Here is a 57314-nt window from a genome sequence, read left to right as displayed (position 1 = left end):
GATTGCTGGTATCAATATCCAGCACCGCCAGGCCCTGTTCGGTGGTGATCAGCGCTTCACTGCGCGGCCAGACAAAGGTATCCGGCCCAAACAGGCCGCTCAGCCCGGACAAATTGGCGTTGGCGTAGCCAAGATAAACGTTGTTTTCGCCGGCCCGCACCCGCGGCAGCAGCCAGTGATAGCGCGTCGCACCGGTGGCGATCGGGTAATCATGGGGCACCGCGGTGCCTGGGTGCGCCATCGGGCCAGGCAGATCCAACGCCGCCGGGCAGGCGATGATGTCGCAGCCGCGCATGGCCAAAATGCGCCCCGCCTCCGGGAAATGGATATCATGGCCGATCAGCAAACCTACGCGGCCACAGGGAATATCAAAGGTTTTCCACTCATCACCCGGCGTGGCCCAGATTTTATCCCCGGCGGTCAGGTGGATTTTGCGGTATACCCCCGCCAGACCGTCCGGGCCAATCAGCAGGGCGGCGTTGTAACAGCGATCATCCTCGCCCTGCTCCGCCGTGCCGGCCACCAGATACAGGCGCAGGCGCGCGGCCAGCGCCATCAAGCTGGCGATCGCCGGGTGCTGCAGGCCGATCGGCGCGTCGGCGCCGGCCAGGCACAGCTCCGGCAGCGTGAGCAATTCCGCGCCCTGCGCGCTGGCCTGTTCGGCCAGCCGTTCAATCCGGCTGAGGTTGGCCGCCAGATCGGCGCCCGGCTGGAACTGGCCGACGGCGATACGCGAACGCTTGCCGGCCGGCAACGATTTGGTCGCGTACAGGCCGAAGAAATCCAGCGGGTTCCACATAAACGTATGCGTCATCAGCTCTTTGTACAATTCCGGCCGGCGCTGCGGCAAAAAGCTCTGACGCTGGCCGGCCGGGCGCAGTTCGCCATACACGATCCCATCGCCGGTATCGCGCCAGGCCTGCACCTGGCCGTCAGGTTCGATGATGCAACTGCCGCCGCTGAACTGCACGCCGCGTTCCAGCCCCCAGCGGTTGCTCTCAATCAGATAACAGCCGTTTTCATAGGCACGGTTGATCCAATAAGGCGCCGGGGTACGCTCCGCCAGCCAGTTGCTAACGTGGCATATCACGTCTGCCTGCTGTAGCCCGGCCAGACGCGCGGTTTCAATAAAATGAATATCCATGCAGATCAACAGCGCGATATTGCCGATCGGGGTGGGGAAAACCTGGTGCCCCAGATCGCCGTTGGCCGCCCATTTGGGTTCGGAGATGTACGGGTGGGTTTTGCGGTGTTTGCCGATCACGCCGTCCGGGCCGATCAACACCGCGCAATTGTAATACAGCCCGCTATATTCATCGACTTCGGGCAACCCGAGCACCAGGTAACACTGGTGGCGCGCCGCAATCTTGCCGAAGCGTTCGGTGGTAGGGCCGGGCACCGGCTCCACATAGGGCGCCACTTCATCGCGGTCCAGCCAACAATATCCGGTGGTGCCCATTTCCGGCATCACGATCAGGCGCGCGCCCTGCGCCGCCGCCTCTTCGGTAAGTGCCAGCAACTGGAGAATATTTTCTTCTTTACGGAACTGGGTCGGTTCAAATTGTATTGCCGCAACGGAAACTGGCTGCTTAATCATGCTCACGCGCTCCTTGGGTAAAAAAAAAGCCCCATCAACTGCGAGAGTTGACGGGGCATCTTTGCCGGATCATCTGTGGCGCCACCTTGCTCTGGCCGCCGGGGCAACAGAGATTTCAGGTGATATACGAACTACTGGACGGATTAAAGCAATTTATGTACCAGCTTGTTTTTATATTGTTAACTCATTGGATATAAAATGATTAATAATTGCTCGCAGGTTGTTGCCCGGCTCGCCCGCGCGCTTTGACGTGGCCGGCACGCACCATAACGGACGAGCCTGCACCGTTGTTGTGCGCACATGGCGCTGCAACCAAACAAAACCCCGCCGGCGTTAGCCGCTGGCGGGGTTCGATGCGCAGCGTCAGGCGCGGTTATTGCAGCATCACGTCCAGCGCACGCAGGTGCTTCGGCTGCCAGGAAAGCAGCACCTCGCTGCCGGCGCGCCAGTTGTTGTCCATTTTCGCCGGCGCCAGCTTCACCATAAAATTGCCCTGGCCGGCCACTTCCGTCAGCATGCGGACGTGATCGCCCAGGTAGATAAACTGCTGAATCTTGGCGCGAACCTGCTCATCGCCCGCCTCCGGCGCGTTAACATTGATGCGCTCCGGGCGGATGCTAAGCTGGATTTTCTTGCCCGGTGAACTTGGCCGCACTTTCAGCGCGCTCAATTGCGTGCCGTCGTCCAGCTTCACCTGATAAAAATCGCCCTCTTTGCCCACTTGGGTGGCCAACAGGCTGTTGTTTTCGCCGATAAACTGCGCCACAAAGGCATTTTCCGGCTCTTCGTAAAGTTTATTCGGGCTGTCCATCTGCTGGATCATGCCGTCGTTGAACACCGCCACCCGGTTCGACATGGTCATGGCTTCGCTCTGATCGTGGGTGACATAGACCACCGTCAGGTTGAGCATCTCATGCAACTGTTTGATTTCCATCTGCATATGTTCACGCAGCTGTTTATCCAGCGCGCCCAGCGGCTCATCCATCAGCACCAGCTTGGGTTCAAACACCAGCGCCCGCGCCAGTGCCACGCGCTGCTGCTGGCCACCGGACATCTGCGCCGGGTAGCGATCCGCCAGATCGGTCAGTTTCACCATGTTCAGCACGCGCTTAACACGATCGGTAATATCCGATTTATTCATACGGCGAATGGTCAATGGGAACGCCAGATTTTGCGCCACCGTCATGTGCGGGAACAGCGCATAATTCTGGAATACCATGCCGATATCCCGTTGATGCGGCGGCAAATTATGCAGCGGCCGATCGCGCAGCAAAATCTCCCCTTCGGTGGGGTTTTCAAAACCAGCCAGCATCATCAAGCTGGTGGTTTTGCCCGAACCGGAAGGCCCCAACAGGGTTAAAAATTCCCCTTCTTCCACATCCAGATTGAGATTACGAACCACCAACTTATCGCCGTCGTAACTCTTTTTAACATTGCGAAAACTGACAAACGTCCTCATGGGTATTCTCTCATCAAATCGTTCGCTGCGGTTCAGGCACGAATCGTGCATAAATCTCATAGAGCGAGCTTCCGGTGGAGGGCTCTTTTTAAAGCATTACCACCGCGGATTTCCGAAAGCAAGCAGCTTTTGACAAGACAAAATAAAAAACACCTGTTGGGCACCCAATCAGGTGATTGTTTTATTTGTGTTTTTATTTTTTGTTATTTTTCCAACGAAAACCAATCAGCAGGATTAGGCAACCACAGACCGCGCACGCCACTGGTGCAGCTCAGCGATCAACGCGGCAGGCGCCGCTTCAGGCAGCGCACCACGTGGGCGAATGCCGTCTCAATGTGCGCTTCATCCACGCAGGCATAGCCCAGCAGCAATCCCCGCCGCTGGGCGCCGGCCAGGTAGTAGGCCGACAGCGGGCGCGTCAGCACCCCGGCCTGTTCCAGCTCAGCGCTCACCGCCACATCATCGATGCCGTCCGGCAGCGCCAGAATCAGGTGCAGCCCAGCGTTGTTGTACGGCGCCAGAAATTCCGGCCCCAGCTCACGGGTGATCACCTCAATCAACGCCGCACGGCGCTTGTTGTAAAGCTGGCGCATACGCCGAACGTGCGCACCGTAGTGCCCCTCGCGGATAAACTCCGCCAGCGTCAGCTGCATCAGGCCGTTGCCGCCGCGGTAAAGCTCGGAATGCGCCATTTTCATGCGCGCCGCCAGCGGCTTCGGCAGCACCATGTAGCTGATGCGGATGCCTGGATAGAGCGTTTTACTGAACGTGCCGAGGTAAATCACCGGTGCTCTGGGCACCATCCCCTGCAACGCCTGGATCGGGCTTTCACTGAAGCGGAACTCGCTGTCGTAATCATCCTCCACCACCCAACTGCCCCAAGTCTGCGCCAGTTCAAGCAATTGGTGGCGGCGTTCCAGGCTCATCACCATGCCCATCGGGTACTGGTGGGAAGGCGTGACGCAAATCAGCCGCGGCGGGATATCATCGCCGCGCAGCGCCGGCGGGTTCAGGCCATTGGCGTCGACCGGGATCGGCACGATGTCCACACCGTTGACCGACAGCACATTGCGGATACCCCAGTAGCCGGGTTCTTCCATCCAGGCTACATCGCCATGATCGCACAGCATTTTCGCCAGAAAATCCAGCGACTGGTGAGTGCCGGCGGTGATGACGATCTGATCCGCGGTGCACACCACCGAGCGCACCACCCGCAGGTATTCGGCCAGCGCCTGCTGCAACGGCACGCAGCCGCTGGGGTGCGAGTAACTCAGCGATTCCACCGGCAAGCGCCGGCTCAGGCGGTTTTGAATTTTGCGCCAGGTGTCATGGGGAAAGTGGCTAACGTCCGGCACGCCGGGCATAAACGCGCCCCACTGGTACGGGCTGGCGCCGCGGCGGCTCAACAGGCGCGTGCCGCGCTTGGAAAGCGACAACAGGCCAAATGGCGCGCCCTGATCTTCAGCGGCATAGGCTTCGGCGTTCGGATGCGGCTCCGGCAAGTGCTCGCTGACGAAGGTGCCGCTGCCGGTGCGGGTTTGCAGGTATCCCTCTGACTGCAACTGCTCGTAGGCGGTCAGCACGGTGTTACGGGAAATGGACAATTCCCGGGCCAGATCGCGCGAGGCAGGCAACCGGGTTGCCGGCGCAATGGCCCCCTCTTCAATCGCCTGCTGCAATGCATCGTATAAGCGCTTGCCAAGCGCACCGCTTTCCCGCTGGCTTAACCGATGCGCAAGGAAGTCACCCAGTAACGATCGCAAATTGGTACCTCAAAATAGTTAAAACTGGCACTGGATAATAAAACCGTCAAAAAGCTAAAAAGCAAGGGGGCAACGGAACAACGCAGGCATCCCGGCACAACAAGCATTGCCGGGATGACGCGCCGGAAACGTGAAACGATGCCAGTTTAGCCGCGCCAGGCCATGCCGCACCAGAACAACGCGAATAAACCGTGTTATCACAGCAAAACGGCCCCAGCCTGTTTGGCTGGCATGGCACGTAAACTGCATGGTTTCCACCATGATATTTCAAAATATGTACAACTGATTTCGGGTCTTCCCTTCCAACTACGCGTTATCAAGGAGTCACCGTATGCATAAGAAAATTGCTGCTCTTGCCGTTTTAACCATGATGGCATTCACCGCCCAGGCTGAAACCTTAACCGTGGTGTCATTTGGCGGCGTGAACAAGGACGCTCAGGATAAGGCTTTCTACAAACCGTTTGCCGCCGCGGGCAAAGGTACCATCGAACCCGGCGAATACAACGGCGAAATGGCGCGCATCCGCGCGATGGTCGAAACCGGCCAGGTGGGTTGGGACGTGGTCGAAGTGGAGGGCCCCGAGCTGATGCGCGGCTGTGATGAAGGGCTGTTCGAACCGCTCGACTGGAGCAAGCTCGGCAACGAGAGCGATTTTGTGCCAGGCGCGGTGAGCGAATGCGGCGCCGGGATTTTCCTGTGGTCAACGGTGCTGACCTACGACGCGAAGAAGCTGAAACAGGCCCCGACCGGCTGGAACGACTTCTGGGACACGAAAAAATTCCCTGGCAAACGCGCGCTGCGTAAAAGCGCCAAGTTCACGCTGGAAATCGCCCTGCTGGCAGACGGCGTAAAACGTGAGGATATCTACAAAGTGCTGGCGACGCCGGCCGGCGTCGATCGCGCCTTTAAAAAGCTGGATCAGATCAAACCGAATATTCAGTGGTGGGAATCCGGCGCGCAGCCGCTGCAATGGCTGGTTTCGGGCGACGTGGTGATGACCAGCGCCTACAACGGCCGTATCAGTGCCGCACAGAAAGAAGGCCACGACTTCAACATCATCTGGAACAACAGCATTTACGATCTGGACAGCTGGGCCATCATCAAAGGCTCCAAGCACAAGGCATTAGCGGAGCAGTTCATCGCCTTCGCCAACCAGCCGGAAAACCAGAAGGTGTTTGCTGAAAATATCCCTTACGGCCCGACCAACAAAAACACCAGCAAGCTGATTGAGCCCGGCCTGTTGGCCCAGTTGCCGACCGCCCCGGATAACCTGGCCAATTCGCTGCAGGTCGATACCAACTTCTGGATTGAACATGGCGAAGATCTGGAACAACGCTTCAACGCCTGGGCGTCGAAATAACACCTGATGCGGCCAGCAATGGCCGCAGTTGCCGATTCACCTACGTCAGGGAGCCTGCCGCCAATGAGCCAAAACACCCTCATGGACAATACCGTGGACAATAACCCAAAAACTCAGGCCCCTCCGCAAACCCAGCGGTTTAGCAAAGGCAACGGCGCCAAAACGCGCCGTTCGCTGTGGCTGATTGCCCCTTTGCTGATTTTTGTCGTGGTCTGCTTCCTGTTCCCAATTGGCGCGATCCTGATCAAAAGCGTGCAAAACCCCGAGCTGCAGGAAACCATGCCCAATACGTTGGTGGCGCTGGAAAAATGGGACGGCCAAATTCTGCCTGACGAAACATTGTTCGCCAGCGTCGGCCAGGATCTGATCGCCGCGCGTGAAAGCGGCAAAATCGCCACCATCGCCAAACGCATGAGCTACGAAGACAGCAGTTTCCGCCGGCTGATCACCGCCACCCCGCGCGCCATGCCCAAAGACGGCAACGACGTGAAAGGTGCGCTGATAAAAGCCCTGCCGCAGTGGGGCGAGCTAAGCACCTGGCATGCGCTACAGCGTGCGGCGGCGCCGGTCACGCCATATTACCTGCTGGCGGTTTTCGACCGTAAGGTAAACATCGACAACGGCAGTATCGAGAAGCTGCCGGCCGACCAGGCGCTGTATGTCAATGTGCTGCTGCGCACCCTGTGGATGGCGACGGTGGTAACGTTGCTGTGCGTCGGCTTTGGCTACCCGCTGGCCTATTGGCTGTCGAAGCAGCCCACCGGCCGCGCCAACGTACTGATGATCCTGGTACTGCTGCCGTTCTGGACGTCGCTTATTGTCCGTACCGCCAGTTGGATTGTGCTGCTACAGTCGGGCGGCCTGATTAACCGTGCCCTGCTGGAGCTGAATATCATCGATCATCCGCTAACGCTGGTGTTCAACCGCATCGGGGTTTACATCTCGATGACCCATATCCTGATGCCGTTTATCGTGCTGCCGCTGTACGCGGTAATGAAAGGCATTTCCCCCAACTATGTCCGTGCCGCCATCTCGCTCGGCGCCCATCCTTTCAGCGCGTTCTGGCGGGTTTACGTGCCGCAAACCTATGCTGGGGTCACCGCCGGCGCGCTGCTGGTGTTCATGATGGCGATCGGCTACTACGTTACCCCGGCGTTGCTAGGCGGGCCGGAAGATCAAATGGTGAGCTATTTCGTGGCCTTCTTTACCAATACCACCATGAACTGGGGTATGGCCGCGGCGCTCGGTACACAACTGCTGGTGATCGTGATGCTGTTGTATGTGGTGTATATCCGCGTCACGCGCACATCTGCCGAAGCGGCAGCCCATTAAGGCGAGGAGAACAGTGATGAAACAGGAAGGGGCTTTCTTACTCAACTTTTGGCGAGTGATCTTTAATTTCTACAGCGCGGCGGTGTTGCTGTTCCTGATTGTGCCGGTGCTGATCATCGTGCCGCTTTCCTTTAACAGCGGCTCGTTTCTCAGCTACCCGTTAGCCGGGTTTTCCCTGCGCTGGTACAGTTCATTCTTCAACTCGCCCGAGTGGATTGGCGCGCTGGGCAACAGCCTGATGGTGGCGCCGCTCGCCACCCTGCTAGCGACGGTGCTCGGTGTGCTGGCTTCGATGGGGCTGGCGCACACCGAATTCCGCGGCAAGAACCTGGCGATGGCGATCATCATTTCGCCGATGGTGGCGCCGGTGGTGATCGTGGCCGTCGGCATGTTCTTTTTCTTCGCCCGTCTTTCGCTGCTCAACAGCTACCTGGGGCTGGTGTTGGCGCACGCGCTGCTCGGGGTGCCGTTTGTGGTGATCACCGTCACCGCGGTGCTGAAAAGCTACGACACCACGCTGTCACGCGCCGCCGCCAGCCTGGGCGCCAACCCGTTCCTGGTGTTCCGTAAAATCACCCTGCCGCTGATCGCGCCGGGGGTGTTTTCCGGTGCGCTGTTCGCCTTTGCCGCCTCGTTTGATGAAGTAGTGGTCACGCTGTTTCTCGCCAGCCCACGCCAGCGCACGTTGCCGATACAAATGTTCGCCGGCATCCGTGAAAACCTTGACCCAACCATCGCTGCGGCCGCAACCTTAATGATTGGCGCATCGCTGCTGCTGTTGATCGTTATGGAGATGCTGCGCCGCCGTGGAGAACGCATGCGCCTGGCGCACCCGGCGCATTAAACGCGAACAACGCTGCGTTTTCATCCAGCCCCGCGCGCCGTTAACGTGGGGCTGTGCCGTTAATGCAGCAAACATCATAGGGAGGTTTCGCGATGCAACAGCCAAAAAAAACGCTCCTGCTCACGGGCGCCAGCCGGGGTATCGGCCACGCCACGGTTAAACACTTTCACGCCGCAGGCTGGCAAATTTATACCGCTTCGCGCCAAAGCTGGGCGGAAGAGTGCCCCTGGGCCGAGGGGCTACTGAACCATATCCACCTCGATCTGGCCGACATCGATCAACTGCAGCAAAGCCTGCCGATGATCAAAAGCCTGCTCGGGGGCCGCCTTGATGCGCTGGTGAACAACGCCGGCATTTCGCCCAAAAACGAACACGGCGGGCGGCTTGGCGTGCTTGAAACCGATTACGCCACCTGGCTCAAGGTGTTTAACGTCAATTTATTTTCCACTGCCATTCTGGCCCGCGGGCTGTTTGATGAGCTCAAAGCCGCGCACGGTAGCATCACCAATGTCACCTCAATTGCCGGCAGCAAAGTGCACCCGTTCGCCGGGGTGGCGTATGCCACATCCAAAGCGGCGCTTTCGGCGCTGACGCGTGAAATGGCCCATGACTTCGGCCAACAGGGCGTGCGGGTGAACGCAATCGCCCCCGGTGAAATTGAAACCTCGATTTTATCCCCCGGCACTATGGAAATAGTCGAACAGTCGGTGCCGCTGCAGCGGCTGGGCAAGCCGGAAGAGGTCGCCTCGCTGATTTACTTCCTCAGCACCCAGGGGGCAGCCTATATCAATGGAGCAGAAATCCACGTAGACGGGGGCCAACATGTCTGATCTTGCCACCACGCCGGCGCTGTTCACCACCGACGTGCCACCGATTGATACCCGGCTTGCCGGGCAGCTATTGCGCGAAGGCTACGGCCTTGAAGGCCAGGTAACCCCGCTGCCGGGTGAGCGCGACCGCAATTTTTGCCTGGCCTGCGCCGATGGGCGGCAAATGATGGCGCGCTTCATCAACCCTGCCGAGGCCGCGCAGGAAATCGATTTTCAAACCGCGATGCTGGCGCACGTTGCCGCGCACAACAGCAGCCTGCCGGTGCCGCGCCTGATTAGCGCGTTGGACGGCAGCCTGCAGCCGCAGATCGAGGTGAACGGGGTTACCCTGTCAGTGCGGGTGGTGAGCTATCTGCCCGGCACGCCGCAGCACCGCCAGGCGCCGAACGCCGCCTTTATGGCGCAGCTTGGCCGCACGCTGGCGCAGTTGGATCTTGCTCTGCAGAGCTTCAGCCACCCCGGCGCGCAGCGCGATCTGCTGTGGGATATCACCCACCCGGAACGGCTGGCGCCCAAGCTGGCGGTGATTAACGATGCGGAACAGCAGCGCCTGATCCGCCGGGTATTGGAAAACCACCACGAGCGGGTCGCGCCGCTGAAGTTTTCGGTGCGCCGCCAGGTGATCCACAACGATCTTAACCCCCATAACGTGCTGGCCGACGATAGCGGCACGCAGGTAAGCGGCATTATCGACTTTGGCGATGCGCTTTACGCGCCGATGATTAACGATCTGGCCACGGCGCTGGCCTATCAGTTGACCGACGAAGCGGACCCGCTGCGGCTGGCCAGGCCATTTATCCATGCCTACCACCAGGCTCTGCCGCTCACCGATACCGAACTGCAGGTGTTGCCGGATCTGATCGCCACCCGCCTGTGCCTGACCATCACCATTGCCGGCTGGCGGGCCACCCTGTACCCCGGCAACCGCGACTATATTTTGCGTAACGTTCCCCCGGCCTGGCGCAACCTGAGCCGCCTGATGCGCCTGTCGCATTACCAGATTTGCGAGCAGTTGCGCGCGGCCGCCCATGAGGAGAAAGCACCATGAGCAGCGACAGTGAATTGTTGGCCCAGCGCGAACGCCTGCTGGGCGGCGGCTACCGCCTGTTTTATCAAAGCCCGCTGCACCCGGTGCGCGGTGAAGGCGTGTGGTTGTTCGACGCCGAAGGGCGGCGCTATCTGGATATGTATAACAATGTCGCCTCGGTCGGCCATTGCCACCCGGCGGTGGTGGAAGCGATCGCCCAACAGGCCGCCCAGCTCAATACACATACCCGCTATCTGCACGAGGCGATTATCGAATACGCGCAAACGCTGCTGCAGGAATTCCCGCCCGAGCTGGGCAACCTGACCATGACCTGCAGCGGCAGCGAGGCCAACGATCTGGCGCTACGCATCGCCCGCGAAATCACCGGCGGTACCGTCGCGATCGTCACCCGCTGGGCCTATCACGGCGTGACCAGCGCCATCTCTGCCCTTTCGCCTTCGCTCGGCATCACGCTGGGCGACCAGGTGCGGACGATCGACGCCCCCGACAGCTACCGCCAGCCAGGGCAATGGCTGAACAGCCTGCGCCAGGTGCTGGATGCGTTGCAGCAGGCCGGGCAGCGGCCGGCGGCACTGCTGATGGATACCATCTATTCCAGCGATGGCGTGTTCAGCCCGCTGCCGGGGGAAATGCAGCAGGCCGCAGCGCTGATCCGCGCCGCTGGCGGCCTGTTCATCGCCGATGAAGTGCAGGCGGGCTTTGCCCGCACCGGCAGCCATTTCTGGGGCTTCGCCCGCCATGACGTGGTGCCGGATATGGTGACCATGGGCAAACCGATGGGCAACGGCCACCCGGTGGCCGGGGTGGTCGGTCGCCCGGCGCTGTTCAGCGAGTTCGGCCAGCGCCAACGCTACTTTAATACCTTCGGCGGCAACCCGGTCTCCTGCCGCGCCGCGCAGGCGGTGTTGCAGGTGATCCGCAACGAAAAGCTGCAGCAAAACGCCGAAAGCAGCGGGGAAAAGCTGCGTCATGGCCTGCGCCGGCTTGCCGAACGCTACCCGCTGATTGGCGACGTGCGGGGCGCCGGGCTGTTTATCGGCGTAGAGCTGGTGACCGATCGCGCGCAGAAAACGCCGGCAACGCTGCTGGCCGCCCAGGCGGTTAACCTGCTGCGCGAACGCGGCGTGTTAATCAGCACCACCGGCCCGCAGGCCAACATCCTGAAAATCCGCCCGCCGCTGGTGTTTAACGAACAACACAGCAGCCTGTTCCTGGATACGCTGGAAGGCGTGCTGGCCACGTTGCATTAACCCGCTAACCACGCCCCATCCCCATCGCTAAACCCGAGGCCGCCCCAGCGGCGGCCTTATCCTGCCCACTGCACCATTTTTATGCGCCCGCTGCGTAATCGGGGTGCAAAACACGCTTTGCCGGCGCTGCCTCTTCCTGCGATAGCGCGCCGTTCCCCTGCCCCGCTGCACAATTTTTCACCCGCCCGATAGCCTGCCGCAGCGCGGTTGTTTCCCACCAGGCAGAAAAAGTTGCCGGAAAATTCCACGCAGTCTCGTCAAAAGGGCCTGCTTCTTGCAACGAACAATCAAGATACATTTGGCATGCCATTTGAATACACAAGAAGTGCCAAACAACATGACCGTTTCAGCACCTTCACCATTCACCAGGGGAAATGCACACATGAAATCGTTGATCAAAGCGAGCAGCCTCGCACTTGGGTTGTTCACCGTATGCCACAGTTTTTCCGCCGCCGCCGCTGAAGAGCTGAACTTCGCCAGTTGGGGCGGCGCCTATCAAAAAGCCATCAGCCAGGCGTGGCTGGCGCCCTTTAGCCAGGAAACCGGCATTAGCGTGGTGGAAGATACCGATCCACAAGTCAGCAAGCTTAAGGCCATGCAGGACACCCATACCGTGCAGTGGGACGTGGTAACCGAAAATGGCTCGCGGCTGGTACGCGGCATCAAACTCGGGGTGTTTGAAAAAATCACCCCGCAGATGGTCAATCAGGATCACGTGATCCCCGGCGCACGCAACGACTACGGCGTGCCCTCCGAGATTTTCTCCACGCTGATCGGCTTTTCCACCGCTGCATTCCCCGACGGCAAGCCGCAGCCCAAAACCTTTGCCGACTTCTGGAACGTAGAAAAATTCCCCGGCAAACGCACGCTGCAGGATGAACCGGCCACGGTGATAGAAGCGGCACTGATCGCCGACGGCGTGAAGCCGGAAGAGGTCTACAACGTGCTGAATACGCCGCAAGGGGTGGATCGCGCGATGGCGCAGATAGAAAAAATCAAACCCTATGTCGCCATGTGGTGGAAGAACGGCGCTCAGCCGGTACAGGCGCTGGCCAGCGGTGAAGTGCAGATGGCGCTGGGCTGGAATGGCCGTTTCCAGGCGGGCATCGATTCCGGCCTGCCGATCAAAATGTCGTGGGATAACGCCGTTGCCCAGGTGGGCTATTTTGCGCTGGTGAAAGGCGCACCGCACCGCGACGCGGCGATCAAACTGATGAACTACATGATCACCCCGCAGCAGCAGGCCGAGTTCAGCAAATATATCGCCTATGGCCCCACCACCACTGAAGCGATGCAATACATCGACGATGCGCGCAAGGCCCGCCTGCCCTCCACGCCGGAGCGCCTGGCGAACACCCTGTTTATGGACGCAGACTGGTGGGACAAGCACGGGCCGGCGATCGTCGAGCGCTATAACCAGATCCGCGCGCAATAACGCCGTTTCATTCACAGCGATTGAAACCCACCCTGCGCAACCGGGGCGGTATCCGCCCCTCTAAACGGAGCCCGTTATGGTAGTGAATACCTTCGCGCAATCCCCTGCGGCCCCACCCCGCGCCCGATGGCGGGGGGCGGCCTTGCTGGCAACGCTGCCGCTGCTGCTGTTCCTGCTACTGTTTTTCGTCTGGCCGATTCTGGGGCTGCTGAAAGAAGGCTTTCTGGTCGACGGCCAGTGGAGCCTGGCGCATTATCTGCACCTGTGGAACACGCCGGTATACCGGCTGGTACTGGAAAACACCTTTTTTATCGCGCTGGCCGTAACGCTGGGCTGCATCGTCACCAGTTACCCGCTGGCCTGGCTGATGGCCGCCGTGCGCCCGGCGATGACCAAATTCCTGTTTTTCGCCATTCTGCTGCCGTTCTGGTCCAGCGCGCTGGTGCGCACCACCGGCTGGATAGCGCTGCTGCAGCAAAACGGCCCTCTCAATACTCTGCTGATGACGGTACACATTACCCAACAGCCGATCGCCTTCTTATATAACTTCACCGCCGTGATGATCGGCATGGTGCACGTCCTGATGCCGTTTATCGTGCTGCCGCTGTATGCCTCCTTCCGTTCGCTGGACAGCACGCTGCTGCTGGCGGCCAAAAGTCTGGGCGCCGATGCGCCGGGCATTTTCTTCCGCGTGATCCTGCCGCTGACGCGCCCCGGCATGGTGGCCGGCGCCATTATCGTGTTTATGAATGCGGTGGGCTATTACATCACCCCGTCACTGATGGGCGGCCCGGCCCAGCGCATGATGGCCAGCCTGATTTCATACAACATTACGGAAGAGTTGAACTGGGGCATCGCCGCCGCGCTGGCCTGCGTGCTGCTGCTGGCAACGCTGTTGGCGCTATGGGTGTTCAACACCCTGTTTGGCCTGAATTCGCTGATGGCGGGCAGCAGCGCCAAAGGCAGCCAGTCGGCCATCAACGCCGTGCCGAGCGGCGCCGGCGGCAAGGCCTGCGCCCTGGCCGGCACCCTGGTGGCGGTGTTTCTGATCCTGCCGCTGGTGATTGTTATCCCGATGAGCTTCGGCACCAACGAATTCCCCACCTTCCCGCCGCCACAGTATGGATTGCGCTGGTACGTGCACTTCTTTACCGACGCCAAGTGGATGGCCGCGCTGGGGCAAAGCGTACACATCGGCCTGCTGGTTACGCTACTGTCGATGCTGCTGGGCGCCAGTGCGGCGCTGGGGCTGCACAAACTCAGCGGTCCGCACCGCAGCTGGCTGGAAACGCTGTTTATCATCCCGATGTCGGTGCCCGCGATTATCATCGCCGTGGCGCTCTATTACCTCTGCGGCCCGTTGGGGCTGATTAACAACTCCGTGGCGTTGATCATCGGCCATACCGTCCTGGCGACCCCCTACACCTTTATTACGCTCAGCGCCGCGCTGAAGAGTTTTGATAAAAACCTGGAGCTGGCCGCCTACAGCCTGGGCGCGCCGCCGTGGCAGATGTTCCGCCGGGTGATGCTGCCGGCGCTGCTGCCGGGGCTTATCAGCGGCGCCATCTTCGCCTTCGTCACCTCGTTTGACGACGTGATCATGGCGCTGTTCCTGACCACCATCCGCAACCGCACGCTGCCCAAACTGATGTATGAAGGGCTGGCGTTTGATTTTGATCCGACGGTGATTGCCGCCTCCTGCGTGCTGATCGCCGCCACCGCGGGCATCCTGCTGTTGCAGAGCCTGCTGACCGCTCACGGAGGCAAACATGCAGATTCAGCAAGGTAAAGACGTTGCGTTGGCAAACATCCGCAAAACCTTCGGCCAAACGGTGGCGATCCCGCAGCTCAATCTGGCCGTCGCGCGCGGGGAATTCTGCACGCTGCTGGGGGCTTCAGGCTCCGGCAAAACCACCTTGCTAAAAATTATCGCCGGCTTTGAACAGCCGGATGGCGGCAACGTGATCATCGCCGGCAAAAACGTCACCCGCGATCGCATTGCCGATCGCAACATCGGCATGGTGTTCCAGAACTACGCGCTGTTCCCGCACATGTCGGTTTTCGAGAACGTGGCCTTCCCGCTGCGCATGCGCCGGCTGGCTAAAGAAGACATCAACCGCCGGGTGGGTGATGCGCTGGCGCTGGTCAGCCTGGGCGATTACGCACTGCGGCTGCCCGGCGAACTTTCCGGCGGCCAACAGCAGCGTGCCGCGCTGGCGCGGGCGCTGGTGTTTAACCCGGATATTCTGCTGATGGATGAACCCCTCGGCGCGCTGGATAAAAACCTGCGCCAATCCATCCAACTGCAAATCAAGCAGTTGCACCAGGAGTTGGGGCTGACGGTGGTGTTCGTCACCCACGATCAGGAAGAGGCGATGAACCTGTCGGATCGTATCGTGATCATGGATAAAGGCCAAATCGTCGGCGCCGGCACTCCGCAGGCGCTGTATCGCCAGCCCGATAGCCGTTTTATCGCCGGCTTTCTCGGCGAGTGCAACTTCATCGATACGCCGGACGGGCAAACGCTGGGAGTGCGCCCGGAGCATCTGTTGGTCGGCGAGGCCAGCCACGGCGCCGACCACCGCCTCAGCGCGGCGCTTAAAATGGCGACCTTCTGCGGCCTGCACTGGAAACTGCTGTTCGATTTCCAGGGCAAAACCCTGGTGGCCTATGCGCCCGCCAACGCGCCGGCCGCCCTGCGCACGCCGGGACAAACGCTGGCGCTGGGTTTTCTGGCGGAACACGCCATGGCCTTTGCGCAAAGCGCATGAAGCCATCGGCACAACCGGCCGCTGCACCGCGGCCAAACCTTCACGCCTTCGGCAAGGGGAACGCTATGCAGCCAACAGAAACGCCGTTGAACGAGTTGCTTCTGGCTAAGCGGGGGCAGGATCTCACCGAAGCGACCTATCGGCGCCTGCTTAATATGATCCAACTGGGCCGCATCCCCACCAACGTGCCGCTGCAGGAGCGTGCGTTGGCCAGCGCTCTCGGCGTCTCGCGCACCCCGCTGCGGGAGGCGTTCAGCCGGCTGGTCGGCGGCGGCTTTGCCAGCCGCATCGGGCGCGGGCAACTGATGGTGAAAGAGCCCACGCTGCACGAATACCTGGAAATCCTGCACCTGCGCGCGCTGCTGGAGGGCGAAGCGGCCTTTATGGCGACGGGCAACATCCCGCAGGCGCAGGTGGAAAACGTGATACAGGCGCTGCAAACCCACCTGCAGGCGCGCGACTTTTCCGCCGAAGAAAACCACCGTATCGATAACCTGGTGCACCTGACCATTGCCGCCCACTGCGGCAGCGCGCAAATGGAAAGCCTGATTTTCGATCTGCGCATCAAAGCGCGCACGTTCGATCAAAACGGCAGCATCGCCCGCTTCGAGCCGGGCTGCCGCGAACATCTCCAACTGATGGAGTGCATCCGCGCCAGCGATGCCAACGGCGCCCGCCAGGCGATGGCGCACCACCTGACTCAAGTCCGCGCCAGCATCGTGGCGCGGTTTACCTCACTGTTACCGGGGAGCATCACCGCATGCAAAAACTGACTGAACAGGCCAAGGGGATGTACATCATCTCCGCCACGCCCTTTACCGACAGCGGCGAACTGGATTTGGCCAGCGCCGATACCCTGACCGATTTCTATCTGGAAAAGGGGGTGGACGGCATCACCATCCTCGGCATTCTCGGCGAAGCCCACAAGCTGACCGAAGAGGAAACCGAGCAATTCATGCAACGCGTGCTGACGCGGGTTAACGGCCGGGTGCCGGTGATCGTCGGCGTGAGCCACCCTTCGCATCGCCACGTGGAACGCCTGGCTAAAAAGGCCATGGCCTGCGGCGCCGCGGGCGTGATGCTGGCGCCGGCGCCCAACCTGAAAACCGATCCGCAGGTGGAAAACTATTTCCTCACCATCGGCGAACTGCTCGGCCCGGACATTCCTCTCTGCCTGCAGGACTACCCGCAATCAACCGGCGTCTATACCTCGGTGCCGGTCATGCTGCGGCTGATTGAAGCGCTGCCGCAGTTGGTGATGCTCAAGCACGAAGAGCTTTCCGGCATGGGCAAGCTCAGCCAACTGCGCCGGCAAAGCGCCGAACGGGGGCTGCGCCGCATCAGTATTTTGGTCGGCAACGGCGGGCTGTTTTTGCCCCAAGAGTTGGCGCGCGGCGCCGACGGCGCAATGACCGGCTTCGCCTGGCCGGAAATGCTGGTGCAGGTTTGCCGCGCCTATGCCGAAGGGGATGCAACGCGCGGCGAAGATATTTTTGATCGCTATCTGCCGCTGCTGCGCCATGAGTTCCAGTACGGCATTGGGTTGGCGCTGCGCAAGGAAACCCTGCGCCGCCGCGGTGCGATACAGCACGCGCGGGTGCGCCCTGCCGGCCCGGTGCTGGACCAAACCGATCTGGATGAACTGACCGGCCTGATTGACAGGCTGAAACAAAAATTACAGCAAGGGGGAGTGCAATAATGGATCTGATGATCGCGGATAAAGTGGCGCTGGTATGCGGCGCGGGCAGCGGCCTGGGCCGTGCGATAGCCGTTGCGCTGGCGGCTGAAGGCGTGACCGTGGCGGTGACCGGGCGCAACATGGACAAACTGGCGCACACGGTGCAGCTTATCGAACAGGCCGGCGGCAAGGCCAGCGCCTGGGCGCTGGATCTCTCGCAGCCGGAAAGCTTTGCCGCCACCCTCGGCCAGATACGCCAGGCGCACGGCGCGATTACCATCCTGGTGAATAACTCCGGCGGCCCGGCGCCTTCGACTGCTGCCGGCGTGCCCGCCGAGGTATGGCAAAACCAGTTCAACGCTATGGTCAGCGCGCTGATCCAACTGACCGATCAAATCCTGCCGGATATGATCGCCGCCGGCTGGGGGCGGATCATCACCAGCACGTCATCCGGCGTGGTGGCGCCCATCGCCAATCTGGCGGTTTCCAACACGCTGCGCCTGGCGCTGGTGGGCTGGTCTAAAACGCTGGCGGCGGAAGTGGCGCCGCACGGCATCACCGCCAATATTCTGGTGCCAGGGCGCATCGCAACCGACCGCGTCGCACAGTTGGACGCCGCCCGCGCCGGGCGCGAACAGACGGCGGTCGAGGATGTACAGGCCAAAAGCCGCGCCGCTATCCCGGCCGGGCGCTATGGCCAGCCACAAGAATACGGCGCGGTGGCCGCCTTTCTCGCCAGCCAGCAGGCTTCCTTTATCACCGGCAGCATTTTGCGGGTGGATGGCGGCATGATCCCTTCACTCTAGGACCGGTTCCCCATGGGCAATAGTTGTGTAATTCGCGGCGGCATGCTGTACGACGGCAGCGGCAACCCGCCGCAAAAAGCGGATGTGGCGATCGCCGGCCGCCATATTCAGGCGGTGGGCGCGCCGGGCACCCTGCACGGCACCCAGACGATCGACGCGCGCGGCATGGCGCTGGCGCCGGGCTTTATTGATGTGCATACCCATGACGATCGCGCCCTGCTGCAGCCCGGCATGATGACCGCCAAGCTGTCGCAGGGGGTGACCACCGTCATCACCGGCAACTGCGGCCTAAGCCTGGCGCCGGCGTCCATGGCGCAGATACCGGCGCCGCTGGATTTGATCGCCACGCCGGCCTGGCTGCGTTTCCCGCGCTTTGCCGACTACCTGGCAGCTATGGCGACCCAGGGCATCATGGTGAACGCCGCCTGCATGGTGGGGCACACCACCCTGCGCGCCAGCGTGATGCACGGCGACCTGACGCGCGAGGCCAGCGCGGCGGAATGCGCCGTCATGCGCGTGCGGCTGGAGGAAGCCTTGGCCGACGGCGCTTTCGGCTTCTCGACCGGCACCTTCTACCCTGCCGCGCGGGCAGCCACGCAGGAGGAGATCGTGGCGGTGGGTGAACCGTTGGCGCGCTATGGCGGCATTTACGCCACCCATATGCGCAATGAGGCGGAAGCGGTGCTGGATTCGTTGGAAGAGAGCTACGCCATCGGCCGCCTCTTGGGCGTGCGGGTATTGATTTCACACCACAAGCTCGCCGGGGTGAAAAACCACGGCCGCTCGCTGGAAACCCTGGCCAGCATACAGGCCGCCCGCGCCCGGCAGCCGCTGTCCTTGGATTGCTACCCTTATAACGCGTCTTCCACCACGCTCAACCCGGCGTTTGTGGCGCGGGCTTCCCGGGTGCTGGTGAGCTGGTCAACCCCGCATCCGCATCTGGCCGGGCAGTTGCTGGCCGATATCGCCGCCCAATGGGGCGTGAGTGATGAAGCGGCGGCGGAACGGCTGATGCCGGCCGGCGCCATTTACTTCATGATGGACGAGCAGGATGTGCAGCGCATTCTGGCCTTCCCGCCGACGATGATCGGCTCTGACGGCATGCCGCACGACGAGCACCCACATCCACGGCTGTGGGGCACGTTCCCGCGGGTATTGGGGCACTATAGCCGCGAACTCGGCCTGTTCCCGCTGCACACCGCCATCCACAAGATGAGCGGTTTACCCGCCGCCGAGCTGGGCATCCCGCTGCGCGGCCGGATTGCGCCCGGCAACTTTGCCGATCTGGTGCTGTTCAACACCGAGACGGTGCAAGACAGCGCCACTTTCGCGGAGCCTTGCACCCGGGCAACGGGGATTGAGTATGTTTGGGTGAATGGGCAATTGGCCTGGGCCGACAGGCAGGTGCAGCATGATAAGGCGGGGCAAATTGTCCGCCGGGCGCCCCAATAGGCAGGGGAGTTACTCCTGCGGCGCTGATAATTGCTGCAAAGAAACGCGGGTTGATTGCGGGGGATTAAGGCAATTCCCTGTACGCTGGTGGCGGCAGAGTACTGTTATAGCAACGTTCTTTGCCCTGACCGCGAGGGTTTCGGTCGCTATAACTCGGTCGCTTTTTGTCGCACCGTAGCCCGCGCCCGAGTTAGGGGCCGTGGGCGCGGCCCCTAACGACCCGCGCCTGCGCCATATCAGGCGGCCGCTGCGCGGCTGCCCTCTCTGTGTCACTCCGCATCACGGCCGGCTACGACAGGCGTCCCTGCCTGTCTCGCCTGAAACCGCCGTCCTTGGCGGTTTCGCCTATGCTACGTTCCGCCGTTCGGCGCCTTCAATGGCTTCAACACCCGTGCTCAACTCACCAAATGTGTTGTCTTTCATAAAATCAATAGAAGCTATACCCAAAATAATTCGAGTTGCAGGAAGGCGGCAACGCAGCGAATCCCCAGGAGCTTACTGGAGTAAGTGACTGGGGTGAGCGAGGAAAGCCAACGCACCTGCAGCTCGAAGTATGAAGGGTATAAGCGCGCATCTTGGGCTGCCGAGCAAGGCACCGTTGCCAGGGGCAATCGGCCACGGACAGCCGACCCGTCCGGCGACGGGGACGCCGCGAGGGGACCCGCGCAGCGGGCAGACCATGTTAAGCGCAGGCCGGGGTGTCGGGGCCGGGCCTTCGGCCCTGACAATTGCCAGCCACTATTGCCGCAAAGAAACTCGGGGTGATAAGGCAATTCCCCTTACACCGAGGGTTACAAAGTGCGGATTCGAATCAGGTTAACCACAGGCTGCGCCGGGCACATGACCAACGCGCGTTTCGATCTCGCTAATTGCATCAATCCGCGCCTGATGGCGCCCACCTTCAAACTGGGCGTCAAGCCAGGCATCCACGATCATTTTCGCCAGCTCTTGCCCCACCACCCGTGCGCCGAACGCCAGAATATTGGTGTTATTGTGCTGCCGCGACAGTTGGGCGGAATAAGGCTCGCTGCACACCACGGCCCGGATGCCGGGGTATTTATTAGCCGTAATGGAAATACCCACGCCAGTACCGCAAATCAGAATGCCGCCCTCCACTTCCCCCGCCAACACCGCTTCCGCCACCGCACCGGCGTAGCGCGGATAATCCGTGCGTTCACTGGACCAGGTGCCTTTATCCACCACCGTAACACCGCGCTGTTGCAGGTGCGCGACAATGGCCGCCTTCAGTTCAAAACCAACATGATCGCAGCCAAGGGCTATGTTCTTCATTACAACCTCTCGTTGATTGGGCTATCGCGCTAACTTTACAAAAGTTGTTTAATTTGTGAAATAAAGCCAAATCAGCCGATAAAAACCCGCTAAACTCGGCGGTTATCACCCTTATCGCTGCGCTTTATTTCATAAAAATGTGCTTTATTAAGATTAACGGCATCACACAAAGCAGACGACTTCTGGCAAAAAATTAAATTAATTAATTGAATATTAAATAAAAACACCAAAAAACACCTATCTACCACATGCGAGCAAAATTCACACAAAGATTAACTTTATAAGTTTTATAATTTTGTGAAGTTTGTTGCATATTTTATCAACGGCCTGTGGTGATATAGTGGCGTCTTCAGTTTATGGACGCGAGAAGCAAATGAGCCAATCAGAATTTGATCAGGGCATCCCGAATGGGATCGGCATCGCCCCTTACCTGCGGATGAAGCAGGAAGGTATGACGGAAAACGAAAGCCGAATCGTGGAATGGTTTTTGGCGCCGGGTAATTTAAGCGGAGCGCCATCGATAAAAGACGTTGCCGAAGCGCTGATGGTGTCGGAAGCCATGATTGTCAAAGTGTCGAAACTGCTGGGGTTTAGCGGTTTTCGCAACCTGCGCAGTTCACTGATCGACTACTTTTCACAGTCCGAACAGGTGTTGCCGGCCGAGCTGTCTTTCGATGAAGCGCCGCAAGATGTGGTGAACAAGGTGTTCAACATCACTCTGCGCACCATTATGGAAGGCCAGTCGATCGTCAATGTGGATGAGATCCACCGTGCGGCGCGTTATTTTTACCACGCCAAACAGCGCGATCTGTACGGCGTCGGCGGCTCAAACGCGATCTGCGCCGATATCGAGCATAAGCTGCTGCGCATCGGCGTGCGTTGCCACGCCTACCAGGACGCGCACATCATGATGATGTCCGCCGCGTTGCTGCAAGAAGGGGATGTAGTGCTGGTAGTCTCTCACTCTGGGCGCACCAGCGATCTGCAAGAAGCGGTAGAATTGGCGAAGAGCAACGGGGCGAAGATTATTTGTATCACCCACAGCTATAACTCGCCGATCGCCAAACTGGCAGACTTTATTATCTGTTCGCCGGCGCCGGAAACGCCATTATTAGGGCGAAACGCCTCGGCACGTATTTTACAACTGACCTTATTAGACGCTTTTTTTGTTTCCGTCGCACAACAGAATATTGAACAGGCAACGTTAAATATGGAAAAAACCGGCGCTATCGTTAACTTTTTCCGCCGGGATAAATAACCAAAAATTTTCAGACCACAGGTTGAAAACGATACCCGATTAATTCAGACCCTACGGTCTGAAATAATCTGGTATATACCCAAAATAATTCGAGTTGCAGGAAGGCGGCAACGCAGCAAATCCCCAGGAGCTTACATAAGTAAGTGACTGGGGGGAGCGAGGAAAGCCAACACACCTGCAACTTGAAGTATGAAGGGTATAAATTATATTTACCCTACAGTGAGAAAAATACAATGAACAAACTTCTGAAGTTATTCAGTAGCGCTGCTGTCGGTGTGATGTTATCCACCAGTGCTTTTGCCGCCGCCGATTATGCCGTGGTATTAAAAACGCTATCCAACCCGTTTTGGGTCGATATGAAAAAAGGCATTGAGGATCAGGCGAAGGCCAGTGGCGTTAGCGTTGATATTTTCGCTTCGCCTTCGGAGGGGGATTTCCAGTCGCAGCTGCAGCTCTTCGAAGATCTCAGTAATAAAAATTACAAAGGCATCGCCTTTGCGCCGCTCTCTTCGGTAAACCTGGTGATGCCGGTCACCCGCGCCTGGAAAAAAGGGATTTTCCTGGTCAATCTCGATGAAAAAATCGACATGGATAACCTGAAAAAAGCGGGCGGCAACGTGGAAGCGTTCGTCACCACCGACAACGTCGCCGTGGGCGGCAAAGCGGCCGACTACATCATTCAGCGGCTGGGCGCCGAAGGCGGCGAGGTAGCGATTATCGAAGGCAAAGCCGGCAACGCCTCCGGCGAGGCGCGCCGCCAGGGCGCGACCGCGGCCTTCCAAAAAGCCGGCGCGATTAAACTGGTTGCCAGCCAGCCTGCCGACTGGGATCGCATCAAAGCACTGGATGTCGCCACCAACGTATTGCAGCGTAACCCGAATCTGAAAGCCTTCTACTGCGCCAACGACACCATGGCGATGGGCGTAGCCCAGGCGGTGATCAACGCCGGCAAAACCGGCAAGGTACTGGTCGTGGGCACCGACGGTATTCCTGAAGCGCGCAAAATGGTGGCGGGCGGGCAAATGACCGCCACCGTCGCCCAGAACCCGGCGGATATCGGTGCTACCGGCCTGCGTTTACTGGTGGAAAAAGCCAAGACTGGCCAGGTGATCCCGCTGGATAAACAGCCGGAATTCAAACTGGTCGATTCGGTACTGATTACCCAATAGCCACCCGGCCCCCGGTGGCGCAAACCGGGGGCCACGGCGAAATATATACCCAAAATAATGCGAGTTGCGGGATAAACGCGCCACACCGCAAGCGCAAATATCGCGGATACCTGGAGCATGGCGGAATAGAGGTAATTATATGGTCACGCCTTATATCAGCATGGCGGGGATCGGCAAATCTTTTGGCCCGGTTCATGCATTAAAATCGGTTGATTTAGCCATTTACACTCATGAAATACATGCGTTATTAGGTGAAAACGGCGCCGGTAAATCAACCCTGATGAAAATATTGTCGGGTATCTATGAACCCACCAAAGGGGCAATCACCATTGATCACACCGACTATAACAAACTGGATCATAAACTCGCCTCGCAATTAGGCGTGGGTATTATTTACCAGGAGTTAAGCGTTATAGATGAATTAACCGTGCTGGAGAATCTTTATATTGGCCGCCACCTGACCAAAAAAGTCTGTGGCATCACGATTATTGACTGGAAAGAAATGCGCCTGCGCGCCGCCATGATGTTATTACGCGTCGGCCTAAAAGTGGATCTTGATGAAAAAGTGGCGAATTTATCCATCAGCCATAAACAAATGTTGGAAATCGCCAGAACGCTGATGCTCAACGCCAAAGTGATCATCATGGATGAGCCAACCTCTTCGCTGACCAGCAAAGAAGTTGATTACCTGTTTCTGATCATGCGGCAGTTGCGCAAAGAGGGCTGTGCGATCGTGTATATCTCGCACAAGCTCAATGAGATCCGCCAAATCTGCGATCGCTACACGGTGATGAAAGACGGCAGTAGCGTCAACAGCGGCATGGTGAGCGACGTCAGCAACGACGACATCGTGCGCCTGATGGTGGGCCGCGAGTTGCAAAACCGCTTTATGGCGCTGAAAGAGAATGCCGGCAATGTGGAACCGGACACGGTGTTCGAAGTGAAACACGTCACCAGCCGCGACAAAAAGAAAGTCCGCGATATCTCTTTTACGGTCAGCCGGGGCGAAATCCTCGGTTTCGCCGGGCTGGTTGGCTCCGGCCGCACCGAACTGATGAACTGCCTGTTCGGCGCCGAAAAACGCAGCCAGGGGGAGATCCTGCTGCACGGCAAGCCGATTACGCCCCGTTCGCCGCTCGACGCATTGAAAAAAGGCATGGCATACATCACCGAAAGCCGGCGCGAGAACGGCTTTTTCGCCAACTTTTCCATAGCTGAAAACATCGCCATCAGCCGCAGCCTGAAAGACGGCGGCTACAAGGGCGCCATCGGGTTATTCAAACCGCAGCAAGAGCATGACATCGCCGAACAGCAGCGTGCCCTGCTCGCGCTCAAGTGCCAGTCGGTGGATCAAAACATCACCGAGCTGTCGGGCGGCAACCAGCAAAAGGTGCTGATTTCCAAATGGCTCTGCTGCCACCCGGAAGTGATTATTTTCGATGAACCAACCCGCGGCATCGACGTGGGGGCCAAGGCTGAAATTTACAAAGTGATGCGCCGGCTGGCGGACGAAGGGAAAGTGATCCTAATGGTTTCTTCCGAGCTGCCGGAAATTATTACCGTCTGTGACCGTATTGCGGTGTTTTGCGCAGGGCGCCTGACGAAAATTTTGAACAATCGCGACGATATCAGCGAAGAGGAGATTATGGCATGGGCATTACCTCAAGAGTAAAAGGCGAGCCGCCAGAAAAGGCGCCGTTTAACTTCGCCCTGTTCTGGGATAAATACGGCACATTTTTCATCCTCGCGATTATCGTGGCGATCTTCGGCACGTTGTCGGCGGAGTATTTCCTCACCGCCAACAACATCACGCAGATTTTCGTGCAAAGTTCGGTAACCGTGCTGATCGGCATGGGGGAGTTCTTCGCCATTCTGGTGGCGGGGATCGATCTTTCGGTCGGCGCGATCCTGGCGCTGTCGGGCATGGTCACCGCCAAACTGATGCTGGCCGGCTTTGATCCGGTTTCCGCCGCGCTGATTGGCGGCGTGGTGGTCGGCGGCGCGCTTGGCGCCATCAACGGCTGCCTGGTGAACTGGACGGGGTTGCACCCGTTTATCATTACGCTGGGCACCAACGCCATCTTCCGCGGCATTACGCTGGTGATTTCCGACGCCAACTCGGTGTACGGTTTCTCTTTCGACTTCGTCAATTTCTTCGCCGCCAGCGTTATCGGCATACCGGTACCGGTTATCTTCTCGCTGCTGATCGCCATTGTGCTGTGGTTCCTCACCACCCGCACCCGGCTGGGGCGCAACATCTATGCGCTGGGCGGCAACAAAAACTCCGCCTTCTATTCCGGCATTGATGTGAAGTTCCATATGTTGGTGGTGTTCATCATCTCCGGCATTTGCGCCGGGCTGGCGGGCGTGGTGTCCACCGCGCGCCTCGGCGCGGCCGAGCCGTTAGCCGGCATGGGATTTGAAACCTACGCCATAGCCAGCGCCATTATCGGCGGCACCAGCTTCTTCGGCGGCAAGGGGCGCATTTTCTCGGTGGTGATCGGCGGCCTGATCATCGGCACCATCAATAACGGCCTGAATATTCTGCAAGTACAAACCTACTACCAACTGGTGGTGATGGGCGGGCTGATTATCGCCGCTGTCGCACTGGATCGGCTGATCAGTAAGTAAGGAGCCAATGATGAAAATATCCCCCTCTCTGATGTGTATGGATCTATTGAAGTTCAAAGAGCAGATCGAGTTTATCGATCGCCATGCGGACTATTTTCATATCGACATTATGGACGGCCACTTCGTGCCGAACCTGACGCTCTCGCCGTTTTTCGTCAGCCAGGTACGCCGCCTGGCGAGTAAACCGCTTGACTGCCACCTGATGGTGACCCGGCCGCAGGACTACATCGCCTCGCTGGCGGCCGCCGGCGCCGATTTCATTACCCTGCACCCGGAAACCATCAACGGCCAGGCGTTTCGCCTGTTCGATGAGATCCGCCGGCACGGCATGAAAGTGGGCCTGATCCTCAACCCGGAAACCGCGGTCGATACGATGAAGTATTACATTCACAAGGCCGACAAGATCACCGTGATGACGGTTGATCCCGGCTTTGCCGGGCAGCCCTTCATCCCGGAAATGCTGGAAAAAATCGCCGAACTGAAAGAATGGCGCACGCGTGAAGGGCTGTCTTATGAAATCGAGATCGATGGCTCCTGCAACCAAGGCACCTATCAGCGCCTGATTGAGGCGGGTGCGGATGTGTTGATCGTCGGCTCCTCCGGCCTGTTCAGCCATTCGCCGGATGTTGCCGAAGCCTGGAACATCATGGCGCAGCAGATTGTGCAAGCCAAAAGCGCGGAGGCCCGCCATGTCTGAACCGCTTCCCGTGGTGGCCGGGGTGGATATGGGCGCCACCCATACCCGCTTCTGCCTGCAAAACGCCGAGGGGGTGGAGATCGTCTGCAAGAAATTACCCACCGCGGAGGTCATTGCTCCCGGCCTGGCCGCCGGGCTTAGCGGCCAACTGCGCCAGCTGTTTGAGCAGCACCGTGCACGCGGCCTGGGCGTGATGATCGGGTTCCCGGCGCTGGTGGGCAGCGATCGGCGCACCATTATCTCAACCCCCAACCTGCCGCTGACGGCCAGCGAATTCGCCGGCCTGGCCGAATGCCTGGAACACCAACTCGCATGCCCGGTGCAGTTTGCGCGCGATGTCAATCTGCAGCTCTCTTATGATGTGCATGAAAACGCGCTGGAAAACGAGGTGGTGCTGGCCGCCTACCTCGGCACCGGCATGGGGTTCGCCATCTGGCTCAACGGCGCCCCCTGGACCGGCGCCCACGGCGTGGCGGGCGAGCTTGGCCATATTCCGCAGGGCGACGGCCGCATGCGCTGCGGCTGCGGCAATCTCGGCTGCCTGGAAACGGTCTGTTCCGGCGTGGCGCTGCGCCACTGGTATGAACAAACGCCGCGCGCCTATACGCTCGGCGAACTGTTTTTACACAGCCGCAGCGATGCCTTTATTGTTGCATTGCTGGCGCACGCGGCGCGCGCCATCGCCACCAGCATTAACCTGTTTGATCCACACAGCGTGATCCTCGGCGGCGGGGTAATGGATATGCCGGGGTTCCCGTTATGCGAGCTGATCGCCGGCGTGCGTATGCATCTGCGCCGCCCGCTGCCCCATGACGCGGTGCGCTTTATCCCCGCCTCTTCTTCAGACTTTAACGGCGCCTGCGGGGCCGCCGGCCTTGCCCGCCGCCGCTGGCTGAATTAGCCGGCCCTGTGCGGCCTGGCGGAGGGGATTCAGAATTGGCTCAGGCGTTTGATGATGCTTTCCCGCACGTTATCAATGTGCGCGATAAGCAGATCCCGCGCCTGTTCGGCCTGCCCGTTGCGCAGCGCTTCAATGATCGCCAAATGTTCGTTATGGCCAATAACAAAGCGTTCCGGCACCTGGCGCAAATTGAACATGCTGGTTTTTAAGCGCAGGGTTTGAATATAGCCTTTCAATAAACGGTTGCCGCTGTAATGGGCGATCGCGTCATGCAGGCGGGTATCCACCGCCCAATCCTCTTTGGGATCCGGCCGGTCCTGGCTAAGCAGGCGTTTAATCTGCCTGGCGATGGCATCCAGCTCATCGCCGGGAATACGGCCGGCGGCCAGGCGAGCCGCCTCACCTTCCAGAGTGCGGCGCACGTGCAGCGTTTCGATCAGTTCCTGGATGGAGAACTCTTTCACTACTGGCGTTCTGCCGCCGTTACGCACAATAAAGCCTTCGTTTTCCAGCCTGTTGAGCGCATTTCTTACCGGCGTGCGGGAAATATCCATCATTTCCGCCAGGCGCCGTTCCTGCAATACGGTATTCACTGGCAGTTCGCGGTTGATGATCATTTGCAAAATGATATCGTAAGCCTTCCTGCTTAAATTCCGTTCGTTATCATCATTCATACAGTAGCTTGTGCTCATAGAAACCATCGTATTTTCACACTGGATAAACCGTTAAGCAGGCTAATCCGTCTGCAACCCCGGCCGCGGTGCCCGGCAAGGATTGCCGAACACAGCCTAGCATTTTCATCTCAAAGATACAGCAGCAGGCCCTGCGCCGCATTACTGCGGCAAGCTGCGCACCGGATCTTTCGGCGCAGGATCGTAACCCACCAGCGGGGTTACCAGCCTGGCGTAAGTGCCATCGGCCTTCATTTCGGCCAGGGCTTTATTAACGGCAGCAACCAAATTCGGCTTGCCCTTTTTCAGCGCAAAGCCTTTCTGGATCTGGTTCACATAGTCCGGCGTCTGTTTAAAAGGCAGCTTCATGTCTTTAATCAGGTAGGCATTACCAATCGAGTCATTAATCACCCCATCGATATTCCCGTTCGCCATATCCTGCACGGCAGCCGTTACGTCAACGTAGCTTTTTAATATCGCGCCGTGCCCCACCGCCAACTGAGCATAGGTGGAAGAAACCTGTGCGCCGATGCGTTTGCCTTTCAGATCCTGTGCGGATTGAATAGCTGAATCTTGCGGAATAATAATCCGGCCGCCGGATTCGATCCAACCGTCGGCAAAGATAATCGCTTTTTGCCGTTCCGGGGTAATATCCATCGCGGCGCTGCTGATATCAAACTGATCGGCCTGCAGGCCAATTAAAATGGAGTCCCATTTCGTCACAATCGGCATATATTTAAGATCAAGACGCCGAGCGATCTCTTTCATTACGCTGATTTCCAGGCCGTCCAGTTGGCCATTGGCCATCCGCATGCTGTACGGCGGGTTGGTCCCTTCGGTGGCAACGCGTAATTCCCCTTGCTTGAGCAGTTCAAGTTGCCCATCACCCGCCGCCGCGGCAAAAAAGGACATCAACGCTGACACCAGTACGGCAAGACTAAAAACCAATTTTAGTTTCATGTGGCATGACTCCCGATGTGTTGAATAGCAATAGGAAAATCAAGGCATTGTGGTTGCCAATAGTGATAACAATTCCAGCATGGCGGTCGCCCCGAGCAGCGCGGTGATTTGCCCCGGCCCGTCATACGGCGGGCTGATTTCCGTCACGTCGCAGCCCACCATGTTGATCTTGTTTAACGCGCGTAACAGCAACAGCGCTTCGCGCGTGCTCGGCCCGCCGGATTCCGGGGTTTGCACTGCGGGTACCGAAGCCGGGTCAACAAAGTCCATATCGAAGGTAATAAACGTCGGCCGCCCCGCCGTTCTGGCGCTAATGCGTTCGGCCAGCGCCGGCAACCCAATGTCGAACATCTCATCGGTGGTGACTACCTCATAGCCCAAATCCAGCGACTGGGTGATATCGCTGGTTTTAAACAAGGAGCCGCGCAGGCCCACCTGTATCGAATAGCGCGGATCGACAATGTTTTCTTCCACCGCCCGGCGGAACGGCGTGCCGGCGCTGTATTGCAGATCGGCAAAGTATTTATCCCAGGTGTCGCTGTGTGAATCGAACTGCACCAGCGCCAGCGGGCCGTGTACTCTGGCAATCGCCCGCAGCTCCGCCAGGGTGACGGAATGGTCGCCGCCGATGGCGCACGGCACGGCTCCCGCTGCAGCAATGCGGTGAATGGTTTCTTCTATCAGCCGCAACGATTCGATTTCATAACCGGGCACCACCACCGAATCCCCCACATCGGCAATGCGCAGTTTTTCAAAGATATTGACATTGCCGCGATAGGGATTGATCGGGCGCAGCATCACCGACATGGCGCGCACGGCATTGGGCGCAAAGCGCGCGCCGCTGCGAAAAGGCGCGCCGGAATCCGACGGTATGCCGACGATCGCCGCATCAAGATCGCCGGGATCGTTGGCCAGCGGCAAACGCATAAAGGTCGGCAGGCCGCAAAAGCGTGGGCTGGCCAGCGAATCGGCAGGCTGTGAACTCATGGCAAACTCCTTGGTTAGCTGTAACGTTCCTGGCGGCGTTCAAGCCAGGCGGCAAACTCCGTCAGCATCGACGTCAACAGCAAATAAATCACCGAGGCGGCAATATAGAATTCAAACGGACGGAAAGTGGCGGAGATAATGGTCTGGGCATACAGAGTGATGTCGATCACCGTAATGGTGGAAAGCAACGAGGTGTTTTTCAACGCGGAAATTGCCTCGTTGGTCATCGGCGGCAAAATAATGCGAAACACCTGCGGCAAGATGATGCGGCGCATCACTTCACGTTTGGACAGCCCCAGCGCATAGGCTGATTCCATTTGGCTACGCGGAATGGCATTTAGCCCTGAACGGATAATTTCAGCGATATAAGCGCCGCTGTTTAGCGCCAGCGCAATCACACCGGCGGCGAACGGTGAAAACCGGATCCCCAACTGCGGCAAGCCGAAATAGACAATAAACACCTGGATCAACGCCGGCGTGCCGCGCACAAACCAAATGTAAAACCGGCTGGCCCGGCTAAATAGCGCCACCGGCGAAAGCTTGCCCAGCGCCGCCGCCAGCCCAAACACCCAACTGAGCAGAATCGTCAGCACCGTGATGGCCAACACCGTCACGGCGGCATAGAAAAAACCGGCGCCATAGGCCTGGAAATCACTCAATAATTGATTCATGGCACATTCCTTTTCGCGGCGGGGGAAATATCCTCATGCAGAATGCGGCTGAGAAATTGCCGTAACCGGGGGCTTTCCGGATCGGCCAGTACCCGCTGCGGCGGGCCGTCCTCGGCCACCACGCCCTGATCAAAAAACAGTACGCGTGAAGAAACATCCCGGGCAAAGGCGATTTCATGGGTCACCAGCAGCATGGTCATGCCCTCTTCCGCCAGGGCGGCGATCAGGGCAAGCACTTCGCCCACCAACTCCGGATCGAGCGCCGAGGTGGCCTCATCGAACAGCATCATGCGCGGCTTCATCGCCAGCGCCCGGGCTATCGCCACCCGCTGCTGTTGCCCGCCGGAGAGCCGGCCGGGGTACTGATCGCGCTTTTCATACATCCCGACGCGGTTCAATAAGGCGTCGGCCACCTCTACCGCCTCCTTGCGCGACATTTTTTTCACCCGCAGCGGCGCTTCAATCACATTCTCCAGCACCGTCATATGCGGCCATAAATGGTAGCTCTGGAACACCATGCCAATTTGCGTACGCAGTTGTTGCAACTGCTCGGTGGAAGGCTGGGCTCTGGCGCCGTCACGGAAATCAAACGAGAATTCACCAAATTCCATAAAGCCGCTCTGCGGCATTTCCAGCACGTTCAGACAGCGCAAAAACGTACTTTTCCCGGAGCCGCTGGCGCCGATAATCGAAACCACCTCGCCGCGGTTGACGTTCAACGCCACATTTTTCAACACATGCAGTTCGCCATAGCGCTTATTCAGCTCTTTGATCCGTAATAAAGACGGCTCAATGTGCGTCATGCGGCCCCTCCTTCACATGGCATATTCTCGATTAAGTGCAAACCAATATCGGCAGGCCGGCGGCTAACACCGTTAATCGGCGTGATATCTTGTGGGCAGGCGGAAAGCACCAGCCAGATATCCTGCTCGGCCTTTAACACCAAGGTATCCCCCGCTTTGGCGCGCGGCGGGGCGCGATCGAGCGCACCGTCCGGCTGAAACGGCACATTCATAAACAGGTTCAATGAAGCCGGGGTAAACGGCAGCGTGATGCCCAGATGATTCAAGGCGGCGTGGAAATTATCGGTGCAGCTACGGTGGTATTGCGTGCAGCCCAGCTCCCGATAAATCTCGGCATTGCAGGGGCACAGCAGCGTGTCATGCCGGCCGGGCGAGGCGTCGTGAACCAGTGTAAACATGGCCGCGCGATAGTTGCTGACCACCGTCATTCCTGGCTGCAGAAACAGATTGCTGTTCACCGAACGCGTATGTTCCATAGAGGCGTACTCGAAAGGATCGCGTTGGCTAATTGCCCAGGCATCCACCACCTGATTGCCGCAAATATTCTCGATCGCCAGCGCCTGCCCTTTGCCCAGCGCGACCGCAATGCCTTCTGTGGCCGCGAGAATCATATCCTGCCCGGTGAAACAAGGTTGGGCCATCATCTGAACCCCCTATTGCTGTATGCGTAAAAATCATGTTTGTTTTTTATTGGCACTTGTATAAAAAGCAAAGAAAATGCCAAAAGTATTCCAAACGCGGAGCGCGCCCAATGAAAAATAGTTGCTGGATACCCAAGCCGATACACCAGTTCGGAATCAACAGGTTAAAAAATGCCAATCTGTCACCTTTGGAACAAAGCGAGGATTTGGATACGGCGGCTCAGGCCGGTGTGGTCGCGGCAATCTTCCGCAGCGGCGAATTTTCACGCACCATGATGGCGCAACTGCCGCATCTTAGAGTGATTGCCGTCCACGGCGTAGGGACCGACGGCATTGATCTGCAGGCGGCAACAGAGAAAGGCATCGTGGTGATCAATACGCCAGGCATGAATACGCGCTCGGTCGCCGAACATGCCATCGGGCTGATGTTCGCCCTGGCAAAACGGCAGGTAGCGGCAGACAACGCGGTCCGGCAGGGCGCCTATCAGGCCTTCAAATATCAAAGCGGGCTGCGGGAGCTGCAGCATGCGGTGCTGGGGATTGTCGGGCTGGGCGCCATCGGCCGCTGCACGGCGGCGTTGGCCAACGCATTGGGGATGCAGGTCGTGGTTTACAGCAGCCAGCCGGATGCGGTTATCCGGGCCGCAGGGTACCGTAAGGCCGCCGATCTGGCCGCATTGCTGCGCCAAAGCGACATCGTTTCTCTGCATGTCCCTTCCCTGCCGGCAACCCGGCACCTGATCGGTGCGCAGCAGTTAGCGCTGATGAAACCTTCGGCCTACCTGATTAATACCAGCCGCGGCGCGCTGATCGATGAAGCGGCGCTCATCCGCGCACTCAATAACGGCGCGCTGGCGGGGGCTGGGCTGGACGTTTTCGAGCAGGAACCGTTGCCTGCCGGCGCCGCCCTGCTGGCCGCCCGCAATTTGGTGGTTTCGCCGCACATTGCGGCATCGACGGAGCAGGCGTTAATCAATATGGCAGGCGCGGCAGTTGAAGGCATTTTACGCGTGTTGCGGGATGAAAAGCCGGATTCGCTGGTTAACCCGGCGGTATGGCCAACCCGGCGCCGGTAAGAACGGCGGCGCCCGGCGTTCAGCGGCCATCAGCCACGGGCGGCAATGACTTCACTCATCGGGGCGAAGGCCACGCCTTTGCTTTCTAACAGCGTGCGCACCTGCGCCGCCATCTCAACCGCGCCCGGCGTGTCGCCGTGCACGCAAATGGTATCAATCGTCACCGGTATGCGCGTTCCCTGCAAGGTGATCAGCGCCTGATCCTCCAGCATCCGTAGGATCCGCTCGCTGGCCTGTTTGGCATCGTGCAGCACCGCGCCCGGCAGCTTGCGCGACACCAGGTTGCCGTTTTCGGCATAAGCGCGATCGACGTAGATCTCGCGCACCAGCGGCAAGCCCACTTCCAGCGCCGCTTTTTCCGTGCACAAGCCCGGCATGGTCACCATAATCAAGGACTTGTCCACCGCATAAATCGCCCTGGCCACTGCCATCGCCAGCGCATCGTCTTCCGCCGCCATATTGCCGAGCGCGCCGTGGGTTTTCACATGCTGCAAACGCATCCCCTGGCTTTCCGCCAACGCTTTCAATGCACCGATCTGATAGATGATCTGCCGTTCGATCTGCGCCGGGCTGTCGCCCAGGATCTGGCGGCGGCCAAAGCCCTGCAGATCAAAAAAGCTGGGATGCGCTCCCACCTTGACCCCCTGCTGCTGCGCCGCGGCCAACGTTGCCGCCATCACGTCCGGATCCCCGGCGTGGAAACCGCAGGCGATGTTGGCCGAGGTTACGATGCGCAACATCTCTTCATCCTGCCCCATCGTCCAGGCCCCGAAACTTTCCCCCATATCGCAGTTGAGATCGATCAACATGGCGCATTCCCCTTGGTTATTTTGATTGCCCATCACAGTTGCACAGCACGGCGCGAAAATAAATCTCTATCTCGTATATTGACAGCATCTCATTGGTATGCCAAACGTATTTCATACGACCATCACTTTTAGACATGTGGGAAAAATGACGTGGACCAGCCCGCAGCAGCCCCCGCGTGGCAATTACTCCCGGTTGCCGATCACGCGGTTTACATCGATTTTGGCGAGGTAATCGACGAACAGATCAACCGGCGCGTCACCGCATTAGCGGCGCGCCTGAAGGCGGCGGCGCCGGCCGGGATCACCTCGCTGATCCCCACCTACCGTTCACTGACGGTGAATTACGATTCCACCCAAGTGCGGCAGCAGGCATTAATCCAGCAGCTTGAGCAGTTGCTGGCCGAGACGGCGGAGGCCGATGCGCCCAGCAAATGCTGGCATATTCCGGTGTGCTACGGCGGGCAGTACGGCATCGATTTGCCGGAACTTGCCGCCACGCACGGGCTAAGCGAGCAAGAAGCCATCGCCATCCACAGCGCAACCCGCTACCGCGTTTATATGATCGGTTTTATGCCCGGCTTTGCCTATCTTGGCGGGCTGGATGCGCGTTTGCACACCCCGCGGCGGGTGGAGCCGCGTCTGAAGGTGCCCGCCGGCAGCATCAGCATCGGCGGCATGCAAACGGCGGTCGGTTCCGTCGCCGCCCCCAGCGGCTGGCACCTGCTGGGGCGCACGCCGGTGCGTAGCTTTGATCCCACGCGCGAATCCCCCTTTCTGCTGCAGGCCGGCGACAACGTCCGCTTTTTTACCATCAGTGAGCGCCAATTCGAACAACTCTCGGCAGAGCGCCACTATCTGCCCGAATGGAGCTGGCAGGCATGATGCATTTTGAGGTGCTTTCCCCCGGGCTTTTTACCACTTTGCAAGATGAAGGCCGCTTCGGCTTTGAAGACCAGGGCGTGCCGCCTTCCGGTGCGATGGACGAACTCAGCTTTGCCGTTGCCAACGCGCTGGTCGGCAACCCGGCCAACACCGGCGCGCTGGAAATCACTCTGCTCGGTCCCACGCTGCGCCTGGCCGGCGATCGCCCATACCATTTCGCGGTGACCGGCAACCTGGCGGCCACGCTCAACGGCCGCCCGTGCGCGCCTTATCGGTGCCATGAAATGCAGCCGGGCAGCGTGCTGGCGCTGGGGCGCGTCATCAGCGGCGCCCGGGGCTATCTGGCGGTCACCGGCGGCTTTGCCGTGGCGCCGGTGCTGGGCAGCGTTTCAACCCTGATGCGGGCCGGCCTGGGTGGGTTTGCCGGGCGCCCGTTGCAAAAAAATGACCATCTACCGCTGGTTGACGCCCCCACGGCGCCCCCGTATCAGGGCGCGGCAGAGCGCATCATGCCGCAGATGGAAAAGCGGCCGATCCGCATTATCTGGGGGCCGCAGGATACGCATTTCGATGCGGCGGCCAAAGCAGGCTTTATTGAGCAACACTACACCCTGTCCAATCAGAGCGATCGCATGGGCTACCGTTTGCAGGGCCAGCCGATCGCGCACAGTAAAGGGTTCAATATCGTCTCTGACGCCATCGCCCGCGGCAGCATTCAGATCCCCGGCAACGGCCTGCCGATCGTGGCGATGAGCGATCGCCAAACCACCGGCGGCTACCCGAAAATCGCCACCGTCATCCGTGCTGATTTGGCCAGGCTGGGGCAGTTGAAGCCCGGCGACAGGCTGCAGTTTGAACCGGTGAGCGTTGAAAAAGCGGAAACGCTGTGGTGCGGTCGCCAGCAGGCGCTGGCCCAGTGGTTGGAAAAATTGCGCGGCGGCCAGGCCGATGCCTGAACGGCCCCCGGTGCCGGGGGCCACAGGTTGGGGTTATTCTTTGACGGTATCTTCCAGGAAGAAACGCCCAAGCGGGTTTTGGTAAAAGCCTTTGATATTCTTACGGCTGACGTTGCGATAAGGGCTGTAGTAGAGATCGATCCAGTTCACATCGGCCTTGGCCATTTTTTGCAGATCGATATACATCTGCTCACGCTTTTTCGCATCCATTTCCACCCGCGCGGCGCTGACCAGGGCTTTAACTTGATCGTTATGATAACGCGTCATGTAGTTCATGTTGGCGTCGTGCCCCAGCGTAAAGGTGGTTTTCTGATCCGGATCGAGAATGTCATTGGTCCAGTACATCACGGAAATATCATAGTCACCGGCGATCAGCATGTCCCAACTCTGGCTTGGATCCACCTTTTGCAGATTCACCTTCACGCCCGCCTTCGCCAACTGCTGCTGAAGCAGAACCGCGATCTGCTCGTCCACCTCGTCGCCGGCGTTAACAAGGTATTTCAGCGTCAGATCGCTGGCGCCTGCAGCGGCCAACATCTGGCGCGCTTTTTCAGGATCATAAGGGCGGCGCAGATTATCGGCATAGTGATACAGCGCCCCGGCCGGAATATAGGAATTGGCAACCTGGCCATAGCCGAAGGTGACAGTTTTCACGATGGCGTCTTTATCAATGGCAAAATCCAGCGCCTGGCGCACTTCCACTTTACCCAGCACGCCATGGGAATGGTTGATCAGCAGGTGATCTTCCCGGGTTGAGGGGTTCAGTTCCACCGTCAGATTGGCATCTTTCTGCAGCGAAGCAATGCGCGAGAACGGCACGTTCAGCGCCGCATCCAGCTCGCCGGCCTGCACTTTCAGCATACGGGTATTGTCGTCCGGCAGCGTCAGCCACTCGACGCCATCCAGGCTCACCCGATCGGCCTGCCAGAAGTACGGGTTTTTCACCAGGCTGACCCTTTCGCCGCGCACCCACTCCTTCACGCTGAACGCGCCGGAGCCGAGCGGTTTTTCCGCAAACGCTTCCTCCCCCTCAGCCTTCATCGCCTTTTCCGAAATCACGGACGCATTGGGCAGCGCCAGCTGCGACAGGAACGGCGCCGACGGCGACTTCAGGGTGATCACCAACGTGTGCGGATCCTTCGCCTGCGCCGTGGCGATAATGCTGTAGGAATCCCGCCATAGCGACTCCTCGTTATCGCGAATGCGCAGCAGGCTAAAGGCCGCGTCGCTGGCGGTGACCGGGCTGCCGTCAGAGAATTTGGCATCGCGGATCTTGAAGGTGTACACCTTGCCGTCGTCCGAGATGCTCCAGCTCTCCGCCAGCCCCGGCTCCAGTTTGGTGCCCATCTTATCCACCCGCACCAATGGATCAAACACGTTGGAAAACACCCAGTTATCGGCGTTTTGCGCAGATTTGATCGGATCAAAGGTGGTACTGTCATCCCGGCGGCCAATGCTCAGGATACCGGCGGCCTGCGCCGCCTCACTTGCCAGGCACAGCGCCAACAACAGGCCGGCGGCTACGGTTTGATACGGCTTTCGCTTCATTTCACCACTCCTCAGTCAAACGAATTCGCACTTTCGCCACCGTTGCGATTAAGCACGCAGGCGTAGGCATGATCGGCAATATGCCGGGTTTCAGGGGCGCCCCCGCTGCGGCACGCCGCCAGGGCGAAGGGGCAACGGGGGTGGAAAGCGCATCCCGCCGGGCGGGCGATCGGGCTTGGCGGTTCCCCGCTCAGCGGCCGGGCCGGCAGGGGGCGATCGGGATCGATCTCGGGAATAGCGGCAATCAGCGCGGCGGTGTACGGATGGCGCGGCTGGCGAAACACCGCCTCCACCGGCCCCTGCTCGACGATGCGGCCCAGGTACATCACCGCCACGCGATCGCACAGCCGGCGGACAATCGCCAAATCGTGCGCGATGAACAAAATCGCCAGGCCCATTTTCTCGCGCAGCGTCATCAGCAGATTGATGATCTGCCCCTGAATAGACACATCCAGCGCCGCCACGCACTCGTCGGCCACGATCAGCCGCGGTTCGATCGCCAGCGCCCGGGCGATCCCTGCCCGCTGGCACTGGCCGCCGCTCAGGGCGTGGGGCCGCCGATTGCCGTGCTCCGGCCGCAGCCCCACCTCGATCAACAGTTGATCAACCCGTGCGGGTATCTCGCTTTTCAGCGCTTTACGGTGCACGCGCAGCACCTCGGCCAGGCTTTCGCCAATGGTTTGCCGAGGATTAAGCGAGGCGAAGGGATCCTGAAAAATCATTGCCGTTTGCTGGCGCAGGCGCGCGATATCGCTGCGCAGACCGCCGCTGATCACGTGGCCGTCGAAGTGTACGCGGCCGGCGCTGGCCGGCTCCAACTGCAAAATGGCGCGCCCAAGCGTGCTTTTGCCGCTGCCGGATTCCCCCACCAGGCCCAGCGTTTCACCGGCCCGCAGTTGCAGGCTCACTTCGCTCACCGCATGCAGCCGGCGCGTTTTCACACCAAGGCCGCCGGCGATCGGGAAACTCACCGACAGCGCGTCTATCTCCAACAATGGCCAGTTCGCGTTCAACATGCTTCCTCCGGTATATGCAATCGTCCCAATGGGTGGTGGCAAGCCGCCAGGTGGCCGCCGCCGCTCAGTGCTGGGCGTATCGGCGGTTGTAGCGCACCACAGCCCGGCGTTGCGTGGCGACAGCGCGGATGAAACCGGCACCCGGTGGGGAAATGCTCGGCCACCGGCGGCTGGCCGTCGATGGTCAGCAGCCGGCCGTGGCCCCCTTCGCTGGACGGCTGGCAGTCAATCAGCCCCTGAGTGTAAGGATGCAGCGCCCCCGCCAGCACCTGGCGCTTGCCGCCGATTTCGCACAGGCGCCCGCCGTACATCACCGCGATGCGATCGCAGGTTTGCGCCACCACGCCAAGATCGTGCGTAATCATGACGATCGCCACGCCCAGGCTATCGCGCAGTTCGGCCAACAAACGCAAAATCTGCAGTTGCACCGTGACGTCCAGCGCCGTGGTGGGCTCATCGGCGATCAGCACGTTGGGCGCCGGCGCCAACGCCACCGCGATCATCGCGCGCTGGCGCATGCCGCCTGAAAACTCGTGGGGGTAGTTGTTCACCCGCTGCGACGGATCGGGAATGCCCACTTGGCGCAGCAGTTCCACGGCATCCGCCCGCGCCTCGCGCCGGCTGGCGCCCATATGCAGGCGGCGGCTTTCCGCAATGTGTTCGCCGATGGTCATGATCGGGTTCAGGTGGCTGGAGGGGTTTTGGAAGATCATGCCGATCTCGCGCCCGCGGATCGGCGCCATTTGGCGTTCATGCAACGCCAACAGCTCCTGCCCGTGCAAACACACTTCCCCGCTGCTGATGGTCAGCGCATCGGGCAGCAGGCGCATCAGGGCACGGCACGTCACCGTCTTGCCCGATCCGCTCTCGCCAACCAGCCCCAGCATCTCACCGGCGGCAACCTGGAAAGAAACGTCGTCCACCAGCGCGATCCCCTGCCGGTTGGTCACTCGCAGGTGTGAAACCTGTAACAACGTCATCGGCGTTCCCCTAACTTGTCGCCCATGCCATCGGCCAGCAGGCTAAAACCCATCGCCAGCGTCACAATGGCCAACCCGGGGAAAGTGGTGATCCACCAGGCCGTGGTGATAAAACTTTGCCCTTCCGCCACCATCACGCCCCACTCTGCGGTGGGCGGTTGCACGCCCAGGCCGAGATAGCTGATTGCCGCACCGTTGAGCAGCACCAGCACGCAGTCGGACATGGAAAACACCAGCGCGCTGGTGAGCGCGTTAGGCAACAGATGCACGAACAGAATGCGCGGGTGGCTGTAGCCCAGGCTGCGCGCCGCCAGGATGAAATCCTGGTGTTTCAGCGTCAGGACCTGCGAGCGCACCAGGCGGGCATACGACACCCACCCCACCATCGCCATGGCAATGTAAAAGCTGAGCAGGCCGGGGCCGAGAATGGCGATAATCGCCAACATCAGCACCAAAAACGGGAAGGCCAAAACGATATCGATAACCCGCATCAGCACCGTATCGATCAACCCGCCGGCGTAGCCGGAAAACGCGCCCAACGTGGTGCCGAGGATAAAGGGGAAGATCACCCCGATCAGGCAGATCTGCAGATCCACCCGCGCGCCCCACAGCACGCGTGAAAAAATATCCCGGCCAAAATTATCGGTGCCGAACGGGTGGGCAACGCTGGGCGGCAGCAGGCTGGCGGCCGGATCCAACGCCGTAGGATCAAACGGGGCGATCCACGGTGCCAAACACGCCAATAGCCCCCACAGCAGGATAATCGCCAGGCCGCAGCTCAGCGTATGCTGGCGTGGCAGCCAACGCCCCGCAACGCGCGGCAATACGCGGATCAGGCTCATAGCTTGACCCTCGGATCCAGCGCCACGGTGATCAGATCGGCCAGCAGGTTCACCAATACCGTGCCCAGCGCAAAGATCAGCACCACGCCCTGCACCACCATGTAGTCACGGCTGAAAATCGCCTTGATCAATAATTGCCCCATGCCGGGAATGGCAAAGACGCTTTCGATCACCACCGTGCTGCCGATCAGCCAGCCGATATTCACCGCCAGCAGGTTGATGGTGGGGATCAATGAGTTGGGCATCACGTGCCGCCAGAAAATCCGTGCGCCCGGCTGGCCGCGCGCCTGGGCGGCGGTAACGTAGTCGCTGCGCATTTCCATGATCAGGCTGGCCCGCAGGTTGCGTGTGAGCACCGCGGACAGCGCTAACGCAACCGTCATGCACGGCAACACCATGTGATGCAATTGCTCAAGCCAATCTGCGCCATAGCCGGAAACCGGGAACCAGCCGAGGGTGACGCTGAACAGCAGGATCATCATGATCCCAAGCCAAAAAGCCGGGAACCCTAACCCGCCGGTGGAGAACAGGCGGATCAACTGATCAGCAAGGCGCCCCTGCCGCCGTGCCGCGGTAGCCGCCAACGGCACTGTCAACAGCAACGCCAGCAGCACGCTGCCGCCAATCAGCCACAGGGTGGGTTCCATGCGGGAAACGATCAGCTTCAGGGTATCCACCCGGTAAACGATCGATCGCCCCAGTTCACCGTTGAGCAAATTACGCAGGAAATAAAAATACTGCAGCCACAGCGGCTGATCGAGGCCGAACTGCGCGCGCACGCGCGCCAGCGCAGCGGGGGTGCTGCGCACGCCGAGCAGAATGCGCGCCGGATCGCCGGGGATGCTGCGCACCATCACAAAGGTCAGCACGCTGATGCCAAACAACACCGGCAGCAGTTGCAACGGCCGGAACAGCAGAAAACGATAACGGTGCACGCTCACCCCCTTACCGCACGCCGGCGCAGTGCTTTCTGATGGTGCAACGCCGCACAATAGTCAGCATCGGCGATAGCCTGTGGTTTATCAGGCTGGATCTCATGCCACATCATTCCCCCTGCTGATAATGGCCGCCCACGGCGGCACTGGACCTATTCTTACGCTACCCGCGTAATGCCGCAGCGGGTAGTTAGTAAAAATGCTAGTTTTCAGGCCCCATGCCGTTGCCACGTGGCACCTGAATTGCATGGATCAGGGGAACACGTTTGCACGATCCGTTCCCAAAACGTGGCAGACGATGCGTTTTTTGGAGAGTTATGATGAGCATCAAAATTACCCCATCCCCCACCGCCCACAGCGATACGCTGGCCCAGGCCTTTGCCGGGCTGTATCAGCAGACGTTGCGGTTGGGGTTTGACGCGATGATTTATGACTTTACGCCGGTGCCGCGCTCTCTGGAGGGCGATCTGATCACGCCGTCATTGCTGCAAATGCACAATGTGCCGGACGATATGCGCGCGCTGTGGTGTGAACAGGGGTATTACCAGGCCGATCCGGTGCAGGTCTATGCGCTGAAAACCTGCGCGCCGTTTGTCTGGTCTTATCAACACCCGGAGCAAACCGCGCTCCAGATTGTGCTGGAGAAACAGCACCAGCCGGTGCAGGACTATATGCGCGACAACCAGATGCCCTGCGGCGCCACGGTGCCGCTGCATCTGCCACACGGCGGTTTTGTCACTATCACCGGCATTACCAGCGGCGCCCAGCAGGAACAGGCGCTGAATGAAACGCTGGCCGAGTTGAGCTTTATCGCCCATGCGTTCCAGGAATCGGTGTTCCCACTGTTTGATAAAGAGCTGCTCACCTGCCAATACGTGCGCCTGAGCAAACGTGAGCGCGAATGCCTCTCCTGGGCGGCAGAAGGCCTGACGGCCAAGGAGATCGCCCGCAAGCTGCACCGTTCGGTGGCCACCGTCTGCCTGCATCTGAATACCGCGGCCCATAAGCTGGGCGCCAGTAACCGGGTTCAGGCGGTGGTGCGCGCCATGCACTATCGACTGCTCGATAGCTGAAAATCTATCTATTTTGCTAGCTGTTCGATTGGGCTGCGCTGTTTTACCTTGTCGCCATCTCCACGCACAGGGAAAACGTTATGTCCAGCATCCGCGAAGGCTATGCTCCATTCCGGGATTACCAGACCTGGTATCGTATCTGCGGTGATTTGCACAGCGGCCTGGCGCCGCTGGTGGTGGCCCACGGCGGCCCCGGCTGCACCCATGACTATGTCGATGCCTTCCGGGATATCGCCGCCAGCGGCCGCGCAGTCATCCACTACGATCAATTAGGCAACGGCCGCTCGACCCACTTGCCGGACAAACCCGCCAGCTTTTGGCAAGTGGCGCTGTTTCTCGAGGAATTGAACAACCTGCTGCACCATTTGGGCATTGCCGATAACTACGCACTGCTCGGGCAATCCTGGGGCGGCATGCTGGCGGCCGAGCATGCAGTGACGCGGCCTGCGGGCCTGAAGGCGGCGGTGATCGCCAACTCCCCGGCATCAATGGCGTTATGGTTACAGGCGGCGGCGCGCCTGCGGGCCGCGTTGCCGCCGGAGGTGCAACAGTGCCTGCTCACCCACGAAGCCGCCGGCACTTTGGCCAGCGAAGCCTACCGCGCCGCCAGCCAGGTTTTTTATCAGCGCCATGTTTGCCGGCTCGATCCGTGGCCGCCTGAAGTCAAACGCACCTTTGCCGCGATGGATGCCGATCCCACCGTGTATCACGCGATGAACGGCCCAACGGAATTCCATGTGATCGGCTCCATGAAAGGCTGGAGCATTATCGATCGCCTGCCGGCGATCGCCGTGCCGGTGTTGTTGATTTCCGGCCGCTTTGATGAAGCGGCGCCGGAGGTGGTGCAACCCTACGCCGATCTGATTCCCGATAACCAATGGGTGATCTTTGAAGCTTCCAGCCATATGCCGCACGTCGAAGAGCGGCAGGCCTGTATGCAAACCGTTAGCGCGTTTCTGGCACGCCATTGTTAAGCGTACGGCCATCTGCACCGGCCGTACGCTTTCAGAGGGAAAAACGATCAGGAGCGCCCTTCGTAACCATCGTAGTAGGCCGCGATGGCTTCATTCATCAGGACATTCTTTTGCTTTTGTGAATCGCTGGAGCTGTATTCGGTATTGATAAAGCGCTGTTTTCTTTCCCACATCTTGGCAAACTCAGGGCTGCGGAAATAATTTTCTTTCGCCTTTGCCTGTTGCGGCGTTAATCCGTTGGCACGGTCTTTTTTACCCTCCTGGTAAAACTGATCAAAAAACGGCACGCTCATGCGGATCGTATCCGTAATTAGCGTCCTGGAGTTGGGATCAAAATGATCGCTGTTTATCTGATAGATGGCATGTTTGGCATGCCGTTCCGGGCTGCTGGTTTGCGTAGTGCAAGCACACAGCAATGTTGCTGTCAGTAACAAGGTGAGGTTATAACTTGTATTATTCATTTTTATCCCTAAATAAAAACCATTATCTCCTGGAACATACGTTTTACTGCACAGGCTAACCGCCTGCACCTCAATAACTTCAGAGATATCTTTGATATGAAAAAACCACATCCCCAGTGATGCGGCTTTATATTTCAGCACAAGTGGAAAATATTCGCTCATCAAGGAAAATAAAATTCCACCCGGGAAATATTATATACATATCGCCAAACAACGAATACTGCGTTAATCCCTGTTTTGATTATTTTAACGTAAGCCGAAAACAAACCGGCTGGAATCATCATGAAGCGCTCAAACGGCAAAATGCGCCGCCACGGTGCATTTTGCCGCGCCAGGCCACAGATCTTCCTGTCAGGCCGGCCTATCAGGCTGGCATGGATATTGCTGCGCTATGGCATGACCGATTTTATTGCCAGGGGCGTATCGCAGGCTATGCCGCCAAACACGATCAAGAGCGTCTGCCCTTACTGTGGGGTAGGCTGCGGCATCATTATCGACGTCGCAGACAACCGAGCCATCAAGGTAACGGGTAACAAGCAGCACCCCACTAATTTTGGCCGGCTGTGCACCAAAGGCAGCACCTGCACCCAGGCCATTGCGGGCAGCGGGCGGCTTGAACACGCCTATCTGCGCAACGAGCACCAGCATGAGCCGGTGAAAGTGGCGATGCGCCACGCCATCACGGAAACCGCCCGCCGCCTGCGCGCTATTATCGATACCCACGGCCCGGATGCGGTGGCGATGTATGTCTCTGGCCAAATGTCGCTGGAAGCCCAATATCTGGCCAATAAGCTGATCAAAGGCTTTATCGGCACCAACAACATTGAATCCAATTCACGCCTGTGTATGGCCAGCGCCGGCAGCGGCTATAAACTTTCGTTAGGCGCAGACGGGCCGCCGGGTTCCTACCAGGATTTCGATCGAGCCGATGTGTTCTTCGTGATTGGCGCCAACATGGCCGATTGCCACCCTATCCTGTTCCTGCGAATGATGGACAGGGTGAAGGCCGGCGCAAAACTGATCGTGGTGGATCCGCGCCGTAACACCACGGCAGACAAAGCCCAGCTGTTTTTGCAGATCAAGCCCGGCACCGATCTGGCCCTGCTCAACGGCCTGCTGCACCTGCTGGTGAAGAACGGCCATACCGATGATGATTTTATCGCCCGCTATACCGAGGGCTGGGAGGCGATGCCCGCTTTCCTGGAAGACTACCCGCCGGATAAAGTGGCCGCGATCACCGGCCTGGCGGAGGCCGATATCCGCCAGGCGGCGGAGTGGATCGGCACGGCGCCGGAGTGGATGAGCTGCTGGACCATGGGGCTGAACCAAAGCACCCACGGCACCTGGAATACTAACGCCATCTGTAACCTGCATCTTGCCACCGGCGCCATATGCCGCCCCGGCAGCGGCCCCTTTTCGCTCACCGGGCAGCCCAACGCGATGGGCGGGCGGGAAATGGGCTATATGGGGCCGGGCCTGCCCGGCCAGCGCTCGGTATTGGCCGAGCAGGATCGCGCTTTTATCGAAGAACTGTGGGGCATCCCCAGCGGAACGCTGCGCACCGACAGCGGCGGCGGCACCATTACCCTGTTCCAGGATATGCAGCAGGGCAAAATCAAGGCCTGCTGGATCATCTGCACCAACCCCGTCGCCACCGTGCCCAACCGGAAAAATGTTATCGCCGGCCTGCAGGCGGCGGAGCTGGCCATCACCCAGGACGCGTTTCTGGATACCGAAACCAACCGCTACGCCGATATTCTGCTGCCTGGCGCGCTGTGGGCCGAAGCCGAAGGTGTGATGATCAACTCCGAACGCAACCTGACGCTGATGCAAAAAGCCATCGATCCGCCCGGCGACGCCATGCCGGACTGGCAAATCATCGCCGAGATCGCCTGTGAGATGGGTTACCGCGCCGCGTTTAGCTATGCCGATGCATCAGCGGTTTTCGAGGAGATCAAACGCACCTGGAACCCAAAAACCGGCTATGACATTCGCGGCGCCAGCTACGCCAGGCTGCGCGAAACCCCGTTGCAGTGGCCCTGTCCGCCGGATGACGAGCAGGACCGGCACCCGATACGCTATCTGAATACCGGCGTCAGCCAAACGCTGAAAGTGTGTGAAACGGGCGAACGCCCAAACATCGTGTTCGCCACCGCCAGCGGCAAAGGTGTTTTTCTGCCGCGCCCCCACATGTCGCCGGCGGAAATGCCGGATGCGGATTTTACCTTTATACTGAACACCGGCCGCCTGCAGCACCAGTGGCACACGCTGACCAAAACCGGGAAAATCCCGACGCTGAACAAGCTCAACCCCGGCCCGTTTGTTGAGATTCACCCTGAAGACGCCACGGCGCTCGGCATTCGCGATAAAGACCCGGTGGCGATCACGTCGCGCCGCGGGCGGGCAGTGCTGCCCGCCGTCGTCACCGACCGGGTACGCCCCGGCAACTGTTTTGCCCCCTTTCACTGGAACGATGTCTTTGGTAAGGAGCTGGCGATCAATGCGGTAACCAGCGATGCCATCGATCCCCTGTCGCTCCAGCCTGAATTCAAGTTCTGCGCCGTGGCCCTGACGCGCGTTGCAGAAAAACCGTCAACCCTCAATCCGGACAGCGAGAACAATGGCGTTCTTGCGGCCAACCACCAGGCAAGTGCCAGCGCAGGCACATCGGAGAATCAAACCAGAGTCCTCGATATGAAACACATCGACGCGCTGGCCACGCTTCTCGGCCTTGATACTGCGCCCGCCGTCTCGCTTGAGACGCAGGAAAAAATTTATCTCCAGGGTTACCTGGCCGCGCTGCGCACCGATGCCGCCCGCCAGGCCGGCGGCGTGCCGGTGTTGCCTGCAACCGCGCCGTTCGAACCCACCAAACGGCTTTTGGTCGACGGCATGCTGGCCGGCCTGTTCGCCCGCACCTGGCTGGCTGGGGACGGCAACGCCGGCGCAACAGCCTTGCCGTCTCCGGCGGAAAGCACTGCCGGCAGCACACCGGCCATCACCCTGCTTTGGGCTTCGCAAACCGGCAATGCGGAAGAATTTGCCGGGCAATGCGCAGCGAAACTTAAGGCGGCGGGCCACCAGGTGACCTTGGCCGACATGGGCGATGCACAGCCGGGCGATCTGGCCGCCGCTTCCCAACTGCTGCTGATCACCAGCACCTTCGGCGATGGCGATCCGCCGGACAACGGCAGTGCGCTCTGGGCCGCCTTGCAGGCCGACAGCGCGCCACGGCTGGAAAACACGGCCTTCGCCGTACTGGCGTTTGGCGATTCAAGTTACGATCAGTTCTGCGGCTTTGGCCGCAAACTGGATGAGCGGCTGGCCGCGCTGGGGGCACAGCGCTTGCTGGCGCACACCGATTGCGAATCTGACTATCAGACCACCGCCAACGCCTGGCTGGCTAGCCTGCTGCCGGTGTTGGCGAACGTTACTCAGGCCGAAATGGCGCTCGCCACAGCCACGCCGGCCCCGGTTGCCGACTGCGCCCCGGCGGCGGATACGGCGGTCCCGGCCGCCGGCTTCAGCCGCAACGCCCCGCTGCATAGCCGATTGATGACAAACCGCCTGCTGAACGCGCCCGGCGCAGAAAAAGAAACTCGCCAGTACGCTTTCGATTTAACCGACAGCGGCCTGCGTTACGAGGCGGGCGATGCACTGGGCGTTTGGCCACGCAACTGCCCGGCGCTGGTTGATGAACTGCTGGCCGCCATGCGCCTTGCTCCCGATACGCTGGTCAGCGTGGCGGATCGCGGCGAGATGCCGTTGGCGCAAGCGTTGGAAAATCATCTGGATATCGCGCGCATCACCCCCGATATCCTGCAGTTCGTCAATGAGCGTGCCGGCAGCGATTGGCTGGCCGCGTTGCTGCATGACGATCAAAAAGAGGCTCTGAAGCAGTGGCTGTGGGGGCGGCAGATCGTCGATCTGCTCCAGACCTGCCCGGTGCAGGCCAGCGCCACCGAGTGGTTAACGGTGTTGAAACGGCTGCAGCCGCGGCTGTATTCGATTGCCTCCAGCCCCAAAGCGACGCCGAATCAGGTGCATTTAACCGTCTCGACCGTCCGCTACGGCCAGGGGGATAAACGCCGCGGCGGGGTATGCTCCACTTTCCTGGCCGACCGTGCGGCGCAGGCCGAGATCCCCATCTTCGTGCAGAAGTCTGCGCATTTTAAACCGCCCGCCGCCCTGGATGCGCCGATGATCATGGTCGGCCCCGGCACCGGCGTCGCCCCATTCCGCGCCTTCCTGCAGGAGCGCCAGGCCACCGGTGCAACCGGCAAAAACTGGCTATTCTTTGGCGAACAGCGCGCCAAAACGGATTTCTACTACCAGGAGGAGTTTGCCGCACTGCAGCAAAACGGTTATCTGCACCGGCTGGAGACGGCGTTCTCACGCGATCAGCAGGAAAAAATCTATGTTCAGCATCGGATGCTGGAGCACGGCGCCGAGCTGTGGGCATGGCTGCAACAGGGAGCGTATTTTTATGTCTGCGGCGATGCTGGGCGTATGGCCAAGGACGTGGACGCCGCGCTGCGCCAGGTGGTGCAGGAACACGGCGGCATGAAGGCGGAAGCCGCCGCGGAGTGGGTCACACGGCTGGCGCAGGAAAAGCGCTACGTGCGGGATGTCTATTAGACGGTGCCCCTCATTCATTATTTGATGAAAGACAATGCCATTGGTGAGTGGAGCACCGGGGTTGAAGCCATTGAAGGCGCCGAACGGCGGAACATAGCATAGGCGAAACCGCCAGGACGGCGGTTTCAGGCGAGACAGGCAGGGACGCCTGTCGTAGCCGGCCGTGATGCGAAGTGACACAGTGAGGGTAGCCGCGCAGCGGCCGCCTGATATGGCGAAGGCGTGGGTCGTTAGGGGCCGCGCCCACGGCCCCTAACTCGGGCGCGGGCTGCGGTCCGACAAAAAACGACCGAGTTATAGCGACCGAAACCCTCTCGGTCAGGGCAAAGAACATTGCCGAAACAGCACTCTGCCGCCACCAGCGTAATGGGAATTGCCTTAATCACTCCAAGTTTCTTTGCGGCAATAGTGGCAGGCAATTGTCAGGGCCGCAGGCCCGGCCCCGACACCCCGGCCTGCGCTTAACATGGCCTGCCCGCTGCGCGGGTACCCTCGCGGCGTCCCCGTCGCCGGGCGGGTCGGCTACGACAAACATCCCTGTTTGTCTCGCCTCAATCGACCGTCCGTGGCCGATTGCCCCTGGCAACGGTGCCTTGCTCGGCAGCCCAAGATGCGCGCGGAAGGTCAAAACACAAATCTATTGCCACCGGGCAACCTAACCTCCGGTTTTGACACAATCAAAGACAACGCATTTGGTGAGTGGAGCACCGGGGTTGAAGCCATTGAAGGCGCCGAACGACGGAACGTAGCATAGGCGAAACCGCCAGGACGGCGGTTTCAGGCGAGACAGGCAGGGACGCCTGTCGTAGCCGGCCATTAATGCGCAGTGACACAGTGAGGGCAGCCGCGCAGCGGCCGCCTGATATGGCGCAGGCGTGGGTCGTTAGGGGCCGCGCCCACGGCCCCTAACTCGGGCGCGGGCTACGGTACTACAAAAAACCACGATATGATGGCGACCGAAACCCTCCCCTACCTCAACAAAGAACGTTGCCGAAACAGTATTTGTAACCTAAACCACTCCTTTGATCGCTGGCAGGAAAATGACGAAACAGGCGTTATTTGTGGGGATCCCTAACTCGGGCGCGGGCTCCAGTGCGACAAAAAACGACCGAGTTATAGCGACCGAAACCCTCCCCGAATCCAACAAACAACGTTGCCGTTCCACCAGCGAAAAACTTAGTCCACTCCATTCAGATTGCTGACCGAATCGCGAATACGCAACTCCGTGGCAAAATCATACGAATCCATCGCCTCAACGCTCACCCCAATACGCCGCAACAACAACGTAGCCGCCGCCCGGCCCATCTCCCGGCCGGGTTGGCGTACCGTAGTCAGCGGCGGATGCATATGGCTGGCCTGCGCAATATCATCAAACCCCGTCACGCTAATATCCTCTGGAACGCGCGCATGCTGCTGCTCGCAATAGCGGATAAAGCCCATCGCCATCAGATCGTTGGCGCACATCACCACGGTAGGGCGCTGTTCCACCGGCATCGCCAGCAAGGTTTGCGCCGCATAATGGCCGGCGGCCTCGGTGTAATCACCACGGATAAACGGCACCGAATCCGGCGCGATATTCGCCTCGACAAACGCCTCGCGGAACCCGGCCAGCCGTTGCTCGCTGGTCCACATCCCCTGTGGGCCGCTGACGATAAACAACCGCCGGTGCCCCTGCGCCAACACATAGCGCGCCAACTCGCGCGCGCCGTTCAGGTTCTGCGAGCTGACAAACGGGATATCAACGCCGGGCAGGCATTCATCGACAAACACCACGGCATTTTTATCTGCCAGTTCCAGCAGCGAAGGGCTGGGCAGCCCGGTGCCGGATAAATAGATCACACCGTTCAGCCTTTGCGTGCGCAGCACCTTGGCGTAATACGCCTCCCGCTGCTTATCCGACCATGTGATACACATCACCAACAGGCAGTCGAGATGATCCAGCACGCTCTGTATCCCTTCGGCGATGTCGGTAAAAAAGGCGTTGCTCAGATCGGGAACGATAAGACCAATGGAAGAGATGCGCTGATACTTCAGCCCACGGGCGGCGCTGTTGGGTTCGAAGTTAAGTTCGGCGATGCAACGCAGCACCCGCTCGCGCGTGGCCGGCGCAACCGGCCGTTGGTTGTTATTGATTACGGCGCTAACGGTACCAACGGAAACCCCGGCCAAACGCGCCACGTCACGAATGGTGCATTTTGCCTTGGGTTGCGGGGTAACTTCCTCTGTCATGAAAAATCCTGTGTGCGGGGTCAGTAGAAAGACGACATTATACACAGCGCACAGCGTGGGGCAGGACTGACCTGGGGTTGGATGGGGTGCGCCGGCGCCGGGAAGTTAATCGCGATATCGCGCCCAGAAGCGGGCCCGTGACGAAGTGCGCCATGGCGTAACAAGGTATTCCAGCAGCATCACCAGCATAAAGCTGAACACGCCAAGCAGGGCCAAAAAGGCAATGGCGGCGAACGTACCCGCCGTATTCAGCCGCGAGTTGGCCTGCAGAAGGTATGCCCCCAACCCGCCGCTGGTAGATGCCGTCCATTCGCCGATCACCGCGCCGGTAACGCTGAAGGTGGCCGACAGCTTCAGCGCCGAAAACAGCGGCGTGTAGGTTGCCGGCAGCTTAACGTAGCGGAACACCGCCAGGCGCGAGCCGCCCATGGATTTCACCAGGTTCAGCATATCGCGATCGACCGAGTTCAGGCCGTCCAGCACGTTAACCACCACCGGGAAGAAGACCACCAGCGCCACGATCACCAGCTTGGGCGCCAGGCCAAAACCCAGCCAAATGGTGAGCGCGGCAGCAATGGCGATCACCGGCACCGCCTGGCTGGCGATCAGGATCGGGTACAGCACGCTGCGCACCGCCCGGCTGCTGTCCATCAAAACGGCGAACAGGAAACCGGCGCCGGCGCCAAGGCAAAAGCCGAGCATAAACGTGGTGAAGGTGCCAGCGAAACCCTGCCAGAGCACAGCCCAATCGGCCCAAATATGCCGCCAGGTCATGGCCGGCGAGGGCAGCACATACGCCGGGATAGCATAAAAACGCACCAGCGCGCCCCAAACCAACACCACCAAAACCAGTGCGACGCAGGGCCCCAGAACAGCCAACAGCAGTTTTTTTGGGCTACGCATCGGTGCTGGCCCCCTGCCCGGCAAAGATAAGTTGCAGAATGTCTTTTTTCAACGCGCTGAATCTACTGCTGGTTAGGCTGGCCATGGTTCTTGGCCGCGCAATACCCACCGGCAACACAGTCTGTATTTTGCCCGGCCGCGGCGACATCACCACTACGCGATCGGCCAGGTAAATGGCTTCGTCGATGTCGTGAGTGACGAAAATCACCGTGCGGCGCTGTTCCTGCCAAACCTGCAGCAACCATTGCTGCATCGACAGCCGGGTTTGCGAATCAAGCGCGCCAAAAGGTTCGTCCAACAGAATTACGTCGTGCCGCATGGCAAGGGTGCGCATCAGGGCCACGCGCTGGCGCATACCGCCGGACAGGGCGGCCGGGTAGTGGTTGATGAACTCGCCCAGGCCGTAGCGCTGCGCCAACCGTGCGCCTTCGGCCCGCTGCGCGCGGCTGGCGCCGCCTTTCAGCGTCGCGCCGAGCACAATGTTCTCGAGCACCGTCATCCAGGGCAGCAGCAGATCTTTTTGCAGCATATAGCCCACGTGCCCCGCCTGCCCGGTGATGTTCTGATTATCAATCAGGATCTGCCCGTCATCCGGCGCCAGCACGCCGGAGATCAGGTTGAACAAGGTGCTTTTGCCGCAGCCGGAAGGGCCGACAATACAAATAAACTCACCGGCGCCGACGTCCAAATCTGTGGGCGCCAGCGCCGTCATCGTGCCGAAACGTTTGGTCACCTGCCGAATTGACAGCTTAGGCGCAGGCATAGCTTTCCTCATCATGCACCGTATGGTGAAGTCTTAGGGCCTACAGAACGGTGCAGCGATCCCGGCCAAACCACACGACGTCTTCCACTTTAACCGCCATCTCATCACGCAGCGCAAACGGCTCGATGGCCCAGGCGCCCCACATTGGGCTGGCGTTGTCGGCATCGATAAAACCGTGGGTATAGGCGGCCCCGGCGCTAAGGGAGTGGCCGATGTTGCCCAGTAAATCCAGTAAGATAAAGCCTTCGGCGGCCAGGCGTTCGGCGGTCATGGCAAACAGTTCATTGGCCGGCATGCCCGGCCGGCAACGGCTAAGCATGGCATGATGAATCGCTTGCAAATCGTTCAACGTAGCCTGCGCCTGCGGCGCATCGCCGACGATGGCCGTGCGCGTGCAGTCCCCCCAAAAGCCCTCTTGCGTAATCGGGTGGACATCGATAATCACAATATCCTGCTCGGCGGCGATCTGTTCGCCGGGGCCTTGCGTGGGGAAACAGACCCGGGCGTTTTCTCCGGCGCCGACGGTGGTGATCGTCCAGACCCCGGTTGCGCCGTGCCGGTGCAGATACTCATGTACCTGTTGTTCTATTTCCGCTTCGCTGATCCCCGCTTTGGCCACGCTGACGCCGAACTGTGCCGCCGCCCGCGCCAACGCCTGTGCTCGGCACAGGCCCGGCGGCGCGCTAGGCGCGACATCCGGCCCCGGCCGATAGGCCCAGGCGGGTTTCATCGAAAACGAAGCGGCCATAAAGGGTTCCCTGGTGTTGGTATATTTGGTGTTTTAAACGTAATAATCGCCTATCCCATTAGGGCTATTTTACTTGCCATTTTGAACCTGGACAGTGCTCGAAATCCTCACGTACTCCGTGTACGCTCCGTTTTACTCGCTACGCTCGCCCTACGGGCCGGACTAAAGTCCGTTCAACATGCGCGGCATGTTGTCTGCGCGCTGTCCGTGTCCAAACTGGCTGCGACAATAACGCCTACTGGGATAGGCTCTAAATCTAATTAATTATTCTGGTAAATACTTATTCGTGAAGTACTGCTCTGCCGGCAGCGTTTCTTTCACGATTTTTTGTGCCTGTACGGCGGTTAACAATGCATTCCAGCTCTCAATATTTTGCGCCAGCGCAGCGCTATTGACCGGTGACAGCAGCGGCGTGGTGTCGTGCCACTGTTGCCGGATAAACGCTTCGTCATACGCTTTGCTGTAGGTTTTGGTGAAGGCGTTAACGGCTTCATCCGGATGATCGACAGCGTAAGCGATGCTTTTTAACGTGGCGCGCATAAACGCCTTGGCCAACTGTGGGTTTTGCTCAAGCCACTTTTGGTTGCCGGCCAGCATCAGCACCGGTGCGTTCGGCACGCCATTATCAATGGCCGGGATGAACTCCGTTTGCATATTGCCCGCGGTTACCATCCCGGTGCCTTCGGCGTTGGTCAGGCCGGTAATGGCGTCCACCCGTTTTTGCAGCAGCAGCGGCACGGTATCATCAGACGCGATCACGATGTTGACATCGTTCAGGCTCAGCCCGGCGTGCTGCAACATCATCACCAGTTGTGCCTGTGTCCAGGCATCGTTGTAAGCGCCGATGGTTTTACCTTTCAGCTCCGCCACGGTGTACTTTTTCCCCTGCGGCGTGATGATGCCCCAGTTATTGTTTTTGCCGTAGCGGGCAATGGAGACAACCGGCGCCCCCTGCTCTTTGGCGAAAACAATGTCCATCACGGTGGTGAAGGCAACGTCCGCCCGGCCGGTGCCCAGATACTTCATGGTATCGGCAACCGTCGGTGGCGTGACGATGTTCAGATCGATGCCCTCATCCGCGTAGAAACCTTTGTCTTTCCCCAGGATCCAAGGGATCCAGAATCCATCCGCTACCGGCCATTCCTGAACGAAGGTAACCGGCGCCAATGTGCGGGGGGCTGCCGATACCATCGGCACCGTGACATTAGAAAAGATAACGCTTCCTATCACAGCGACACCGCACAACCATAAACGCCCTTTCATCCTTGTAATCCTGTTTTTCTGTTGATAAAACTGCCGAACCCGGCAATATTGAACCGGTTCAACTACTCATGTCAAATATATTTACCCCACACTCTATTCATTGAATATCAATAATAAATTCATTGATAGTTGTAATCAAAACGGTTCATTTTGCATGGTTTATTTTTAAGCGCCCGGCGGCAGGAACTTTTCCAGCCAAAAGCGCACTCTACAGATAAAAATGGTGAATATAAGCGGGAAATGCGTCAGATAACCCTTCAACACCACTCATCTATTAACCGCTTTATAACATTCACGGCGCGGCCGCTAACACGGAGGCGCCCACTCACAGCGCCAACCCGTTTATGCCATCCATTCACACTGCGCCCGTCAGCGGGCCACCGCCTATTCCAGTTAAAATATAAACAAATCATTAATAGTTATTTGTGCTGTTTAACTACCGCGCATTAATTTTAACAATTCGACGCCAATCCTGGCTGCACGCCAATAACAAAAAACGGCTATGCAGGCGGGCGGCGGAAAACCTCTAAGACCGACGAAAAACACTGACTTTGCTTTAATCAACCTCGGGGAAAAATATGCGATTCACGCACCGGCTATACCCTATCTCACTGGCAGCGCTGCTTTTTGTGCTGGCGCCGCTGCAGGCGCTGGCGGAAAGTCTGAAAGAAATCCGGCTGGACTTTGCCTATTATTCGCCGGAAAGCCTGGTGGTGAAGAAAAACCATTGGCTTGAAGATACCTTCAACCCCAAGGGCACCCAGGTGCGCTGGGTACTGTCCCGCGGCTCCAACAACTCACTGGAGTTCCTCAACGGCGGCTCGACCGACTTTGCGCTAACCTCCAGCATCTCCGCGTTTGTCAGCCGCGCCAATGGGCAACCGGTGAAAGCGGTTTACAGTTACCTCTGGTACGTGCCCAGCATTTTGCTGGTGCAGAAGGATTCACCGCTGAAAACGGTTACGGACCTGAAAGGAAAGAAAATTGCCGCCACCAAAGGCACCGACCCTTACTTTTTCCTGCTGCGCGCGCTGGACGCCAACCACCTGAAGCCCAGTGACGTGAGCATCGTTCACCTGCAACACCCTGATGGGCGCACAGCGTTGGAACAAGGGCGCGTCGACGCCTGGGCCGGGCTGGATCCGCACCTGGCGGCGGCCCAGCTTGCCGGGGCGAAAACGCTGTACGAAAACCCGGCCTTTGGCGTTGCCGCCTTCCTGAATACCCAGGAAGCCTTCCTGAAAGCACACCCCGATGCGGTTTCGGCCGTTATTCAGACCTATGACAAGGCGCGCCGCTGGATCATCGCCAACCCGGATGCAGCAGTAAAACTGATTGCCGCTGAAACCCAACTGCCGGAAGACGTGATTGCGCTGCAACTGGGCCGTTATGACTTTACCCAGCCCTTGCCGGGGCAAAAGCACCTGGATGCCATCAAGGCAGTGATCCCGCTGCTGCAGGCCGATCGGGTGATACGCACCGGCGCAGACACCGATACGGCGCTAAATACCCTGATCGACAGCGCCCTGGCCAAGCCGATCGTTGAGGAAAAATAGCATGACCTGCGATATCACCCCCAATGAAAGAACAGTGACTGGCGCTGCCGTAAAACTGGGCGCCCCCTTGCAGCAGCCCAGAGGCTATTATCGCCATCTGCGCGGGTTCTTACTGCCGATTGCTTTGCTGTTGGCGGTGGAAGGCATTGTGCGCATTGGCTGGGTGCCGGCCTATGTGATGCCGCCGCCGAGCGAAATCTGGTTGAGCTTTGCCGAACTGGCCCAAGGCCCGCTTTGGCAGCATATTCTGGCCAGTTCCCTGCGCGTGCTCACCGGCTTTACGCTGGGCGCCGGCCTGGCACTGTTACTCGGTGCGCTGGTCGGGTTAAGCAAAGTGCTGGAAGCCTACCTTGATCCGATGTTCCAGGCGCTGCGGGCGGTGCCAAGCCTGGCGTGGGTGCCGCTGTTGCTGATCTGGCTCGGGATAGACGAAGGCGCCAAGATCACCCTGATCGCCATCGGTTCGTTCTTCCCGGTCTATCTGAACCTGGTCGCCGGCGTGCGCAATGTGGATCGCAAGCTGGTCGAAGTGGGCACCCTGTACGGTTTTTCCAAAATCAGGCTGGTGCGCCGGATCATTATCCCGGCCGCCCAGCCGTACCTCTTCACCGGCCTGCGCGCGGGGCTGTCCATGGCCTGGCTGTGCGTGGTGGCGGCGGAACTGCTGGCGGCCACCCAAGGTATTGGCTACCTGCTCACCGACGGGCGGGAAACCTCCCGGCCGGATCTGGTGCTGGTCGCCATTATTACTCTGGCCCTGATGGGCAAGATAACCGACAGCCTGCTCAAATCATTAGAAACCAAGGCCCTGTCCTGGCGCGACGGTTACGCCGGTGAGGAGTGATCATGAGTACCCTGCTACGCCTTGAAAACATCAAAAAAACCTACAACCAGCGCACCGTGTTGAGCAACGTCAGCATTGAACTGCGGGCGGGGGAAGTGATCAGCCTGATCGGCCCCAGCGGCTGCGGCAAAAGCACCCTGCTACGGATTGCCGCCGGGTTGGATCGCGCCTTTCACGGCAGCCTGGACATCGCCCACGCCGCAGCGGGGAATGCCAAAAACGCCATCGGCGTGGTGTTCCAGGAGCCGCGCCTGATGCCGTGGCTGACGGTGGCGCAAAACGTCGGGTTTGAAGACGGCAACAACGCCGATAGCCAGTGGGTAAACCAGCTGATTGCCGACGTCGGCCTGGCCGGGCATGAGCACGCCCTGCCCAAACAGCTTTCCGGCGGCCAGGCCCAGCGGGTGGCGATTGCCCGCGGCCTTTACAGCAAGCCGCAGGTACTGCTGATGGATGAGCCTTTTAGCGCCGTTGATGCCTTCACCCGCATGCATCTGCAAGAGTTGGTGGAAAA

General features: G+C 59.4%; 50 protein-coding genes (2 of these 50 cut by a window edge). 28 read left to right on the top strand and 22 right to left on the bottom strand.

The window, feature by feature from the left end:
• The 3 genes from ABFX35_RS01160 to pdxR all read right to left on the bottom strand — a co-directional run.
• On the bottom strand, positions 1-1597 hold the 5' portion of the coding sequence (locus ABFX35_RS01160; protein WP_346078698.1) for a nitrilase-related carbon-nitrogen hydrolase. 110 nt of this gene lie to the left of the window's left edge; 1597 of the gene's 1707 nt are visible here — the first part of the coding sequence; the start codon lies at positions 1595-1597; the stop codon falls past the left edge of the window.
• Between the two features lie 373 nt (positions 1598-1970).
• The gene (locus tag ABFX35_RS01155) at positions 1971-3056 is read right to left on the bottom strand and encodes an ABC transporter ATP-binding protein (protein WP_346078697.1); all 1086 of its coding nucleotides are present in this window, start codon (positions 3054-3056) and stop codon (positions 1971-1973) included.
• 278 nt (positions 3057-3334) lie between these two features.
• Positions 3335-4819, bottom strand: coding sequence for a MocR-like pyridoxine biosynthesis transcription factor PdxR (pdxR, locus tag ABFX35_RS01150; RefSeq protein ID WP_279026650.1), 1485 nt, complete (start codon positions 4817-4819; stop codon positions 3335-3337).
• 331 nt (positions 4820-5150) lie between these two features.
• Here pdxR and ABFX35_RS01145 point away from each other — a divergent pair, with 331 nt between their 5' ends.
• The 13 genes from ABFX35_RS01145 to ABFX35_RS01085 all read left to right on the top strand — a co-directional run bounded on the left by ABFX35_RS01145 (position 5151) and on the right by ABFX35_RS01085 (position 19625).
• The gene (locus ABFX35_RS01145; protein ID WP_279026652.1) at positions 5151-6179 is read left to right on the top strand and encodes an ABC transporter substrate-binding protein; all 1029 of its coding nucleotides are present in this window, start codon (positions 5151-5153) and stop codon (positions 6177-6179) included.
• A gap of 63 nt (positions 6180-6242) precedes the next feature.
• On the top strand, positions 6243-7511 hold the full coding sequence (locus ABFX35_RS01140; protein ID WP_428832153.1) for an ABC transporter permease: 1269 nt from the start codon (positions 6243-6245) through the stop codon (positions 7509-7511).
• A gap of 16 nt (positions 7512-7527) precedes the next feature.
• Complete coding sequence (locus ABFX35_RS01135; RefSeq protein ID WP_279026654.1) at positions 7528-8355, top strand: ABC transporter permease; 828 nt, start codon at positions 7528-7530, stop codon at positions 8353-8355.
• Positions 8356-8447: 92 nt separating this feature from the next.
• The gene (locus ABFX35_RS01130) at positions 8448-9185 is read left to right on the top strand and encodes an SDR family NAD(P)-dependent oxidoreductase (protein ID WP_279026656.1); all 738 of its coding nucleotides are present in this window, start codon (positions 8448-8450) and stop codon (positions 9183-9185) included.
• Entirely contained in the window at positions 9178-10233 is a 1056-nt protein-coding gene (locus ABFX35_RS01125; protein ID WP_279026657.1) for a phosphotransferase, read from the top strand. The genes ABFX35_RS01130 and ABFX35_RS01125 overlap by 8 nt, the downstream gene beginning before the upstream one ends.
• The gene (locus ABFX35_RS01120) at positions 10230-11483 is read left to right on the top strand and encodes an aspartate aminotransferase family protein (protein WP_279026659.1); all 1254 of its coding nucleotides are present in this window, start codon (positions 10230-10232) and stop codon (positions 11481-11483) included. The genes ABFX35_RS01125 and ABFX35_RS01120 overlap by 4 nt, the downstream gene beginning before the upstream one ends.
• A gap of 382 nt (positions 11484-11865) precedes the next feature.
• Positions 11866-12918 carry an ABC transporter substrate-binding protein gene (locus ABFX35_RS01115; protein WP_346078693.1) on the top strand — a complete coding sequence of 351 codons (1053 nt, stop codon included), beginning with the start codon at positions 11866-11868 and terminating at the stop codon, positions 12916-12918.
• Positions 12919-12994: 76 nt separating this feature from the next.
• Positions 12995-14707: an ABC transporter permease subunit gene (locus ABFX35_RS01110; RefSeq protein WP_279026663.1), complete on the top strand. Its 1713-nt coding sequence runs from the start codon at positions 12995-12997 to the stop codon at positions 14705-14707.
• Entirely contained in the window at positions 14688-15689 is a 1002-nt protein-coding gene (locus tag ABFX35_RS01105) for an ABC transporter ATP-binding protein (RefSeq protein WP_346078691.1), read from the top strand. Before ABFX35_RS01110 ends, ABFX35_RS01105 begins: the two co-directional genes overlap by 20 nt.
• Positions 15690-15754: 65 nt before the next feature.
• Positions 15755-16462 (top strand): GntR family transcriptional regulator, encoded by a 708-nt coding sequence (locus ABFX35_RS01100; RefSeq protein WP_279026667.1) that lies wholly within the window; start codon positions 15755-15757, stop codon positions 16460-16462.
• Complete coding sequence (locus tag ABFX35_RS01095; RefSeq protein WP_346078689.1) at positions 16450-17388, top strand: dihydrodipicolinate synthase family protein; 939 nt, start codon at positions 16450-16452, stop codon at positions 17386-17388. Before ABFX35_RS01100 ends, ABFX35_RS01095 begins: the two co-directional genes overlap by 13 nt.
• Complete coding sequence (locus ABFX35_RS01090) at positions 17388-18173, top strand: SDR family oxidoreductase (protein ID WP_279026671.1); 786 nt, start codon at positions 17388-17390, stop codon at positions 18171-18173. The genes ABFX35_RS01095 and ABFX35_RS01090 overlap by 1 nt, the downstream gene beginning before the upstream one ends.
• A 12-nt stretch (positions 18174-18185) precedes the next feature.
• Positions 18186-19625 carry an N-acyl-D-amino-acid deacylase family protein gene (locus ABFX35_RS01085; RefSeq protein WP_346078686.1) on the top strand — a complete coding sequence of 480 codons (1440 nt, stop codon included), beginning with the start codon at positions 18186-18188 and terminating at the stop codon, positions 19623-19625.
• A gap of 816 nt (positions 19626-20441) precedes the next feature.
• Here the strand turns inward: ABFX35_RS01085 and rpiB are convergent.
• Positions 20442-20915, bottom strand: coding sequence for a bifunctional allose-6-phosphate isomerase/ribose-5-phosphate isomerase RpiB (rpiB, locus tag ABFX35_RS01080; RefSeq protein WP_346078684.1), 474 nt, complete (start codon positions 20913-20915; stop codon positions 20442-20444).
• Between the two features lie 373 nt (positions 20916-21288).
• Here rpiB and ABFX35_RS01075 point away from each other — a divergent pair, with 373 nt between their 5' ends.
• From ABFX35_RS01075 to alsK, 6 genes are all read left to right on the top strand, one after another.
• Entirely contained in the window at positions 21289-22173 is an 885-nt protein-coding gene (locus tag ABFX35_RS01075) for a MurR/RpiR family transcriptional regulator (RefSeq protein ID WP_095845695.1), read from the top strand.
• Positions 22174-22406: 233 nt separating this feature from the next.
• Entirely contained in the window at positions 22407-23342 is a 936-nt protein-coding gene (gene alsB, locus ABFX35_RS01070; protein ID WP_095845696.1) for a D-allose transporter substrate-binding protein, read from the top strand.
• A 139-nt stretch (positions 23343-23481) separates the two neighbouring features.
• Positions 23482-25014, top strand: a complete 1533-nt coding sequence (gene alsA / locus ABFX35_RS01065; protein ID WP_346078682.1) for a D-allose ABC transporter ATP-binding protein AlsA — start codon at positions 23482-23484, stop codon at positions 25012-25014.
• Positions 24993-25973: a D-allose ABC transporter permease gene (alsC, locus tag ABFX35_RS01060; RefSeq protein WP_121555238.1), complete on the top strand. Its 981-nt coding sequence runs from the start codon at positions 24993-24995 to the stop codon at positions 25971-25973. Before alsA ends, alsC begins: the two co-directional genes overlap by 22 nt.
• 10 nt (positions 25974-25983) lie before the next feature.
• The gene (gene alsE, locus ABFX35_RS01055; RefSeq protein WP_095845699.1) at positions 25984-26670 is read left to right on the top strand and encodes a D-allulose 6-phosphate 3-epimerase; all 687 of its coding nucleotides are present in this window, start codon (positions 25984-25986) and stop codon (positions 26668-26670) included.
• Positions 26663-27571: an allose kinase gene (gene alsK / locus ABFX35_RS01050; protein WP_346078679.1), complete on the top strand. Its 909-nt coding sequence runs from the start codon at positions 26663-26665 to the stop codon at positions 27569-27571. The genes alsE and alsK overlap by 8 nt, the downstream gene beginning before the upstream one ends.
• Positions 27572-27600: 29 nt before the next feature.
• Here the strand turns inward: alsK and ABFX35_RS01045 are convergent, their stop codons facing one another.
• The 6 genes from ABFX35_RS01045 to ABFX35_RS01020 all read right to left on the bottom strand — a co-directional run bounded on the left by ABFX35_RS01045 (position 27601) and on the right by ABFX35_RS01020 (position 32307).
• A complete protein-coding gene (locus tag ABFX35_RS01045; RefSeq protein WP_230472665.1) occupies positions 27601-28245 on the bottom strand; it encodes a GntR family transcriptional regulator in 645 nt (214 codons plus the stop codon).
• A gap of 159 nt (positions 28246-28404) precedes the next feature.
• Entirely contained in the window at positions 28405-29202 is a 798-nt protein-coding gene (locus ABFX35_RS01040; protein WP_346078677.1) for a transporter substrate-binding domain-containing protein, read from the bottom strand.
• A 39-nt stretch (positions 29203-29241) separates the two neighbouring features.
• Positions 29242-30189 (bottom strand): agmatinase, encoded by a 948-nt coding sequence (locus tag ABFX35_RS01035; protein ID WP_346078675.1) that lies wholly within the window; start codon positions 30187-30189, stop codon positions 29242-29244.
• Positions 30190-30203: 14 nt separating this feature from the next.
• Entirely contained in the window at positions 30204-30860 is a 657-nt protein-coding gene (locus ABFX35_RS01030; protein ID WP_095845704.1) for an amino acid ABC transporter permease, read from the bottom strand.
• On the bottom strand, positions 30857-31663 hold the full coding sequence (locus ABFX35_RS01025) for an amino acid ABC transporter ATP-binding protein (protein WP_346078673.1): 807 nt from the start codon (positions 31661-31663) through the stop codon (positions 30857-30859). Before ABFX35_RS01025 ends, ABFX35_RS01030 begins: the two co-directional genes overlap by 4 nt.
• A complete protein-coding gene (locus tag ABFX35_RS01020) occupies positions 31660-32307 on the bottom strand; it encodes a DUF1989 domain-containing protein (RefSeq protein ID WP_346078671.1) in 648 nt (215 codons plus the stop codon). The genes ABFX35_RS01025 and ABFX35_RS01020 overlap by 4 nt, the downstream gene beginning before the upstream one ends.
• Positions 32308-32414: 107 nt before the next feature.
• Between ABFX35_RS01020 and ABFX35_RS01015 the strand changes: the two genes are divergently transcribed.
• Positions 32415-33380: a hydroxyacid dehydrogenase gene (locus tag ABFX35_RS01015; RefSeq protein WP_346078669.1), complete on the top strand. Its 966-nt coding sequence runs from the start codon at positions 32415-32417 to the stop codon at positions 33378-33380.
• Between the two features lie 29 nt (positions 33381-33409).
• On the opposite strand, the gene ABFX35_RS01010 is transcribed toward ABFX35_RS01015, so the two are convergent.
• Positions 33410-34189 (bottom strand): LamB/YcsF family protein, encoded by a 780-nt coding sequence (locus ABFX35_RS01010; protein WP_095845708.1) that lies wholly within the window; start codon positions 34187-34189, stop codon positions 33410-33412.
• A 150-nt stretch (positions 34190-34339) separates the two neighbouring features.
• Here ABFX35_RS01010 and pxpB point away from each other — a divergent pair, with 150 nt between their 5' ends.
• Together pxpB and ABFX35_RS01000 are read left to right on the top strand one after the other, a co-directional pair.
• Entirely contained in the window at positions 34340-35071 is a 732-nt protein-coding gene (pxpB, locus tag ABFX35_RS01005; protein ID WP_346078667.1) for a 5-oxoprolinase subunit PxpB, read from the top strand.
• The gene (locus ABFX35_RS01000; RefSeq protein ID WP_346078665.1) at positions 35068-36027 is read left to right on the top strand and encodes a 5-oxoprolinase subunit C family protein; all 960 of its coding nucleotides are present in this window, start codon (positions 35068-35070) and stop codon (positions 36025-36027) included. Before pxpB ends, ABFX35_RS01000 begins: the two co-directional genes overlap by 4 nt.
• Before the next feature lie 33 nt (positions 36028-36060).
• Here ABFX35_RS01000 and ABFX35_RS00995 read toward each other — a convergent pair whose 3' ends face one another.
• From ABFX35_RS00995 to ABFX35_RS00975, 5 genes are read right to left on the bottom strand one after another with little or no spacing between them, the layout of a single operon-like run.
• Positions 36061-37575, bottom strand: coding sequence for an ABC transporter substrate-binding protein (locus ABFX35_RS00995; RefSeq protein WP_346078663.1), 1515 nt, complete (start codon positions 37573-37575; stop codon positions 36061-36063).
• Between the two features lie 11 nt (positions 37576-37586).
• On the bottom strand, positions 37587-38591 hold the full coding sequence (locus ABFX35_RS00990) for an ABC transporter ATP-binding protein (protein WP_346078661.1): 1005 nt from the start codon (positions 38589-38591) through the stop codon (positions 37587-37589).
• The gene (locus ABFX35_RS00985) at positions 38585-39571 is read right to left on the bottom strand and encodes an ABC transporter ATP-binding protein (RefSeq protein ID WP_346078659.1); all 987 of its coding nucleotides are present in this window, start codon (positions 39569-39571) and stop codon (positions 38585-38587) included. Before ABFX35_RS00985 ends, ABFX35_RS00990 begins: the two co-directional genes overlap by 7 nt.
• Positions 39568-40413 carry an ABC transporter permease gene (locus ABFX35_RS00980; protein WP_346078657.1) on the bottom strand — a complete coding sequence of 282 codons (846 nt, stop codon included), beginning with the start codon at positions 40411-40413 and terminating at the stop codon, positions 39568-39570. The genes ABFX35_RS00985 and ABFX35_RS00980 overlap by 4 nt, the downstream gene beginning before the upstream one ends.
• Positions 40410-41348 (bottom strand): ABC transporter permease, encoded by a 939-nt coding sequence (locus tag ABFX35_RS00975; protein WP_279027569.1) that lies wholly within the window; start codon positions 41346-41348, stop codon positions 40410-40412. Before ABFX35_RS00975 ends, ABFX35_RS00980 begins: the two co-directional genes overlap by 4 nt.
• A 317-nt stretch (positions 41349-41665) precedes the next feature.
• Here ABFX35_RS00975 and ABFX35_RS00970 point away from each other — a divergent pair, with 317 nt between their 5' ends.
• Together ABFX35_RS00970 and ABFX35_RS00965 are read left to right on the top strand one after the other, a co-directional pair.
• Complete coding sequence (locus ABFX35_RS00970; RefSeq protein WP_423783678.1) at positions 41666-42421, top strand: helix-turn-helix transcriptional regulator; 756 nt, start codon at positions 41666-41668, stop codon at positions 42419-42421.
• An 80-nt stretch (positions 42422-42501) separates the two neighbouring features.
• The gene (locus tag ABFX35_RS00965) at positions 42502-43395 is read left to right on the top strand and encodes a proline iminopeptidase-family hydrolase (RefSeq protein ID WP_346078655.1); all 894 of its coding nucleotides are present in this window, start codon (positions 42502-42504) and stop codon (positions 43393-43395) included.
• A gap of 47 nt (positions 43396-43442) precedes the next feature.
• Here the strand turns inward: ABFX35_RS00965 and ABFX35_RS00960 are convergent, their stop codons facing one another.
• Positions 43443-44018 carry an Exc2 family lipoprotein gene (locus ABFX35_RS00960; protein WP_346078652.1) on the bottom strand — a complete coding sequence of 192 codons (576 nt, stop codon included), beginning with the start codon at positions 44016-44018 and terminating at the stop codon, positions 43443-43445.
• 270 nt (positions 44019-44288) lie between these two features.
• Here ABFX35_RS00960 and ABFX35_RS00955 point away from each other — a divergent pair, with 270 nt between their 5' ends.
• A complete protein-coding gene (locus ABFX35_RS00955; protein ID WP_346080803.1) occupies positions 44289-48494 on the top strand; it encodes a sulfite reductase subunit alpha in 4206 nt (1401 codons plus the stop codon).
• 1176 nt (positions 48495-49670) lie between these two features.
• On the opposite strand, the gene ABFX35_RS00950 is transcribed toward ABFX35_RS00955, so the two are convergent.
• The 5 genes from ABFX35_RS00950 to ABFX35_RS00930 all read right to left on the bottom strand — a co-directional run bounded on the left by ABFX35_RS00950 (position 49671) and on the right by ABFX35_RS00930 (position 54367).
• Positions 49671-50723 (bottom strand): LacI family DNA-binding transcriptional regulator, encoded by a 1053-nt coding sequence (locus ABFX35_RS00950; protein ID WP_346078650.1) that lies wholly within the window; start codon positions 50721-50723, stop codon positions 49671-49673.
• Positions 50724-50828: 105 nt separating this feature from the next.
• On the bottom strand, positions 50829-51626 hold the full coding sequence (locus ABFX35_RS00945) for an ABC transporter permease (protein ID WP_346078648.1): 798 nt from the start codon (positions 51624-51626) through the stop codon (positions 50829-50831).
• Complete coding sequence (locus tag ABFX35_RS00940) at positions 51619-52389, bottom strand: ABC transporter ATP-binding protein (RefSeq protein ID WP_346078646.1); 771 nt, start codon at positions 52387-52389, stop codon at positions 51619-51621. Before ABFX35_RS00940 ends, ABFX35_RS00945 begins: the two co-directional genes overlap by 8 nt.
• A gap of 40 nt (positions 52390-52429) precedes the next feature.
• Positions 52430-53137: a M24 family metallopeptidase gene (locus tag ABFX35_RS00935; protein WP_346078645.1), complete on the bottom strand. Its 708-nt coding sequence runs from the start codon at positions 53135-53137 to the stop codon at positions 52430-52432.
• Positions 53138-53401: 264 nt separating this feature from the next.
• The gene (locus ABFX35_RS00930) at positions 53402-54367 is read right to left on the bottom strand and encodes an ABC transporter substrate-binding protein (RefSeq protein WP_346078643.1); all 966 of its coding nucleotides are present in this window, start codon (positions 54365-54367) and stop codon (positions 53402-53404) included.
• A 611-nt stretch (positions 54368-54978) separates the two neighbouring features.
• On the opposite strand from ABFX35_RS00930, the gene ABFX35_RS00925 reads away from it, so the two are divergent.
• The 3 genes in view from ABFX35_RS00925 to ABFX35_RS00915 are tightly spaced (at most 2 nt apart) and all read left to right on the top strand, a layout consistent with a single transcriptional unit that may run on beyond the window.
• The gene (locus ABFX35_RS00925; protein WP_346078641.1) at positions 54979-55956 is read left to right on the top strand and encodes an aliphatic sulfonate ABC transporter substrate-binding protein; all 978 of its coding nucleotides are present in this window, start codon (positions 54979-54981) and stop codon (positions 55954-55956) included.
• A gap of 1 nt (position 55957) precedes the next feature.
• The gene (locus tag ABFX35_RS00920) at positions 55958-56800 is read left to right on the top strand and encodes an ABC transporter permease (RefSeq protein WP_346078639.1); all 843 of its coding nucleotides are present in this window, start codon (positions 55958-55960) and stop codon (positions 56798-56800) included.
• Positions 56801-56802: 2 nt separating this feature from the next.
• Positions 56803-57314 carry the 5' portion of an ABC transporter ATP-binding protein gene (locus ABFX35_RS00915; RefSeq protein ID WP_346078637.1) on the top strand. It continues 217 nt past the right edge of the window, so the window shows 512 of its 729 coding nt (coding positions 1-512); the start codon lies at positions 56803-56805; its stop codon lies beyond the right edge, outside the window.

It is taken from the genome of Gibbsiella dentisursi (assembly GCF_039539505.1).
Taxonomy (GTDB): Bacteria; Pseudomonadota; Gammaproteobacteria; order Enterobacterales; family Enterobacteriaceae; genus Gibbsiella; species Gibbsiella quercinecans.
This window is presented reverse-complemented; position numbering and strand designations above follow the sequence as displayed.

What these genes read in the sequence shown, in the direction of transcription:
- ABFX35_RS01035 (WP_346078675.1), bottom strand. Translation starts at nt 30,189, where the DNA reads ATGAGTTCACAGCCTGCCGATTCGCTGGCCAGCCCACGCTTTTGCGGC.
- ABFX35_RS00985 (WP_346078659.1), bottom strand. Translation starts at nt 39,571, where the DNA reads ATGACGTTGTTACAGGTTTCACACCTGCGAGTGACCAACCGGCAGGGG.
- ABFX35_RS00980 (WP_346078657.1), bottom strand. Translation starts at nt 40,413, where the DNA reads ATGAGCCTGATCCGCGTATTGCCGCGCGTTGCGGGGCGTTGGCTGCCA.
- ABFX35_RS00935 (WP_346078645.1), bottom strand. Translation starts at nt 53,137, where the DNA reads ATGGCCGCTTCGTTTTCGATGAAACCCGCCTGGGCCTATCGGCCGGGG.
- ABFX35_RS00945 (WP_346078648.1), bottom strand. Translation starts at nt 51,626, where the DNA reads ATGCGTAGCCCAAAAAAACTGCTGTTGGCTGTTCTGGGGCCCTGCGTC.
- ABFX35_RS01115 (WP_346078693.1), top strand. Translation starts at nt 11,866, where the DNA reads ATGAAATCGTTGATCAAAGCGAGCAGCCTCGCACTTGGGTTGTTCACC.
- ABFX35_RS00940 (WP_346078646.1), bottom strand. Translation starts at nt 52,389, where the DNA reads ATGCCTGCGCCTAAGCTGTCAATTCGGCAGGTGACCAAACGTTTCGGC.
- ABFX35_RS01095 (WP_346078689.1), top strand. Translation starts at nt 16,450, where the DNA reads ATGCAAAAACTGACTGAACAGGCCAAGGGGATGTACATCATCTCCGCC.
- alsC (WP_121555238.1), top strand. Translation starts at nt 24,993, where the DNA reads ATGGGCATTACCTCAAGAGTAAAAGGCGAGCCGCCAGAAAAGGCGCCG.
- ABFX35_RS01105 (WP_346078691.1), top strand. Translation starts at nt 14,688, where the DNA reads ATGCAGATTCAGCAAGGTAAAGACGTTGCGTTGGCAAACATCCGCAAA.
- ABFX35_RS01155 (WP_346078697.1), bottom strand. Translation starts at nt 3,056, where the DNA reads ATGAGGACGTTTGTCAGTTTTCGCAATGTTAAAAAGAGTTACGACGGC.
- ABFX35_RS01130 (WP_279026656.1), top strand. Translation starts at nt 8,448, where the DNA reads ATGCAACAGCCAAAAAAAACGCTCCTGCTCACGGGCGCCAGCCGGGGT.
- ABFX35_RS01020 (WP_346078671.1), bottom strand. Translation starts at nt 32,307, where the DNA reads ATGATGGCCCAACCTTGTTTCACCGGGCAGGATATGATTCTCGCGGCC.
- ABFX35_RS01045 (WP_230472665.1), bottom strand. Translation starts at nt 28,245, where the DNA reads ATGAATGATGATAACGAACGGAATTTAAGCAGGAAGGCTTACGATATC.
- ABFX35_RS01110 (WP_279026663.1), top strand. Translation starts at nt 12,995, where the DNA reads ATGGTAGTGAATACCTTCGCGCAATCCCCTGCGGCCCCACCCCGCGCC.
- ABFX35_RS01100 (WP_279026667.1), top strand. Translation starts at nt 15,755, where the DNA reads ATGCAGCCAACAGAAACGCCGTTGAACGAGTTGCTTCTGGCTAAGCGG.
- ABFX35_RS01090 (WP_279026671.1), top strand. Translation starts at nt 17,388, where the DNA reads ATGGATCTGATGATCGCGGATAAAGTGGCGCTGGTATGCGGCGCGGGC.
- ABFX35_RS01085 (WP_346078686.1), top strand. Translation starts at nt 18,186, where the DNA reads ATGGGCAATAGTTGTGTAATTCGCGGCGGCATGCTGTACGACGGCAGC.
- alsA (WP_346078682.1), top strand. Translation starts at nt 23,482, where the DNA reads ATGGTCACGCCTTATATCAGCATGGCGGGGATCGGCAAATCTTTTGGC.
- ABFX35_RS00970 (WP_423783678.1), top strand. Translation starts at nt 41,666, where the DNA reads ATGATGAGCATCAAAATTACCCCATCCCCCACCGCCCACAGCGATACG.
- alsB (WP_095845696.1), top strand. Translation starts at nt 22,407, where the DNA reads ATGAACAAACTTCTGAAGTTATTCAGTAGCGCTGCTGTCGGTGTGATG.
- ABFX35_RS01135 (WP_279026654.1), top strand. Translation starts at nt 7,528, where the DNA reads ATGAAACAGGAAGGGGCTTTCTTACTCAACTTTTGGCGAGTGATCTTT.
- ABFX35_RS01015 (WP_346078669.1), top strand. Translation starts at nt 32,415, where the DNA reads ATGAAAAATAGTTGCTGGATACCCAAGCCGATACACCAGTTCGGAATC.
- ABFX35_RS01000 (WP_346078665.1), top strand. Translation starts at nt 35,068, where the DNA reads ATGATGCATTTTGAGGTGCTTTCCCCCGGGCTTTTTACCACTTTGCAA.
- ABFX35_RS00990 (WP_346078661.1), bottom strand. Translation starts at nt 38,591, where the DNA reads ATGTTGAACGCGAACTGGCCATTGTTGGAGATAGACGCGCTGTCGGTG.
- ABFX35_RS00955 (WP_346080803.1), top strand. Translation starts at nt 44,289, where the DNA reads ATGCCGCCAAACACGATCAAGAGCGTCTGCCCTTACTGTGGGGTAGGC.
- ABFX35_RS01120 (WP_279026659.1), top strand. Translation starts at nt 10,230, where the DNA reads ATGAGCAGCGACAGTGAATTGTTGGCCCAGCGCGAACGCCTGCTGGGC.
- ABFX35_RS01010 (WP_095845708.1), bottom strand. Translation starts at nt 34,189, where the DNA reads ATGTTGATCGATCTCAACTGCGATATGGGGGAAAGTTTCGGGGCCTGG.
- alsK (WP_346078679.1), top strand. Translation starts at nt 26,663, where the DNA reads ATGTCTGAACCGCTTCCCGTGGTGGCCGGGGTGGATATGGGCGCCACC.
- alsE (WP_095845699.1), top strand. Translation starts at nt 25,984, where the DNA reads ATGAAAATATCCCCCTCTCTGATGTGTATGGATCTATTGAAGTTCAAA.
- ABFX35_RS00965 (WP_346078655.1), top strand. Translation starts at nt 42,502, where the DNA reads ATGTCCAGCATCCGCGAAGGCTATGCTCCATTCCGGGATTACCAGACC.
- ABFX35_RS01125 (WP_279026657.1), top strand. Translation starts at nt 9,178, where the DNA reads ATGTCTGATCTTGCCACCACGCCGGCGCTGTTCACCACCGACGTGCCA.
- ABFX35_RS00960 (WP_346078652.1), bottom strand. Translation starts at nt 44,018, where the DNA reads ATGAGCGAATATTTTCCACTTGTGCTGAAATATAAAGCCGCATCACTG.
- ABFX35_RS01145 (WP_279026652.1), top strand. Translation starts at nt 5,151, where the DNA reads ATGCATAAGAAAATTGCTGCTCTTGCCGTTTTAACCATGATGGCATTC.
- ABFX35_RS00995 (WP_346078663.1), bottom strand. Translation starts at nt 37,575, where the DNA reads ATGAAGCGAAAGCCGTATCAAACCGTAGCCGCCGGCCTGTTGTTGGCG.
- ABFX35_RS01140 (WP_428832153.1), top strand. Translation starts at nt 6,243, where the DNA reads ATGAGCCAAAACACCCTCATGGACAATACCGTGGACAATAACCCAAAA.
- ABFX35_RS01075 (WP_095845695.1), top strand. Translation starts at nt 21,289, where the DNA reads ATGAGCCAATCAGAATTTGATCAGGGCATCCCGAATGGGATCGGCATC.
- ABFX35_RS00920 (WP_346078639.1), top strand. Translation starts at nt 55,958, where the DNA reads ATGACCTGCGATATCACCCCCAATGAAAGAACAGTGACTGGCGCTGCC.
- ABFX35_RS01025 (WP_346078673.1), bottom strand. Translation starts at nt 31,663, where the DNA reads ATGACGCACATTGAGCCGTCTTTATTACGGATCAAAGAGCTGAATAAG.
- ABFX35_RS00925 (WP_346078641.1), top strand. Translation starts at nt 54,979, where the DNA reads ATGCGATTCACGCACCGGCTATACCCTATCTCACTGGCAGCGCTGCTT.
- ABFX35_RS00950 (WP_346078650.1), bottom strand. Translation starts at nt 50,723, where the DNA reads ATGACAGAGGAAGTTACCCCGCAACCCAAGGCAAAATGCACCATTCGT.
- ABFX35_RS01040 (WP_346078677.1), bottom strand. Translation starts at nt 29,202, where the DNA reads ATGAAACTAAAATTGGTTTTTAGTCTTGCCGTACTGGTGTCAGCGTTG.
- rpiB (WP_346078684.1), bottom strand. Translation starts at nt 20,915, where the DNA reads ATGAAGAACATAGCCCTTGGCTGCGATCATGTTGGTTTTGAACTGAAG.
- ABFX35_RS01030 (WP_095845704.1), bottom strand. Translation starts at nt 30,860, where the DNA reads ATGAATCAATTATTGAGTGATTTCCAGGCCTATGGCGCCGGTTTTTTC.